Source organism: Achromobacter sp. JUb104, from assembly GCF_024806975.1.
Lineage (GTDB): Bacteria > Pseudomonadota > Gammaproteobacteria > Burkholderiales > Burkholderiaceae_B > Achromobacter > Achromobacter spanius.
Genome location: NZ_JANUEY010000002.1, coordinates 740,772 through 798,442 on the forward strand (window position 1 = coordinate 740,772; position 57,671 = coordinate 798,442).

43 protein-coding genes and 2 riboswitches (2 of these 45 cut by a window edge) are annotated in these 57,671 nt (G+C 65.4%); of the genes, 18 read left to right on the forward strand and 25 right to left on the reverse strand.

The window, feature by feature from the left end; translation table 11 throughout:
* From M2361_RS15310 to coq7, 9 genes are all read right to left on the reverse strand, one after another.
* On the reverse strand, positions 1 to 434 hold the start of the coding sequence (locus M2361_RS15310; protein ID WP_259250300.1) for a glycosyltransferase. 724 nt of this gene lie to the left of the window's left edge; the window shows 434 of its 1,158 coding nt (coding positions 1-434); the start codon lies at positions 432 to 434; the stop codon falls past the left edge of the window.
* Entirely contained in the window at positions 431 to 1,546 is a 1,116-nt protein-coding gene (locus M2361_RS15315; protein WP_259250301.1) for a glycosyltransferase family 4 protein, read from the reverse strand. Before M2361_RS15315 ends, M2361_RS15310 begins: the two co-directional genes overlap by 4 nt.
* Positions 1,547 to 1,549: 3 nt before the next feature.
* On the reverse strand, positions 1,550 to 3,481 hold the full coding sequence (gene asnB / locus M2361_RS15320) for an asparagine synthase (glutamine-hydrolyzing) (protein ID WP_259250303.1): 1,932 nt from the start codon (positions 3,479 to 3,481) through the stop codon (positions 1,550 to 1,552).
* Between the two features lie 48 nt (positions 3,482 to 3,529).
* A complete protein-coding gene (locus M2361_RS15325; protein ID WP_259250305.1) occupies positions 3,530 to 4,672 on the reverse strand; it encodes a glycosyltransferase family 4 protein in 1,143 nt (380 codons plus the stop codon).
* Positions 4,673 to 6,022, reverse strand: coding sequence for a murein biosynthesis integral membrane protein MurJ (gene murJ / locus M2361_RS15330; RefSeq protein ID WP_259250307.1), 1,350 nt, complete (start codon positions 6,020 to 6,022; stop codon positions 4,673 to 4,675).
* 1 nt (position 6,023) lies between these two features.
* Positions 6,024 to 7,049: an SDR family oxidoreductase gene (locus tag M2361_RS15335; RefSeq protein ID WP_259250309.1), complete on the reverse strand. Its 1,026-nt coding sequence runs from the start codon at positions 7,047 to 7,049 to the stop codon at positions 6,024 to 6,026.
* Positions 7,050 to 7,059: 10 nt separating this feature from the next.
* Positions 7,060 to 8,337, reverse strand: coding sequence for a Vi polysaccharide biosynthesis UDP-N-acetylglucosamine C-6 dehydrogenase TviB (tviB, locus tag M2361_RS15340; protein ID WP_259250310.1), 1,278 nt, complete (start codon positions 8,335 to 8,337; stop codon positions 7,060 to 7,062).
* A gap of 99 nt (positions 8,338 to 8,436) precedes the next feature.
* Positions 8,437 to 9,543, reverse strand: coding sequence for a glycosyltransferase (locus M2361_RS15345; RefSeq protein WP_050448076.1), 1,107 nt, complete (start codon positions 9,541 to 9,543; stop codon positions 8,437 to 8,439).
* Between the two features lie 745 nt (positions 9,544 to 10,288).
* On the reverse strand, positions 10,289 to 10,966 hold the full coding sequence (gene coq7, locus M2361_RS15350; RefSeq protein WP_404976379.1) for a 2-polyprenyl-3-methyl-6-methoxy-1,4-benzoquinone monooxygenase: 678 nt from the start codon (positions 10,964 to 10,966) through the stop codon (positions 10,289 to 10,291).
* 122 nt (positions 10,967 to 11,088) lie between these two features.
* On the opposite strand from coq7, the gene M2361_RS15355 reads away from it, so the two are divergent.
* The 4 genes from M2361_RS15355 (at position 11,089) to M2361_RS15370 (ending at position 15,585) form a co-directional block, all read left to right on the forward strand.
* Positions 11,089 to 11,532: an OsmC family protein gene (locus M2361_RS15355; RefSeq protein WP_100854429.1), complete on the forward strand. Its 444-nt coding sequence runs from the start codon at positions 11,089 to 11,091 to the stop codon at positions 11,530 to 11,532.
* Positions 11,533 to 11,540: 8 nt separating this feature from the next.
* Entirely contained in the window at positions 11,541 to 12,512 is a 972-nt protein-coding gene (locus tag M2361_RS15360; protein WP_259250316.1) for a thymidylate synthase, read from the forward strand.
* 387 nt (positions 12,513 to 12,899) lie between these two features.
* Positions 12,900 to 14,963, forward strand: coding sequence for a bifunctional diguanylate cyclase/phosphodiesterase (locus M2361_RS15365; RefSeq protein WP_259250317.1), 2,064 nt, complete (start codon positions 12,900 to 12,902; stop codon positions 14,961 to 14,963).
* A 139-nt stretch (positions 14,964 to 15,102) separates the two neighbouring features.
* Positions 15,103 to 15,585, forward strand: a complete 483-nt coding sequence (locus M2361_RS15370; protein ID WP_259250319.1) for a dihydrofolate reductase — start codon at positions 15,103 to 15,105, stop codon at positions 15,583 to 15,585.
* 89 nt (positions 15,586 to 15,674) lie between these two features.
* Here M2361_RS15370 and M2361_RS15375 read toward each other — a convergent pair whose 3' ends face one another.
* The gene (locus tag M2361_RS15375) at positions 15,675 to 17,093 is read right to left on the reverse strand and encodes a PLP-dependent aminotransferase family protein (RefSeq protein WP_259250321.1); all 1,419 of its coding nucleotides are present in this window, start codon (positions 17,091 to 17,093) and stop codon (positions 15,675 to 15,677) included.
* Between the two features lie 161 nt (positions 17,094 to 17,254).
* On the opposite strand from M2361_RS15375, the gene M2361_RS15380 reads away from it, so the two are divergent.
* The 10 genes from M2361_RS15380 to M2361_RS15425 all read left to right on the forward strand — a co-directional run bounded on the left by M2361_RS15380 (position 17,255) and on the right by M2361_RS15425 (position 32,255).
* A complete protein-coding gene (locus M2361_RS15380; RefSeq protein WP_259250322.1) occupies positions 17,255 to 18,580 on the forward strand; it encodes an aspartate aminotransferase family protein in 1,326 nt (441 codons plus the stop codon).
* A gap of 116 nt (positions 18,581 to 18,696) precedes the next feature.
* Positions 18,697 to 20,190, forward strand: a complete 1,494-nt coding sequence (locus tag M2361_RS15385) for a CoA-acylating methylmalonate-semialdehyde dehydrogenase (RefSeq protein WP_259250323.1) — start codon at positions 18,697 to 18,699, stop codon at positions 20,188 to 20,190.
* A 139-nt stretch (positions 20,191 to 20,329) separates the two neighbouring features.
* The gene (locus M2361_RS15390) at positions 20,330 to 21,838 is read left to right on the forward strand and encodes a M81 family metallopeptidase (protein WP_100854423.1); all 1,509 of its coding nucleotides are present in this window, start codon (positions 20,330 to 20,332) and stop codon (positions 21,836 to 21,838) included.
* An 81-nt stretch (positions 21,839 to 21,919) separates the two neighbouring features.
* Positions 21,920 to 23,485 (forward strand): ABC transporter substrate-binding protein, encoded by a 1,566-nt coding sequence (locus M2361_RS15395; protein ID WP_259250324.1) that lies wholly within the window; start codon positions 21,920 to 21,922, stop codon positions 23,483 to 23,485.
* 27 nt (positions 23,486 to 23,512) lie between these two features.
* On the forward strand, positions 23,513 to 24,454 hold the full coding sequence (locus M2361_RS15400; protein ID WP_259250325.1) for an ABC transporter permease: 942 nt from the start codon (positions 23,513 to 23,515) through the stop codon (positions 24,452 to 24,454).
* A gap of 9 nt (positions 24,455 to 24,463) precedes the next feature.
* Positions 24,464 to 25,369 carry an ABC transporter permease gene (locus M2361_RS15405; protein WP_259250326.1) on the forward strand — a complete coding sequence of 302 codons (906 nt, stop codon included), beginning with the start codon at positions 24,464 to 24,466 and terminating at the stop codon, positions 25,367 to 25,369.
* A 5-nt stretch (positions 25,370 to 25,374) separates the two neighbouring features.
* The gene (locus tag M2361_RS15410) at positions 25,375 to 27,066 is read left to right on the forward strand and encodes an ABC transporter ATP-binding protein (protein ID WP_259250327.1); all 1,692 of its coding nucleotides are present in this window, start codon (positions 25,375 to 25,377) and stop codon (positions 27,064 to 27,066) included.
* Positions 27,067 to 27,120: 54 nt separating this feature from the next.
* Positions 27,121 to 28,530, forward strand: a complete 1,410-nt coding sequence (locus M2361_RS15415; RefSeq protein WP_259250328.1) for an amidase — start codon at positions 27,121 to 27,123, stop codon at positions 28,528 to 28,530.
* A 30-nt stretch (positions 28,531 to 28,560) separates the two neighbouring features.
* Positions 28,561 to 30,036 (forward strand): M81 family metallopeptidase, encoded by a 1,476-nt coding sequence (locus M2361_RS15420; RefSeq protein WP_259250329.1) that lies wholly within the window; start codon positions 28,561 to 28,563, stop codon positions 30,034 to 30,036.
* A 263-nt stretch (positions 30,037 to 30,299) separates the two neighbouring features.
* Positions 30,300 to 32,255 (forward strand): DUF945 family protein, encoded by a 1,956-nt coding sequence (locus M2361_RS15425; RefSeq protein WP_259250331.1) that lies wholly within the window; start codon positions 30,300 to 30,302, stop codon positions 32,253 to 32,255.
* Between the two features lie 75 nt (positions 32,256 to 32,330).
* On the opposite strand, the gene gcvP is transcribed toward M2361_RS15425, so the two are convergent.
* The 8 genes from gcvP to M2361_RS15465 form a co-directional block, all read right to left on the reverse strand.
* Entirely contained in the window at positions 32,331 to 35,204 is a 2,874-nt protein-coding gene (gene gcvP / locus M2361_RS15430; RefSeq protein WP_259250333.1) for an aminomethyl-transferring glycine dehydrogenase, read from the reverse strand.
* Positions 35,205 to 35,279: 75 nt separating this feature from the next.
* Positions 35,280 to 35,657 (reverse strand): glycine cleavage system protein GcvH, encoded by a 378-nt coding sequence (gene gcvH, locus M2361_RS15435; protein WP_259250335.1) that lies wholly within the window; start codon positions 35,655 to 35,657, stop codon positions 35,280 to 35,282.
* A 102-nt stretch (positions 35,658 to 35,759) separates the two neighbouring features.
* Positions 35,760 to 36,860: a glycine cleavage system aminomethyltransferase GcvT gene (gcvT, locus tag M2361_RS15440; RefSeq protein ID WP_259250338.1), complete on the reverse strand. Its 1,101-nt coding sequence runs from the start codon at positions 36,858 to 36,860 to the stop codon at positions 35,760 to 35,762.
* Between the two features lie 92 nt (positions 36,861 to 36,952).
* Positions 36,953 to 37,077, reverse strand: a riboswitch (glycine riboswitch).
* Between the two features lie 35 nt (positions 37,078 to 37,112).
* A riboswitch (glycine riboswitch) is annotated at positions 37,113 to 37,208 on the reverse strand.
* 116 nt (positions 37,209 to 37,324) lie between these two features.
* Complete coding sequence (locus M2361_RS15445) at positions 37,325 to 38,218, reverse strand: ZIP family metal transporter (RefSeq protein ID WP_259250340.1); 894 nt, start codon at positions 38,216 to 38,218, stop codon at positions 37,325 to 37,327.
* A 29-nt stretch (positions 38,219 to 38,247) separates the two neighbouring features.
* A complete protein-coding gene (locus tag M2361_RS15450; protein ID WP_259250342.1) occupies positions 38,248 to 38,862 on the reverse strand; it encodes a superoxide dismutase in 615 nt (204 codons plus the stop codon).
* A 194-nt stretch (positions 38,863 to 39,056) separates the two neighbouring features.
* Positions 39,057 to 40,259, reverse strand: coding sequence for an NAD(P)/FAD-dependent oxidoreductase (locus M2361_RS15455; RefSeq protein ID WP_259250343.1), 1,203 nt, complete (start codon positions 40,257 to 40,259; stop codon positions 39,057 to 39,059).
* Positions 40,260 to 40,282: 23 nt separating this feature from the next.
* Complete coding sequence (locus tag M2361_RS15460) at positions 40,283 to 42,544, reverse strand: arginine/lysine/ornithine decarboxylase (RefSeq protein WP_046805107.1); 2,262 nt, start codon at positions 42,542 to 42,544, stop codon at positions 40,283 to 40,285.
* Positions 42,545 to 42,783: 239 nt separating this feature from the next.
* Positions 42,784 to 43,236 carry a hypothetical protein gene (locus M2361_RS15465; protein WP_259250346.1) on the reverse strand — a complete coding sequence of 151 codons (453 nt, stop codon included), beginning with the start codon at positions 43,234 to 43,236 and terminating at the stop codon, positions 42,784 to 42,786.
* A 114-nt stretch (positions 43,237 to 43,350) separates the two neighbouring features.
* Here M2361_RS15465 and M2361_RS15470 point away from each other — a divergent pair, with 114 nt between their 5' ends.
* Positions 43,351 to 43,869, forward strand: coding sequence for a GNAT family N-acetyltransferase (locus tag M2361_RS15470; protein WP_259250348.1), 519 nt, complete (start codon positions 43,351 to 43,353; stop codon positions 43,867 to 43,869).
* Between the two features lie 109 nt (positions 43,870 to 43,978).
* Here the strand turns inward: M2361_RS15470 and M2361_RS15475 are convergent, their stop codons facing one another.
* Positions 43,979 to 45,220: a diguanylate cyclase gene (locus M2361_RS15475; protein WP_259250351.1), complete on the reverse strand. Its 1,242-nt coding sequence runs from the start codon at positions 45,218 to 45,220 to the stop codon at positions 43,979 to 43,981.
* Positions 45,221 to 45,386: 166 nt separating this feature from the next.
* On the opposite strand from M2361_RS15475, the gene M2361_RS15480 reads away from it, so the two are divergent.
* Positions 45,387 to 46,247: a GNAT family N-acetyltransferase gene (locus tag M2361_RS15480; protein ID WP_259250353.1), complete on the forward strand. Its 861-nt coding sequence runs from the start codon at positions 45,387 to 45,389 to the stop codon at positions 46,245 to 46,247.
* 88 nt (positions 46,248 to 46,335) lie between these two features.
* On the opposite strand, the gene dcd is transcribed toward M2361_RS15480, so the two are convergent.
* The 4 genes from dcd to apbC are packed head-to-tail and all read right to left on the reverse strand — an operon-like array spanning position 46,336 to position 53,826.
* Positions 46,336 to 46,899, reverse strand: a complete 564-nt coding sequence (gene dcd, locus M2361_RS15485; RefSeq protein WP_006221748.1) for a dCTP deaminase — start codon at positions 46,897 to 46,899, stop codon at positions 46,336 to 46,338.
* A gap of 43 nt (positions 46,900 to 46,942) precedes the next feature.
* On the reverse strand, positions 46,943 to 50,836 hold the full coding sequence (locus M2361_RS15490; protein ID WP_259250357.1) for a translocation/assembly module TamB domain-containing protein: 3,894 nt from the start codon (positions 50,834 to 50,836) through the stop codon (positions 46,943 to 46,945).
* 2 nt (positions 50,837 to 50,838) lie between these two features.
* The gene (locus tag M2361_RS15495; protein ID WP_259250359.1) at positions 50,839 to 52,734 is read right to left on the reverse strand and encodes an autotransporter assembly complex family protein; all 1,896 of its coding nucleotides are present in this window, start codon (positions 52,732 to 52,734) and stop codon (positions 50,839 to 50,841) included.
* 3 nt (positions 52,735 to 52,737) lie between these two features.
* The gene (gene apbC, locus M2361_RS15500) at positions 52,738 to 53,826 is read right to left on the reverse strand and encodes an iron-sulfur cluster carrier protein ApbC (RefSeq protein WP_259250361.1); all 1,089 of its coding nucleotides are present in this window, start codon (positions 53,824 to 53,826) and stop codon (positions 52,738 to 52,740) included.
* 101 nt (positions 53,827 to 53,927) lie between these two features.
* On the opposite strand from apbC, the gene M2361_RS15505 reads away from it, so the two are divergent.
* Positions 53,928 to 54,203, forward strand: a complete 276-nt coding sequence (locus tag M2361_RS15505) for a hypothetical protein (RefSeq protein ID WP_050448114.1) — start codon at positions 53,928 to 53,930, stop codon at positions 54,201 to 54,203.
* A 252-nt stretch (positions 54,204 to 54,455) separates the two neighbouring features.
* On the forward strand, positions 54,456 to 56,522 hold the full coding sequence (gene metG, locus M2361_RS15510) for a methionine--tRNA ligase (protein WP_259250363.1): 2,067 nt from the start codon (positions 54,456 to 54,458) through the stop codon (positions 56,520 to 56,522).
* A 62-nt stretch (positions 56,523 to 56,584) separates the two neighbouring features.
* On the opposite strand, the gene M2361_RS15515 is transcribed toward metG, so the two are convergent.
* Positions 56,585 to 57,322, reverse strand: a complete 738-nt coding sequence (locus M2361_RS15515; protein ID WP_259250365.1) for a sulfurtransferase — start codon at positions 57,320 to 57,322, stop codon at positions 56,585 to 56,587.
* 105 nt (positions 57,323 to 57,427) lie between these two features.
* Positions 57,428 to 57,671, reverse strand: the final stretch of a protein-coding gene (locus M2361_RS15520) for an META domain-containing protein (RefSeq protein WP_259250366.1). Its footprint extends 263 nt past the window's final position; 244 of the gene's 507 nt are visible here — the last part of the coding sequence; its start codon lies beyond the right edge, outside the window; its stop codon occupies positions 57,428 to 57,430.

The window sequence follows — 57,671 nt, forward strand, 5'->3', positions numbered from 1 at the left end:
GGCACGCTGCCGGACAGCCATGCGCAAGCGCGCAAGACCAGGCGCGCCGACCGGCTGCTGCGTTCAAGATGCGCGCCCGAATTGCGGATGCCCCAGGCGACCGCGCGCACGCCGGCCATCCGCGCGGCCAGGCCGCCGATCAGGTCCGCGTGATACATCCAGGTCTGCACGACGTCTGGGCGCTGGGTGGCGATCAGCCGGCGTAACGTCAAAAAGCCGCTTGCGCTTACACGCCCGCGTTTCATGCCCAAGGCATGCACGGGCACGCCGGCGGCGCGCAGGCGCTCGCCATAGATACCTTCGTCGGTCAGCGACACAACCGTGTGCGACACGCCCGTTTCCGGGTACGTCGCCAAGCGCATCAACACGGATTCCGCGCCGCCCTGCCCCAGGCCGGTGATGACATGCAGCACGCGCAAGGCGGGGGTGCTCATCGCCCCTCCCGCACCGCGTCGAACAGTTCATCCCATTCGGACAGCACCGTATCCAGGGCGTAGCGCTGGCGCACGGCCGTAGCGGCGCGCGCGCCCAGTTGCCGACGCAGCATCGGGTCGCTCATGACGCGCTGCAAGGCGTCTTGCAAGGCACTGGCGTCGCCAGCGGGCACCAGCAAGGCGTCCTGGCCGTCGCGCGTCATTTCGCGAGGGCCACTGGGGCAGTCGAAAGCCACGCAAGGCAGGCCCAGCGACATGGCTTCCAGCAAGACATTCGGAAAGCCTTCCACCAGCGAGCTCAGCACAAAAGCCTGGCCGCGCGCGAGTTCTTCCCACGGCGCTTCGGTGCGGCCCGGCAGGCTCACGCGCGATTGCAGGCCCAGCTTTTCAATCTGCGCCTCCAGCGGCGCGCGCTCGGGGCCTTCGCCCCAGATACGCAGGTTCCAGTCGGGGTGCGACGGCGCCAATTGCGCGAACACATTGATCAACAGATCGAACTGCTTGTCGGGCACCAGACGGCCCATCGCCAACAATTCACGCGGGCCATCGTCTTCACGCTGAACCACGCGCGGCGCGTCGAGCAAGGGCGCGGGCAAGGGGTTGGGAATGACGGCCAGGCGCTTGATGCCCGGCACCTGACGCGAGAACGGGCCGGCGGTGTCTTCGGCTTGCACCGTCACCATGTCCGCGCGCGGGTACAGCAGGCGGCGCAGCTTGCGCCACACCGTGCCGGTGGTGGTTTCGGCCACGGGGTTGGTGCGTTCGCAAACGATAAGCGGCACGCCCAGGCCCCGCGTGGCAAGGATGGCGGCCACGTTGACGTTGGTCAGGAAAGACACGACCACATCGGGCTTGGTGTCGCGGATGTGCTTGCGCAAGGCCATCAGGCGCTTGAACGCGGCCATGCCGCCCGATGCTCTGGTGCCGGCGATATCGGCCAGCCAGGCGAGGGTGACCTTGTCCGACACGGGATAAAAGCAGGTGCCCTTGGACGAATAGGTAGGCGTCAGCGTGACGGTGTCGCCGCGTTCGGCCCAGGCATTCACCAGCGTTGCGGCGACGCGTTCGGCGCCGCCCGCGTGCATGGAACTGACCAACATCAATATTTTCATGCGTTAACGACTCCCAATCGTTCCCCCTTGATCCGGTGCGGCACGATAGCGGTCCAGCCAGGCCTGCATCATCAGCACGCCCCACAGGTGACTGTCCCAGTTGCGATGGCCCGAGGTGTGTTCGCGCCATTTGCGCAGGATGGGCTCGGGTTCGAACCAGCCTTCCTGGCGCAGCCGGGCGGGGTCGAGCAGCGCATCGGCCCATTCGCGCAACGGTCCGCGCAGCCAGGCGGCCAGCGGTACGGCGAAGCCGCGCTTGGGGCGGTCCACCAGCGCCTGCGGCACATGGCGATGCAGCACCTGGCGCAGCAGCCATTTACCGGTGTTGCCGCGCACCTTGTACTGATGCGGCAGGCTCCAGGCGAATTCATAAACGCGATGGTCGATCAGCGGCACGCGCGTCTCCAGGCTCACCGCCATGGCGGCGCGATCCACCTTGACCAGGATGTCATCGGGCAGATAGGTAATCGTGTCCAGCTTCATCATGGCTTCGAAGGTCGAGCCCTGCATGTCGCGCGCAAATTCCGACACGGGTTCCACGCCGCCCTTGACCACCTGCGTGGGGTCGGCCCAGTACGACACGAAGTGGCGATAGAAGTCGCCGCGTGTATCGGCGCGCAGCAGCTCGCCCAGCTTGCCGACCTTGCCGCGCCAGGCGCCGCGCCCGGGCAGGTGGGTGGTTGCGGAAAGCATCGCGCCAGCGGGCTTGCGCAGCATCGCGGGCACGCGCTCGCACTGCTGCCACCAGTTATTCACGCGGAAGTAGCGCGAATAGCCGCCGAAGAGTTCATCGCCGCCGTCGCCCGACAGGGCTACGGTGACGTGCTGACGCGCCATCTTGGTGACGAGCGACGTGGGAATCTGCGACGAATCGGCGAACGGTTCGTCGTACATGTCGGCCAGCGACGGCACCACCGCCAGCGCGTCGTCCGCGGTGACGTAGAGCTCGGTGTGGTCGGTGCCCAGATGCGTGGCGACGGCCTTGGCGTGCTGCGCCTCGTCGTAGCCTTTCTCGTGGAAACCGATGGCGAAGGTGCGTACCGGCTTGGCGCTTTGCGCCTGCATCAGCGCCACGATGGTGGACGAGTCAATGCCGCCCGACAGGAAGGCGCCCAGGCTGACGTCCGACAGCATCTGGCCGCCCACCGCCTTGGACAGCACGCTTTCCAGCGCCTGGGCAGCCTCGGCGTCGGACCCGAACGACAGCGGCGACCGGGCCGCGCTGTCGGCCGCTTCGCGCGCGGACCAATACACGCGCGGTTCCGGCATGCGGCGGCTGCGGGTATCGTCGGCGGTGAACTCCACCCAGGTGCCAGGGGGCAGCTTGGCAATGCCCTGGTAGATGGATTGCGGCGCCGGAATATAGTTGTGGCGCATGAACGAGGCCAGCGCGTTGCGGTTCAGGTCGCGGCCGAATCCGGGGATGGGCATGAGGCCCTTCAACTCGGATGCAAACACCAGCTCGGCGCCCGAATAGCCGTAGTACAGCGGCTTTTCGCCCATGCGGTCGCGCGCCAGCATCAGCTTGCGCGACGCGCGATCCCACAGGGCAATGGCGAACATGCCGACCGCGGCCTGCAAGGTGGCCTCGATGCCCAGCGCGGTGAAGCCGGCCAGCAGCGTTTCGGTATCGGAATGGCCGCGCCAGGACGGCGCCAGGCCTGATTTCTCAAGCTGCTGGCGGATGTCCAGGTGGTTGTAGATCTCGCCGTTGAACACCATCACATAACGGCCGCAAGCGGACGTCATGGGTTGATGGCCGGCTTCGGTCAGGTCCAGGATGGCCAGGCGCACGTGCCCCAGCGCCACTTCGGCTTCCGGGTCTTCCCAGAAGCCGTTGCTGTCCGGCCCGCGATGGCGGATGCGACGGCAGCTTTCGGCCAGCACGCGCTCCTTGTTCCCGATGGGGCCCCAAATTCCGACTATTCCACACATGATGAGGTTCTCGTGGTCACCGTAGCAACGGCGCGCGCCGCGCGGACCCTAGTGGCCCGGCTCGCGCACGCCGTCAAAAAGTTCTTGCCATTGCTGCAACACGCGCGCGGCGGAAAAGCGGTCGCGCACATCGGTTGCCGCTTGCGCCATCCGCTGGCGCCTTGCGTCGTTTTCCATCACATCGGACAGCGCCTTGCACAAGGCCGGTACATCGCCATTGGGCCGCACCAGCACGCCGTCGATGCCGTCGCGCACGATCTCGCGCGGTCCGGTATCGCAATCGAACGAGACGGCGGCCAAGCCGCTGGCCATGGATTCAAGCAAGGTATTGGACAGCCCCTCAAAGCGCGAGGTCAGCACATACAAGTCGGCGCTGTCGTACCAGTCGCCCACATTGCCGGCGCGGCCGGGCATCAAGATACGCGAGGCCAGGCCGGCCTGGTCGACTTGTGCTTGCAGCGCGCCGCGTTCATGGCCTTCGCCCAGAATAACCAGATCCCAATCCGGATGCGATGGGGCCAGCGCGGCAAACGCCTGGATCAGCAGGTCAAACCCCTTGTCCGCGTGCAACCGGCCAACCGCCAGCAGGCGCTTGCGGCCATCGGACGTGGGCGGCGCCAACAAGGGCTCGGCGCGCGGCAAGGGCCAATGCACCGGGTTGGGGATGACGGCCAGGCGCGAGCCCGGCACGTGCTGTTCGATCCAGTCGGCCGTACCACGGGTCAGCGCGACGACTCGCGCGGCGCGCGGGTAGGTGATGCGGCGCAAGCGCTGCCACAGACCGGACAGCGTCTGCGACGGCGGATGCGTGTGCTCCGTGGCGATGACCCGGCACGGGATGCCCGCGCACGCCAGCACCGACAGCACCGACGCCGTGGTCATCATGCCCAGCACGATGTCGGGGCGGAATTCCTTGACCACGCGGCGCAGCGCCCGCACGCGCTGCACGTTGCTCCAGATGCCGCGCAAGCCGCCACCCTCGCCCTCCGTATGCAGGACTTCGCGGCGCACCTTGGGATGCAGCGCGTAGACGTCGCCGTCCGCGCTGGCCTGGGTCACCACCATGACCTCGCGGCCCATGCCGGCCCAGTGCGCGCTCAGGTCTGCGGCAACGCGCTCAGCGCCGCCGCCATGCAGCGAATGAATAAACAGCAGCACGCGCAATGCGCGGCCGGAGTCGGCGTCGGACATTCAATCGGCCTCTTTGGGTTCGGCCTTGCGCAGGGCCACCACCAGGTAGCACGCGAAGGACAGCACATACATGAGGCTGGTTGCCAGCATGATGCCGGCCGCGCCCATCTTGGGCGCCAGCACGGTGTTCAACACCGCTTTCAGCGCAAAGTTGGCCACGGCGATGGCGGCCATGATGCGGTAGCGGTTTTGGCTGGCCAGCAACTGCACCAGGATCAGCACGCCAAAATAGAAAGGCAGTTGCAACAGGCCCCAGCGCAGCACATGCGCGACGACTTCGGTGTTTTCAGCCGTGAAGGCGCCGCGCTCGAACAGCACGGCCACGCCCCACGGGGCCAGCACCCAGCCGATGGCGACGACCGCGGCGCCCGCTCCCACCATCAGCACGGACCACTTCAGCGCCATGCTGCGCGCGCGGGCCGTATCGCCGCGCGCTTGCACATCGGCCAGCACGGGCAGCGCTGCGCGCCCGACCGACACCGCGCCGATGCCCAGCAGCAACGACAACAAGCGGCTGGCATAACCCAGCGTGGCGTTGGCGTTGGCGCCCAGGTTGGCGGCGGCGTACTGGTCCAGCGGGCCGACAAAGCTCATCGCCACCTGGCCGATCAGCATGACGCCGGCCGCGCCCATCAATTCGGGCCAGTGCGGCGACCGCAGCGTCAACCGTGGCGCGCCCCAGAATCCGCCATCGGCACGCGCGGCCAGCCACGCAAGCCACACGGTCTGGATGGCATAGCCCACCAGCGTGCCCCACAGCAGCGGGCCCACGCCGTCGGCGCTGACGGCCAGCATGACCCAGGCCAGTGTCGCCACGGCGGGCACGCTGTCCAGCAAGGTATTGACGTGGCGTTCATGCGCGCGCAGCCGCGCGGCGCTGATGCCGGCGATGAGCAGCAACGCCGACACCGGGGCGAAGGCGATGAGCAGGTCGCCCGTCATGCCGCGCACGCGCTCGGGCAAGCCCTTGCCCAAGGCGTCCACAACATACGGCCAGGCGAACCAGGTTGCGATGGCCAGCGCGATACCGGCCGCGGCCACCCAGCCTTGCAGCTCTTTGATGAATTGGTCGCGTTCGGCGTCGTCCGCGCGGCGCAGGCGCACCAGCACGGGAATCAAGACCACCGACAGCACGCCCACGATGGTGACCGGCAGCCAGGTGGCCATGGTCATCGTGAACTGGTAGGCATCCACGGCGTCGCTGACGCCGTAGCGGTACGCCACCGCCATCTCTTTGATGGCGCCGGCCGCCTTGCCCAGCAGCAGAAACACCGCCACCCGGAACGCGCCCTTGAAGATGCGCTGGTGGTCCGGGTGGATGTTGCCGAGTTTTCGGACGAGTGCTTTCAAATCAACGCAGGAATTGCGTGTACCAGGGCATGGCCACTTCCAGGCCTTGCAGCACGGTGTGCGAAGGCGCGTAGCCCAGCAGTCGACCCGCCTTGCTGACGTCAGCCTGGGAATGGCGCACGTCGCCGGCGCGGAAATCCGCGTAGACGGCTTGCTTGCCATAGTTCACGTTTTGGTTGCCCAGGGCCTTGACCAAAAAGCCGAACAGGTCGTTCAAGGTGCTGCGGCCGCTGACGGCCACGTTGTAGACCTGGTTGCGGGCTTCGGGCGGCGCCATGGCGGCCAGCAGGTTGGCCTGAACCGCGTTGTCCACAAAGCAGAAGTCGCGGCTGGTTTCGCCGTCGCCGTTGATGGTGACGTCTTCGCCCTTGATCATGGCGGCGGTCCACTTCGGGATCACGGCGGCATAGGCGCCGTCCGGGTCCTGGCGCTTGCCGAACACGTTGAAGTAGCGCAGGCCCACGGTTTCAAAGCCGTAGGAACGCGCGAACACGTCGGCGTACAGCTCGTTCACGTACTTGGTGACGGCGTAGGGCGACAGCGGCTTGCCGATGTTTTCTTCAACCTTGGGCAAGGCCGGGTGGTCGCCGTAGGTCGAGCTGGAGGCAGCGTAGACAAAGGACTTCACGCCGGCGTCGCGCGCGGCGACCAGCATGTTCAGGAAGCCGCCGATGTTCACCTCGTTGGTGGTGATCGGGTCTTTCAGCGAACGTGGCACGGAACCCAGGGCGGCCTGGTGCAGGACAAAGTCCACCCCCTCGGCCGCGCGTTGGCAAGCAGCCAGGTCGCGGATATCGCCTTCCACGAAGGTGAAGCGCGCCCATTGCTCGGCCGTGACCGAGTTGCGCACTTCATCCAGATTTCGTTGGTGGCCGGTGGCGAAGTTGTCCAGGCCGGTAACGGTCTGGTTCAACTTCAACAGCGTTTCCAGCAGGTTCGAGCCGATAAAGCCGGCGCAGCCCGTTACCAGCCATTTACGCGGCGCGGCGGCCAGTTCCTGCTTGATGGTTTCATAGCGAGTCGTCATGGCGAAATCCTTACAGGCGCAGGTCGGATTCGGCGGGCGACAGCACGTACTTCAGGTCATACAGCACGTGTTGCGACTTGCCCAGCTTGCGGATGCCTTCGGCGCCCATGGCCTTGAATTGGTTGTGCGCCACCGCCAGGATCACGGCGTCGTACTTGCCTTCTTCGAGCTTGGCCACCGGGGTCAGGCCGTATTCGTGCACGGCTTCGTCGGGATCGACCCACGGGTCGTAGACGTCCACATCAACGTTGTAGTCGCGCAGCTCGCTGACGATGTCAACGATGCGGGTGTTGCGCAGGTCGGGGCAGTTTTCCTTGAAGGCCAGGCCCATGACCAGCACGCGCGCGCCTTGCACATGGATACGCTGCTTGGTCATGCACTTGACCAATTGCGACACCACGTAGCCACCCATCGAATCGTTCAGGCGACGACCGGCAAGGATGATCTCGGGGTGGTAGCCGATGGACTGCGCCTTGTGCGTCAGGTAGTACGGGTCCACGCCGATGCAGTGGCCGCCGACCAGACCCGGGCGGAACGGCAGGAAGTTCCACTTGGTGCCCGCGGCTTGCAGCACGGCTTCGGTGTCGATGCCCATCTTGTTGAAGATCAGGGCCAGTTCGTTGATCAGCGCAATGTTCACATCGCGCTGCGTGTTCTCGATCACCTTGGCGGCTTCGGCCACGCGGATGCTGGACGCCTTGTGCGTGCCGGCAGTGATGATTTCCTTGTACAGCTGGTCGACCAGCTCGGCGACTTCGGGCGTGGAACCGGAAGTGACCTTCTTGATCGTGCTGACGCGGTGTTCCTTATCGCCCGGGTTGATACGCTCGGGGCTGTAGCCCGCGTAGAAATCCACGTTGAACTTCAGGCCCGACACGCGTTCCAGCACCGGCACGCAATCTTCTTCGGTGGCGCCGGGGTACACGGTGGATTCATAGATGACGATGTCGCCGCGCTTGAGCACCGCGCCGATCGTTTCGCTGGCCTTGACCAACGGGGTCAGGTCCGGCTGCTTGTATTCGTCGATGGGCGTGGGAACGGTCACGATGAACACATTCGCCTGGCCGAGTTCGGCGCGGTCGGCGGTGTAGCTCAACTGAGCGGCTTCGGCCAGCTCTTCATCGCTGACTTCCAGCGTGTGGTCGTGGCCCGCCTTCAAGGCGTCAATACGGCGCGTATTGATATCAAACCCGATGACCGAACGCTTCTTGCCGAACTCCACCGCCAAGGGCAGACCGACGTAGCCCAGGCCCACGACAGCGAGTTTCACATCCTGAATTCGCAACATAACTCTCCCTTCACCGTAAGACGTTTACGGCATTCTAAATATGGTCGGGTGATTGATGATTCACGAGCCCCCGGCGGCAGTCGCCGGGGCACTCAACACTTAATCCGAGGTCTTCAACACGGACGGCAACAGCAGCCACCCCGGGCGACGCCAGGACACCAGGCGGGCGTACAGCCAGACGTAGACGCTGGCGAACACCACCAGGCTGGCGCCCAAGGCCCACGCGTTGTCCCACCAGATGGTGGCCGGCACCAGGCCGATCAGCGCCAGCACCCACATGTAGGGCGACGCCATCGCGTTGCACAGCGCCGGCACCGCATGGCGGCGGCCACGGCTGAAGGTCACGCGGACCAGCCGACGGAACACCAGTTGGTGCAGGTGCAGCGCGTCCGGCTGGTCAACCGGCACGCCACGCTTGAAGCGGCGGCGCCAGATTGAAAAGCCGGTTTCAAAAACGGGGTAGAACAGCACGGCCAGCGCATAGAAAGGCGACACCGACGGATTGCGCACCACCAGCAACACGGCCAGCTCGGCCAGCATGAAGCCCAGGAAGTACGCCCCGCCGTCGCCCAGGAAGACGCGGCCGAACGGGAAGTTCCAGACCAAAAAGCCCAGGGTGGCGGACGCCAGGGCGGCCGCGATCATGAAGATGGGCACGTCGCCCACTTGCAGCGCCACCAGGCTGATCGACACCGCCATCAGCGTGGCGACCATGCCGGCCAGGCCGTTCATGCCGTCCACGATATTCAGCGCATGGGTACAGCCGCCAACGGCAAACATGGTGAACAGCAGCGATACGGGCCAGTACGACAGCACGTAATCCACCGGGGCCATGCCGACACGGCTGACGCCGCCCAACAGCCACCAGGCAATCGCCGCCGACAGGAAAGCCGCCAGCAAGCGCTTGCTGGCGCCGATGTCTTTGGTGATGTCTTCGAGCAGGCCGGCCACGAAGACCGGCAAGGCGGCAACGAACAACGCCGGCCAAAGCCAGGTCAGCGTCATGTTGGCGGGGCCCAGCACCAGCAGGCCCAGCAGGGTGCCGGCCAGCACGGCCAGGCCGCCAACGCGGGGCGTGGCTCGGGAATGGTTCGCTTGCGGTTTGTTGAGGTCGCTGTCGCCGGTGAAGCGGCCATGCCAGCGCTCCGACCACACGATGAGTCCCCCCACCATGAACGCGACCACGCAGATATACAGCCAGGTCACTCGATCACCTTTCTTGGTCTATGGAGACAGGCCCGCCATTATCGGGGGCAGGTGTAACGCCCATATATGGGAGGGATAAGGAAGTGCAATTCACGGGCACGAAACGTAACTCCCGGGTCAGGGGCGTTCTTTCGCGCGGAAGTCCAGGATTCATGCAGGCGATTGTAGATCTTTCCGCCTGGGCGCATACGAAATATCCCAGGGAAAACGCGGAGGCCTCCATAGGGTGGAGGCGTTGTCCTTCCCAGGCGCCCGACGGGTCCATCACTTAAAAAAGGGACGGATTAAACGCACGCAAAAAAAAGCCCGAGATCGTGAGATCTCGGGCTAAATCCACCAAAGGAGGAGGGTGGAGGAGACAACCGTGGCATGTTGGGAGCTGACCTTCTGCTCGCTTTGCTGTCGGGGTTTTGCACCGCGCCGACTGCGTTTCAACATCCGATGTGTGAATATTAACGAGGTTTTTTGTGCGATGCAAGAATTTTTTTGATCTCTGTAAAAGGTCAATTTCTGCGTTGCGTTTTCGCTGCAAATCTAGCGCCCACCCCTTGGAAACCCGCGCTAACAAATGACTTGGCCGAAAAAAGGGTTTTTGCCGAACGGGTAAACCCCTTGGGGATTTACCCTCGTCGGTGTCGGGTAATCCCGCCTGGATTCATGCACCATCTTGGTGCGTCTCGCACCACGATGCGGCCACATTGGTGCATCGCAACATTGCCGCAAAACGCGACCAAACCGTCCTGCTTCAGATCCAGTACGCCGTCGTCGTCATCACTTTGGACATCGCCCGCATGGCCGTCTTTACAGGGCCAGGCAGTGGTACGCCCCCTGCCCGCTCGGCGCTGGCCCGGTGTTCCGCTTCGTCGTCTTTCATCTTCCGGACGACCTCGCGCGAGCGTTCGTCCTGCACCGGCAAGGTGCGTAAATGCTCTTCCAGATGGGCCTCGACCTGCTTTTCGGTTTCGGCCATGAAACCCAGGTTGCGCGGCACGCCGGCGGCGCTGGCCAGCACGCCCAGGGCGAACGAGCCGGCGTACCAGACCGGGTTCAGCAGGCTGGGTCGGCTGTTCAATTCCGTCAGGCGCTCGTTGCACCAGACCAGATGATCCACTTCCTCGGCCGCGGCATTCAGCAGCAGCGCGCGCGGGGCGGGCTCACGGCACACCGAGGCTTGGCCGCGATACAGCGCCTGGGCGCAGATTTCGCCCACGTGGTTCACGCGCATCAACCCGGCGGCGTGGCGCTTTTCCTCTGCCGTCAGCGTGTCGGGCGCTTCAGGCGCCTTGGCGGGATACGGCCGTCCGGCCGTGGCGCTGTTGGACAAGACACGCAAGGCGCGGTCCGCTTCGGCCAGCAGGGCATCCAGGGGACCGACGCGACGGCGCAAGGAAACAGTTCCAGATTGGGACATGGCGATGGGCATGGGCGACTCCTCTGCAAGACTGAGCACACACCCCTGATGCGGGGCGGGGCTCTCATGCCTGGAATTGTACGCAACGGGTATCATCGGCCATTGACTGCGCGCAATGTGGAAGGACACTCAAAATGGAATGCACGATAGACTGGGGCGGCCCCAACGGCATGCTCTTTACCGCCAGCACTGGCAGCGGCCATGTGGCCGTGATGGATGGCGCCGTTGACGGCGGCGGCCACAACCTGGCGCCCCGCCCGATGGAAATGCTGCTGGCCGGCACCGGCGGCTGCACGGCCTACGACGTGGTACTGATCCTGAAGCGTGGACGCCACGCCGTCACCGGTTGCAGCGTCAAGCTGCAAGCGGATCGCGCCGAAACCGACCCCAAGGTCTTTACCCGCATCCATTTCGCCTTCACCGTCACGGGCCGCAACCTGCCCCAGGCGGCGGTGGAACGCGCCGTGCAGTTGTCGCACGAAAAGTACTGCTCGGCCTCGGCCATGCTTGAGAAAACCGCGGCGATGACCTTTTCGGTCGAGATCGTCGACACCCAGGACGCGCCGGCCGCAGCCTGAGGACCGCCATGAAACAATATCTAGACCTCGTCCAATCCATCCTGGACACCGGCTCGTGGCAGGAAAACCGGACGGGCATCCGCACGATCAGCATGCCGGGCGCCTCGTTGCGATTCGACCTGCAAAAAGGCTTTCCCGCCGTCACCACCAAGAAACTGGCCTTCAAATCCGCCATCGGCGAAATGGTCGGATTCCTGCGTGCCTCGCGCAGCGCGGCCGAATTCCGTGAACTGGGCTGCAAGGTCTGGGACCAGAACGCCAATGAAAACAGCCAGTGGCTGGCCAACCCGTACCGGGAAGGCCCGGACGACCTGGGCCCCGTGTACGGCGTGCAATGGCGCCAATGGCCTGCGTACAAGCTGCTGGACGCCAGCCGACCGGCCCAGGTTGAAGATGCCTTGGCGCGCGGTTACGCCAAGGTCGCGGACCTGGAAGAAGGCGGCGTGCCGAAGGTACTGCTATATAAAGCGGTGGACCAGTTGCGCCAGTGCCTGGACACCATCCACGAGCGCCCGGGCGACCGCCGCATCCTGTTCCATGGCTGGAACTGGGCCCAGATCGAAGAAATGGCGCTGCCGCCCTGCCACCTGCTGTACCAGTTCCTGCCCAACGCGACGACGCGCGAGATTTCGCTGTGCCTGTATATCCGCTCAAACGACGTGGGCCTGGGCACGCCGTTCAATCTGACGGAAGGCGCCGCGCTGCTGCATCTGGTGGGTCGCCTGACCGGCTACACGCCGCGCTGGTTCACCTACTTCATCGGCGACGCGCACATCTACGAAAATCACCTGCCGATGCTGCGCGAACAGCTTACCCGCGAGCCCTACGAATCGCCCAAGCTGGTGCTGTCCGACCGCATCCCTGATTTCGCCGTCACCGGGCGCTATGAACCGGAGTGGCTGGAAAAGGTGGAACCGACCGACTTCTCCCTGTCCGGCTACACCCATCACGCGCCGCTCACCGCCCCCATGGCCGTGTAAGATCGCGCTCGGCTTGCCGGTCCTTCGGCGGCCCGGCCATACCGGGCTCGCGAGCCATAAGTGAAGATTGGTGAGCTTCTGGAAGCGCGATTTCGGTATAACCCATCCCTTAGCCCAGGACGCGCGTCCAGACCCCCGCGCGCGCCCAGGCTTCCGACCGGCTCATGCCGCGCCGCGCCTGCCACTTGCCGCGCTACCGCGTGGCGCGCCCGGCGGCACCGACCGCAGGCATTGCTTGCCACATCCCCCTTCCCGACAAGAGAGTACGTAGATCGCCAGCGTCGACAGCAGCAATCGTCTTGCGACCCAATTGCAACTGTTGACTACTAATTGATTTGATTTGAGGCCGGCGCGTCGGCAGTAAGCGCTTAGGACAGGACCGCACAAATGCTCGTTGGAACTTATAACCCTTCGCTCGTCCTCGTATCTCTAGGGGTCGCCATCCTGGCGTCATATACGGCGTTGGGCATGGCCAACCGTGTGCGGGCCTCGAACGGGCTGCCGGCGGCGCGCTATTGGCTGGCGGGCGGCGCGTTCGCCATGGGCGTCGGGATCTGGTCGATGCACTTTGTGGGCATGCTGGCCTTCAATCTGCCCATCCCGATGGGCTACGACCTGCCGCTGACGATACTGTCGCTGGCCATCGCCATCGGCTGCTCGGCCTTTGCGCTGTGGATCGTGTGCAAGGACGAACTGCCTTGGCGCCGCTTGCTCAGCGGCGCGCTGCTGATGGGAGCCGGGATCGCCGCGATGCACTATCTGGGCATGGCGGCCATGAGGATGGCGCCCGGCATCGTCTACGACGCGAAGTGGTTCGCGCTGTCCATCGTGATTGCGGTGGTGGCCTCGGGCGCCGCGCTATGGATTACCTACCGGCTGCGCCACGACGGACCGCGCGTGGCCTTGTCGCGGCCGCTGGCGTCGGTGGTCATGGGCATCGCCATCGTCGGCATGCATTATTCGGGCATGGAAGCCGCCGGCTTCCCCGCCGGCAGCATCTGCATGGCGGCCGATGGCGGGATCTCGGCGGGCTGGCTGGCCATCGCCGTGACGGCCGTGACCCTGAGCGTGCTGGCGATTGCGCTGGTGGTGGCGGTGCTGGACAACCGGCTGGAGGCGCGCACGTCGGCGCTGGCTTCATCCCTGGCCGAAGCCAATGAAGAACTGGTGCAGTTGGCCCTGCACGACACGCTGACCAAGCTGCCCAACCGCATCTTGCTGGAAGACCGCATGGAGCAGGCCATCGAGAGCGCGAGCCGGCGCAAGGGCTATTTTGCCGTGCTGTTCTTTGACCTGGACGGTTTCAAGGCGGTGAACGACGCCTACGGCCACCACACGGGCGATGCCTTGCTGATCGACCTGGCCCAGCGCATCCGCCAAGCCCTGCGCACGCAGGACACGGTCGCGCGCCTGGGCGGTGACGAATTCATCGTGCTAAGCGAAGTCATCGAGCCCACCGACGCCGCCAACGTGGCCGACCGGCTGATCGAAGCCATCGCGCGCCCGGTCATGGTCTATGGCCACGAAGTGCTGGTGACCTCCAGCGTGGGCATCGCCATCTACCCGAACGACGGCGAAGACACCCACACGCTGCTGACCAACGCCGACGCCGCCATGTACCACGCCAAGCGCCTGGGCGGCACCGGCTACAGCTTCTTCGAGCCGTCCATGAACGCGGACGCGCACGAGCAGATCGAGCTGCTGCACGACCTGCGCCTGGCGCAGGAGCGCGACCAGTTCGTGCTGCACTATCAGCCCAAATATGAAGCCCCCGCCGGGCCGATCATCGGCGCCGAGGCGCTGCTGCGCTGGAACCATCCCACGCGCGGTCTGGTCGGGCCGGACCAGTTCATTCCCACTGCTGAAAAGACGGGCTTGATCCTGTCGATCGGCGAATGGGTGATCAACGAGGCGTGCCGGCAGATGCGGGAATGGATCAACGCCGGCCAGTCGCACTGGACCATCGCCGTCAATATTTCAGCCTTGCAGTTTGCCCACGCCAGCCTGGTGGAAACGGTGCGCGGCGCGCTGGCGCGGCACGATGTGCCCCCTTCCTGCCTGACGCTGGAAGTCACCGAGTCCACCGCCATGCGCGACGCCGAGGCCAGCCTGGCCGTGCTCAAGCGCCTGTCGGGCCTGGGCGTCACGATCTCGATCGACGATTTCGGCACCGGCTATTCCAGCCTGCTGTATCTGAAGCGCCTGCCGGCGACGGAATTGAAGATCGACCGCGGCTTTGTGAATCAACTGGAAAACGACAACGAGGATGCGGCGATCGTGGCGGCCATCGTCGCGTTGGCGCAGCAGTTGAACCTGCGCATCGTCGCCGAGGGCGTGGAAACCGCCGCGCAGCAGAAGTTCCTGACGGGGCTGGGCTGTGATTCGCTGCAAGGATTTTTGCTGGGCCGGCCGATGCCCGCGACCGAATTCCTGGAACACGCGGCAAACTGAGCTGGGTTCGGCGGGGCCGGTGCCTGGTGATCAGGGCGGCGAGACAGCCCTCCCGCGTCCCAGCAGGCGACCGAATTTGCTACGCTTACGCCGTCGCCCGGGCCGACTTCCGGCCCCGCCCCAACCGTAGCCAACCCGCATGCCCGCCAGCCTTACCCTGATCGTCGCCTACTCCACCAATCGCGTCATCGGACGCGATAACACCCTGCCCTGGAAACTACCGGGCGATCTGGCGCACTTCAAGCGCAGCACGCTGGGCCATCCCATCATCATGGGCCGCAAGACCTGGGATTCCCTGGGCCGCCCGCTGCCGGGCCGCAGCAATATCGTGATCAGCCGTAATCCGGATTTCAGTGCAGCCGGCGCCACCGTGGTGCCGACGCTGGAAGCCGCTATCGCCGCGTGCGGCGATGTGCAGGAAGCCTTCGTGATCGGCGGCGCGCAGATCTACGCGCAAGCGCTGCCGATGGCGCAACGGGTGCTGGCGACGGAAGTGCACGCCGACGTGGAAGGCGACGCGTTCTTTCCGTTATTGCCGTCGTTTCAGTGGAAGGAAACGGCGCGTGACGCGCAGCCGGCGGAGAACGGCTATGAATACGATTTTGTGGTTTATGAGCGGTGAGGGGTGCGGGGGGCCGGGCTGATGGGTTGCGCGCGGGCAGCGATGGGATTTTTCTGACCGCTGTGCCGCGCTTCACCCATCCTACCGATTTAGGCCGCGCCCGCATTCCGCATGAATCGCCACAACGCCGGCGCCTCGGAATACGCCACGTTGAAACGTACCCAGGGCGTGTCCGCCTCGTCCACGTCGAAATACGACCCCGGCGCCAGCCAGATGCCGTCCTTCAACGCCAGCTCCGCCAAGCCATTGGCGCCACGCTCGCGCCATGTTCCCGCCACCTTCGCCCATAGAAACAAACCACCTTGCGGCCGGCCATGGATCTCGAAACCGTGTTGCCGCATCTGCTCGGCCACCACCCCATGCGCCTCGGCCAGCCGTTCGCGGGTGCGGGCGATGTGCGCGCGGTAGCGGCCTTCGCGGATCACCTGGTGCACGATGCGCTCCATGATCTCCGGCGACGTCAGTCCCACCGCCATCTTGGTGCGCGCAATATCCCGAACCAGGTCGCGGTGCGCCACCACATACCCCACGCGCACCGACGGGCTGATCACCTTGGAATACCCGCCCAGGTAAACCACCCGCTGCGCACCATCCAGCGCTGCCAGCATCGGCGTCACGCCCGGCGCCAGTTCGCGCGAGATATCGTCTTCAATCACCCACAAGCCATGCCGCTCGGCCGCTTGCAAGATACGGAACGCATTGGCCATGCCGATGCTGGCGCCCGACGGGTTCTGCAACACGGTATTGATGAACAGCGCGCGCGGCCGATGCAGCGCCGCCACGCGCTCCAGCGCTTCGCAGTCCAGCCCGTCCACCGTGCGCGGTACCGACACCACCCGCAGCCCCGCCAGCCGCAGCAGCTGCAACAGGTTGGCGTAGGCGGGCTGCTCGACCACCACCGTGTCGCCCGGCCGCAGCAAGGTGCGGATGACCATGTCCAGGCCATGCGTGACCCCTTGGGTCAGCAGCACCTGTGACGCCTCCACCTCCATCCCTTGTGCACTCAAACTGGCCGCGATGGTTTCACGCAGCGGCGCATAACCGTAGGGGTGCCCGTAATTGGCGATGCGCATCGCCGGCACCCGGCCCATGTGGCGCAGAGCCACATGCAGCCCCTCTTCATTCAGCCATTCCCCTGGCAGCCAGCCGCAGCCCGATTTGATGGGGATGGAGTGGTCGGCAAAGATGTCGGACAGCAGCCAGCCCGCATTCAGGCGCGGCGGTTCCCATGACAGCGGTTCGCCCCGGCGCGCAGGTGCGTCCGGCGAGGCCACCCGATAGCCCGCACCCGGCCTCGCGGCCAGCCAACCCAGCGACACCAGCCGGCTATAGGCGCTGGCCACGGTGAAGGTGCTGACGCCGTACTGGCGCGCGAACTCGCGCACCGAGGGTAGGGACATACCCGGACGCAGGGTTTGTTCTTCAATGGCGCGCAGGATGGCCGCCACCAGTTGTTCCACCAGAGTGGGCGCCAGTCCGCGAGCGCGGTTGGGCTGGAAATCAATCACGACGATAACTGTACAGTTGAGCCACTCGTGACTATACAGTTAGCGGCCTTTGCGCAGATCGTATATTTTCATTCCCCCTGGGACGGACCAGAATCAACTGAATCCCGGCGGCAGCGCCTTTTCCCTTGCTGCGCAGCCGTTTCGTTCTCCCTGGAGCCGCCATGAACGCCCCCGCCAATTTGCCCGACTTGTCCCATCTCTGGATGCCCTTCACTGCCAACAAGCAGTTCAAGGCCCACCCGCGCATGCTGGCAACGGCCAAAGGCATGTACTACACCTCGGCCGATGGCCGTCAAATCCTGGACGGCACCGCCGGCCTGTGGTGCGTCAACGCCGGCCACGGCCGCGAGGAAATCGTCGAGGCCATCTCCCGCCAGGCCGGCATCATGGACTACGCGCCGGGCTTCCAACTGGGCCACCCGCTGGCCTTCGAAGCCGCCACCGCAGTCGCCAGCCTGATGCCCCAAGGGCTGGACCGCGTCTTCTTCACGAACTCGGGTTCCGAATCCGTCGACACGTCCCTGAAAATTGCACTGGCTTATCACCGCGCGCGCGGCGACGGCCAGCGCACCCGCCTGATCGGCCGTGAACGCGGCTATCACGGCGTGGGCTTTGGCGGCATTTCGGTCGGTGGCATCTCGACCAACCGCAAGACCTTCTCGGGCGCGCTGCTGCCCTCGGTTGACCATCTGCCGCACACCCACAACCTGGAGCAGAACGCCTACTCCAAGGGCCAACCCGCGTGGGGCGCCAACCTGGCCGAAGAACTGGAACGCATCGTGGCGCTGCACGACGCCTCCACCATCGCCGCCGTGATCGTCGAGCCCATGGCGGGCTCCACCGGCGTGCTGATTCCGCCCAAGGGCTACCTGGAAAAGCTGCGCGAAATTACCTCCAAGCACGGCATCCTGCTGATTTTTGACGAAGTCATCACCGCCTACGGCCGCCTGGGCGCCGCCACCGCGTCCGAATTCTTCGGCGTCACGCCGGACATCATCGCCATGGCCAAGGGCGTCAGCAACGCCGCCGTGCCGGCCGGCGCGGTTGCCGTCAAGCGCGAAGTCCACGACGCCATCGTCAACGGCCCGGCGGGCGGCATTGAATTCTTCCACGGCTACACCTATTCGGCGCACCCGCTGGCCGCCGCCGCCATCCTGGCAACGCTGGACATCTACCGCCGCGAAGACCTGTTCGGCCGCGCCCGCAAGTTGTCGGGCGCGTTCCAGGAAGCCGCGCACAGCCTGAAGGGCGCGCCGCACGTCATCGACGTGCGCAACCTGGGCCTGGTTGCCGGCATTGAACTGTCGCCGCGCGCGGGCGCACCGGGCGCACGCGCCGGCGAGGTCTTCCAGAAGTGCTTCGACAGCGGCCTGATGGTGCGCTATACCGGCGATATCATCGCCGTGTCGCCCCCGCTGATCATCGACGAAGCCCAGATCGGCCAGATCTTCGAACAGATCGGGAAGATCCTGAAGGAAGTCGCGTAAATCCGATGATGACGCTGCCCTTGCGGCCGCGCCGCAACCCATGACACCTCTTGCGGGCGGCCCTGTGCCGCCCGCAAGAGGTTTTTGAAGAATCACCGCCCAGAGCCTTTCGCACCATGAAGAAGATCTCCCATTTCATCAACGGCCAGCATTTCGATGGCCGCAGCAGCCGCTACGCCGACGGCTTCAATCCGGCCACGGGCGAAATCTGCTCGTCCATTCCGCTCGCCTCGACCGAAGATGTGGCGCTGGCCGTGGCGGCCGCCAAGGCAGCGTTCCCGGTCTGGTCGGAAACCCCCGCGCTCAAGCGCGCCCGCATCCTGTTCAACTTCAAGGCGCTGCTGGACCAGCACCAGGACGAACTGGCCGAGCTCATCACCCGCGAACACGGCAAGGTGTTCTCGGATGCCAAGGGCGAAGTCATGCGCGGCATCGAGATCGTCGAATTCGCCTGCGGCATTCCGCAACTGCTCAAGGGCCAGTATTCCGACCAGATCGGCGGCGGCATCGACAACTGGAGCATGCGCCAGGCCCTGGGCGTGGTGGCCGGCGTGACGCCGTTCAACTTTCCGATGATGGTGCCGTGCTGGATGTTCCCGGTGGCCATTGCCTGCGGCAACACCTTCGTGCTCAAGCCGTCTGAACGCGACCCGTCGGCGTCCCTGCGCCTGGCCGAACTGCTGACCGAAGCCGGCCTGCCCCCCGGCGTCTTCAACGTGGTGCATGGCGACAAGCTGGCCGTGGACGCGCTCATCGGGCACCCGGACGTCGAAGCGCTGTCGTTCGTGGGTTCGACCCCCATCGCCGAATACATTTATTCCGAAGGCACCAAGCGCGGCAAGCGCGTGCAGGCGCTGGGCGGGGCCAAGAATCACTTGGTCGTCATGCCCGATGCCGACCTGGACCAGGTCACCGACGCCTTGATGGGCGCGGCCTACGGCTCGGCCGGCGAGCGCTGCATGGCGATCTCGGTGGCGGTGGCGGTGGGTGACGTGGCCGACAAGGTTGTCGAACGCCTGGCCCCGCGCGTGAAGGCACTGATCGTCAAGGACGGCATGAACGCCGACGCCGAGATGGGTCCGCTGGTTACCGCGCAGCATCGCAACAAGGTCATGGGCTACATCGAAGACGGCATCGCGGCGGGCGCGGACCTGGTCGTCGATGGCCGTGGCCTGAAGGTGCCCGGCAACGAAAAGGGCTACTTCCTGGGCGGCACGCTGTTCGACAACGTCAAGCCCGCCATGAACATCTATCGCGAAGAAATCTTCGGACCGGTGCTGTGCATCGTGCGCGTGCCCGACTTCGCCAGCGCGGTTGAACTGATCAACGCGCACGAGTTCGGCAACGGCGTGGCGTGCTTCACGTCGGATGGCGGCGTAGCGCGTGCGTTCGCGCGCCAGATCAAGGTCGGCATGGTGGGCATCAACGTGCCGATTCCCGTTCCGATGGCATGGCATTCGTTCGGCGGCTGGAAGCGTTCGCTGTTTGGCGACCACCACGCCTACGGCGAAGAAGGCATCCGCTTCTACTCGCGCTACAAGAGCGTGATGCAGCGCTGGCCCGACAGCATCGCCAAGGGCGCGGAATTCACCATGCCCGTGGCGAAGTAAGCCACGCGCGCGCCTTTACGTTTTCATCGCACTGTATTCAAGAAGGATGCATTACCCGGCTTTTGCATAGGGCGCGGCTTCGGCCGCGCCCGGCCAGTACCACGACACAGCAACATCAAACAACACAAGGGGATGCCTGATGCGCATCGGTATAGGCGGCTTTCAGCACGAAACCAATACGTTCGCGCCTTCGCGCGCAACGTGGGAAGATTTTGCCGAGAAAGGCGGCGGTTGGCCAAAACTGGTCAGCGGCCCCGCGATGTTCCAAGCCGTGGCAGGCGCCAACATTCCCGTGGCGGGCTTCATCGAAGCCATGAGCCAGCACACGCTTGTGCCCACCACCTGGGCCGCGGCCAGCCCGTCGGGCCCGGTCACCAAAGACGCTTTTGAACGCATCAGCGCGTTGATCTTGCAAGGCTTGTCCGACGCCCTGCCGCTGGACGGCGTCTACCTGGACCTGCATGGCGCCATGGTCACCGAACACCTGGACGACGGCGAAGGCGAACTGCTCAAGCGCGTGCGTGATCTGGTCGGCCCCGATGTGCCCGTGGTCGCCAGCCTGGACCTGCACGCCAACGTCACGCGCGCCATGGTGCGCCACGCCGACGCGCTGGTCTGCTATCGCACGTATCCCCACATCGACATGGCCGAAACCGGGCAACGCGCCGCGTCGCTGCTGTCCCTGCGGCTGGCCGGCATGCCGCGCCCGTACGCATCGCTGCGCGCCCTGCCCTACCTGATTTCACTGTGCTGGCAGTCCACCGACATCGAACCCTCGCGCAGCCTGTACGCGCAAGTGGGCGAGATTGAATCGCGCGGCGCTACCAGCTTGTCATTCGCCACCGGCTTTCCCGCAGCTGACTTCCCCGAATGCGCGCCCACCGTGTGGGCCTACGGCGCGACGCAAGCCGAAGCCGACGCGGCCGCCGCTGAAATGGCGCGCGCCGTGCTGAACGCTGAACGCGACTTCGGCGGCAAGCTCTACACGCCCGATGAAGCCGTGGAAGAAGCCATGCGGATCGCGCGCGACGCCAACAAGCCCGTCGTCATCGCCGACGCACAAGACAACCCCGGCGCGGGCGGCAGTTCGGACACCACGGGCATGCTGCGCGCCTTGATCCGCCACGATGCGCGCGACGCCGCCATCGGCCTGATCGTCGACCCCGCCGCCGCTCTCGCCGCGCACCGCGCGGGCGTCGGAAACAAGGTACGGATTGCACTAGGTGGACACTCGGGTATTCCCGACGACGAGCCGCTGGACAGCGAATTCATCGTCGAGAAAACGTCAGATGGACGCTTCGATACGCACGGCGCTTTCTACCGCGGATTCCACATGGACCTGGGCCCCAGCGCCTGCCTGCGCATCGGCGGCGTACGCATCATCGTCGCGTCGAACAAGGTGCAGATGGCGGACCAGGAGATGTTCCGGTTCGCCGGCGTGGAACCCACGCGCGCCGCGATTCTGGTGGTGAAGAGCTCTGCGCATTTCCGCGCGGATTTCACGGCCATCGCGCAAACGATCCTGGTCTGCGCCGCCCCCGGCTCCATGCTGATGGATGCGGCAAAACAACCATGGACACGGTTGCGTCCCGGCATCAGAATGGCGCCTTGCGGGCCGGTGTTTTCCGGCCGGGCCGCAACCGCCTGACCCTCGTACGCCGCCATCGAGCGGCGCGTTAACGACGTAGCGGCCGACCGTGCCGCTCACACCGCTTCAAGGGGAATCTCCATGCTCAAGTTTGTCCGAGCGGCCGCGCTGGCCGGTGCAACGTTGATGATGGCTCACGGCGCGTACGCCGAAACCGTCATCAAGTCCGTCATGCACTCGCCGTTGCGCCTGACCGACCCGCACGCCACCACCGCGTACATCACGACGTGGCACGGCTACATGATCTACGACACCTTGCTGGCCACCGACGCCAACAACAAGATCCAGCCGCAAATGCTTGAGAAGTGGGAAGTCTCGCCCGACGGCAAGACCTACACGATGACCTTGCGCGACGGCCAGAAGTGGCATGACGGCAAGCCCGTCACGTCCGAAGATTGCGTGGCCTCGATCAAGCGCTGGGCCGCCGGTGACGGCATGGGCCGCACGCTGCTCAAGTTCACCGACAAGATTGAAGTCATCGACGACAAGAGCTTTCGCATCGTCATGAAAGAACCCACGGACCTGGCGCTGCGCGCCCTGTCCAAGCCCACCGGCACCGCGCCGTTCATGATGCCCAAGCGCATCGCCGAACAGGCCATCGGCAAGCCCATCACCGACATGACCGGTTCGGGTCCGTTCAAGGTCATCGAATTCAAGCCGGGCGTGAAGACGGTGTACGCCAAGAACGCCGACTACGTGCCGCGCAAGGAACCCGCCAGCGGCCTGGCCGGCGGCAAGGTCGTGAACGTGGACAAGGTCGAATGGGACGTCATGCCCGACGCGCTGACGACCGCCAACGCGCTGCTGGGCGGCGAGATCGACTTCGTCGAACAGTTCCCGTATGACCTGCTGCCCATGATCGAAGGCAACCCCGACCTGAAGGAAGAATCGCTCAGCCCGGTCGGCTACTTCACGATGTACCGCTTCAACTTCAAGTACCCGCCCTTCGACAACAAGAAGATCCGCCAGGCCGCCATGTACGCCATCGGCCAGGAAGATGTGATGAAGGCGCTGGTGGGCAATCCCAAGTACTGGCAGACCTGCGCATCGCTGTGGGGTTGCGGCACGCCGATGGAATCCGATATCGGCAAGGACATCGTGGTGCCGTCGAACATCGAAAAAGCCAAGGCGCTGCTGAAGGAAGCGGGCTACGACAACACGCCCATCCTGGTCATGCACGCGACCGACGTGGGCACGCTGTCGGCCCAACCGGTGGTGATGGCCCAGGCGCTGCGCAAGGCCGGCTTCAACGTCAACCTGGCCGCGATGGACTGGCAGAGCGTGGCCACGCGCCGCGCCTCGAAGGCCGCGCCGGCTGAAGGCGGCTGGAACATTCACAACACCAACTGGTACGCCACCGACGTGATGGACCCGGTACGTTCCGCGCCCGCCGCCGCCAACGGCGACAACGCCTGGTTCGGCTGGCCCGACATGCCGAAGGTGGAAGAACTGCGCACCAAGTTCGCCCTGACGTCCGACCCTGCCGAGCAGAAGAAGATCGCCGACGAACTGCAGCGCATCGGCATCGACGAAGGCCTGTACGTGCCGCTGGGCCAGATGTCCGTGCCCACCGTCTACTCGACCAAGCTCTCCGGCCTGGTGCATGCACCGGTCTTTGCGTTCTGGAACGTCAAGAAAGCTCCTTAAAGGGGCAAGCAGTTCAGGGGGAAATACATGCTGGCATTTGTCTCACGCCGGCTCCTCGCGACCATCCCCGTTTTGGTGATGGTCGCGGTGGTGGTCTTCGCGATATTGCGTTTCAGCCCGGGCGATCCGGCCATCATCATGGCGGGCGACGGCGCCACGCCTGAACGTATCGTCCAGATACGGCAGACGATGGGCCTGGACCAACCGGTCATCAAACAGTTCTTCATCTGGGGCGGCAAGCTCCTGCAAGGCGATCTGGGCACCTCGCTCATGTCCGGCGTGCCGGTCACCAAACTGATCGCGCAGCGCCTGGAACCGTCCATGAGCCTGGCGGTACTGACGTTGATCTTCACCTTGCTGGTCGCCATTCCGCTGGGCATCCTGGCGGCGTGGCGGCAAGGCAAGTTGCTGGACCGCGCCGTGATGGGCTTTTCGGTGCTGGGCTTTTCAGTACCGGTGTTCGTCACGGGTTACCTGCTGATCTGGCTGTTCGCCATCAAGCTGGGCTGGTTCAACGTGCAGGGCTATGCGCCGCTGGCCAAGGGCTTCTGGCCCTATCTGCACCGGCTCATCCTGCCGTCGCTGGCCTTGTCCACGGTGTATGTCGCGTTGATCGCGCGCATCACGCGTACCAGCGTGATCGAGGTCATGGGTGAAGACTTCATCCGCACCGCGCGTTCCAAGGGCCTGGGTGAAACCGGCGTGCTGCTCGGCCATGCGCTGCGCAACGCGGCCGTGCCCATCGCCACGGTGGTGGGCCTGGGCATCGCGCTCTTGATCAGCGGCGTGGTCGTGACCGAATCGGTGTTCAACATTCCCGGCCTGGGCCGCTTGGTGGTCGAAGCCGTGCTGGCGCGCGACTACCCCGTCATCCAGGGCCTGACGTTGTTCTTCGCGTTCGTCTACGTGTTCATCAATCTGGTTGTCGATTGCGCCTACACGGTGTTCGACCCGCGAATCAGGTACTAGGGCAGAGCCATGCAAACGCCAACCGATGCCGCCGCGCAAGCGGCCGCCGACCTTCCCGGAGGCGGCACTCCTCACGTCACCGCCTGGCGGCAAGTCCGCCAGGGCCTCAAAAGCTGGCCGGTCATGCTGGCGCTGGTGGTGCTGGTCGCCATCGTCGCCATCGCCGTGTTCGCCCCGCTGCTGGGCACGGTGGACCCCACATTCATTGACCCGGGCTCGCGCCTGAAGCAACCCTTTACCAACTTCCTGCTCGGCACCGACGCCTTTGGTCGCGACGTCTGGTCGCGCGTGGCCTACGGCGCGCGCATCTCGCTGATCGCGGGCCTGGGCGCCGCGGTGGTCAGCGTCGTCCTCGGCCTGATCATCGGCGTCATCGCCGGCTGGTTCCGGTCGCTGGACGGGTTCATCATGCGCACCATGGACGCCATCATGGCCATCCCCGGCATCCTGCTGGCGATTGCCCTGGTGTCCGTCACCGGCGCCAGCATCATGACTGTGCTGATCGCCATCACGATCCCGGAAATTCCTCGGGTGGTGCGGTTGGTGCGCGGCCAGATCCTGACCGTGCGCGGCGAACCCTATGTGGAAGCCGCGCTGGCGCTGGGCACGCCCTTGCCCCTGCTCTTGTGGCGCCACATGGTGCCCAGCACCATCGCGCCGCTGACGGTGCAAGGCACCTACGTGTTCGCCTCCGCCATGCTGACCGAGGCCATCCTCAGCTTCCTGGGAGCGGGCATCCCGCCCGAGATCGCCTCGTGGGGCAACATCATGTCCGAAGGCCGCATGTACTTCCGCATGCTGCCCGGCCTGATTCTCTTTCCCGGCCTGTTCCTGTCGCTGACCGTGCTTAGCGTGAACATCCTGGGTGACGCCCTGCGCGACGCGCTGGACCCGAAAATGGTGCGCAGGATCTGATGCCGATGACCTACTCTCCTATCCCCCCCGCGGGCGACACCTCGTCCGCCATCCTGGCCATTCGCAACCTGTCGGTGGAAGTGGCCGGCGCGGGCAACCGCGTCGTGCGCAACCTTAGCCTGGACGTGCATGCTGGTGAAACGGTGTGCGTGGTTGGCGAATCCGGCTCCGGCAAATCGGTCACGTCGCTGGCCGTGATGGGCCTCTTGCCGCCCGGCGTCCTGTCGATCAGCGCGGGTTCCATCCGCGTGGAAGGCGAAGATGTTGCCACCGCGTCGCAACGGCGGCTGCGCGAAATGCGCGCGACCCGCATGGCCATGGTGTTCCAGGAACCCATGACGGCGCTGAACCCCGTGCACACCGTGGGCAAGCAGGTGGACGAAGTGCTGCGCCTGCACCGCAAGGGCATGAGCGCCGCCGAACGCCGCGCCAAGGTGCTGGACATGTTCCAGTCGGTGCATCTGCCGGATGTCGAACGCATCTTCGAGGCTTACCCGCATCAGCTTTCGGGCGGCCAGCGCCAGCGCATCGTGATCGCGATGGCGCTGATCCTGGAACCCAAGCTGCTGATCGCCGATGAGCCCACCACCGCGCTGGACGTGACCACGCAAAAGCAGATTCTGGCGCTGATCAAGGAACTGCAGGTCAAGCACAAGACCGCGGTGCTGTTCATCACGCACGACTTCGGCGTAGTGGCCGAGATTTCGGATCGCATCGTGGTGATGAACCGCGGCGACCTGATCGAAAGCGGCACGCGCAATGAAATCCTGGCCGAACCCAAGCAGTCGTATACGCGCCGCCTGGTGTCGTCCGTGCCCAGCCTGGTGCCCAACCGCCGCGAGGCGCCCGACGGCCAGCCCGTACTGCACGTCAAGGGCCTGGGCCGCACCTATGCCGGGAAAAGCTCGCTGTTTTCCCGCACGGCCGCGCAGAACGTGATTGCCGCGTCCGACGTGAACCTGACGCTGCGCAAGGGAGAAATCCTGGGCATCGTGGGGGAATCCGGTTCGGGCAAATCCACGGTAGCGCGGTGCATCGTGCGCCTGATCGAGCCCACCGCCGGCCACATGATGATGGGCGGCGAAGACCTCAGCACGCTGTCCGGCTCGGCCTTGCGCCCGGTGCGCCGCCGCATCCAGATTGTGTTCCAGGACCCCTACCGTTCGCTGAACCCGCGCCGCACGGTGGGTGAATCCATCATCGAAGGCCTGCTCAACTTCGGCATGCCGCGCGACCAGGCCGTGAAGCGCGCGGGCGAAACGCTGACCGTGGTGGGCATGAGCCCCGACGCCATGCGCCGCTATCCGCATCAGTTTTCTGGTGGCCAACGCCAGCGCATCTGCATTGCCCGCGCGCTGGTGATGGACCCGGAAATTCTGGTGGCCGATGAAGCCGTGTCGGCGCTGGACGTGTCCGTGCAGGCGCAGGTGCTGGAACTGCTGGAACAGGTGCGCCAACGCACGGGCGTGGGCGTGTTGTTCATCACGCACGACTTGCGCGTGGCCGCGCAGATTTGCGACACGATCATGGTCATGCAGCGCGGCAAGGTCGTTGAGACCGGCTCGGCCGAAACCGTGCTGACCGACCCTCGGCATGAATACACGCGCACCTTGATCGACGCGGCCCCGGGGCGCGACTGGGACTTCCGCAACTTCCAGCCCGTTGCCACCACGCTGGCGCAAGCCGCGGCGTCTTGATGTGCTGATGCGCTGATCACCCGAACTGCCTTCCTTCGCAACACTGGAACCGAGATGTCACAACCGCATGAATTGTCCGCTCAGGAACTGCTGCAGGCGTATCGCGACAAGACCCTGTCGCCCGTCGAAGCCACGCGCTCCGTGCTGGAACACATCGAGCGCTGGGAACCCCACCTGAAGGCCACCTATGCGCTGGACCCCGAAGGCGCGCTGGCGATGGCTCGCGCCTCGGAAGCCCGCTGGATGAAGGGCGAGCCGCAGTCGGCCGGCGGCTACTCGCTGGACGGCGTACCCGCCACCATCAAGGAAAACATCGCCACGCGCGGCACGCCCGTGCCCTTGGGCACCGCCGCCACCGAGCTGACCCCGGCGGCAGCCGACGCGCCGCCCGCCGCCCGCATGCGCGAGGCGGGCGCGGTGCTGCTGGGCAAGACCACCATGCCCGACTTCGGCATGCTGTCCTCGGGCCTGTCCAGCTTTCATGAGCTGACCCGCAACCCCTGGGACCTGAGCAAGAACCCGGGCGGCTCCAGCGCCGGCGCGGGCGCGGCCGCAGCGGCCGGCTATGGCCCCTTGCACATCGGCACCGACATCGGCGGTTCGGTGCGCCTGCCGGCTGCCTGGTGCGGCATTGCCACGCTGAAACCCAGCCTGGGCCGCATCCCCATCGACCCGCCCTTCATGGGCCGCTGCGCCGGCCCCATGACGCGCACCATCACCGACACCGCGTTGATGATGGGCGTGCTGTCGCAGCCCGACGCGCGCGACCACATGAGCTTGCCCTTCCAGGACTTTGACTGGCTTAACCTGGCGCAAGACGTTAAAGGCCTGCGCATCGGCCTGCTGATGGACGCCGGCTGCGGCCTGCCGCTGGACCCGGAAGTACGCGACGCCGTGCAAGCCGCCGCGCAAGCCTTCGAAGCGGCGGGCGCCATCGTCACGCCGATGCTGCCGTGGATGACGCCTGAAATGCTGGAAGGTGTGGACCGCTTCTGGCGCACGCGCTCGTCCATAGACCTGGCCGCGCTGCCGGAAGCCCGCCGCGCCAAGATCCTGCCGTTCATCCGCGCCTGGGCGGAAAGCGGTGGCGGCCAAAGCGGCGAGGCCGTGTTCAAGAGCTACTACGAAACGCTGAACGTGCGCGCCAAGACCGTGGCCGCCTGCGCCCCCTTCGATTACGTGCTGTCGCCCGTGGCGCCGGTGGTGGCGTACAACGCCGAATGGCCGTCGCCCACCAATGAGGTGGCCACCACCATGCACCACATCGGCTTCACGCTGCCCTTCAACATGAGCGAACAACCCGCCGCGTCCGTCAACTGCGGCTACACGCGGGCGGGCCTGCCGATCGGTTTGCAGATTGCCGGCGCGCGCTTTGACGACCTGGGCGTGTTGCGCGTGGCACGCGCCTGGGAACAGATGCGCCCCGCGCAGCATCCTTGGCCGCAGCCCCCCAAGACGAACTGAGCTTCCCCTACCCTTTCCACAGGAATTCCCATGCGTTGGCTCTTGGCAATGATCAAGCACGAGACGAATACCTATTCGCCCGTGCCGACCCCGCTGGAACGATTTTTCCGCGGCAGTCCTGAAATCCTGGCTGGCGACCGCGCCATCAAGGCCTACGAGAACACCGACAGCGGGCTGGGCGGGTATATCGAAGTGGCCCGTCGCGTGGGCGCGGAAATCGTTGTGCCCGTGGCGGCCGAGTCCTGGCCCAGCGGCCCCACCAGCGCCGACACCCACGAACGCCTGTGCAAGCTGGTGCTGGACCAGGTCAAGCTGGGCGGCTTTGACGCCATCTTGCTGGACCTGCACGGCGCCATGGTGGCCGAAGGCGTGGAAGACGCGGAAGGCGACCTGCTGCGCCGCCTGCGTGAAATCGACCCGACCACGCCCGTGGCCGTCACGCTGGACATGCACGCCAACATCTACGACGACATCGTCAAGAACGCCACCGTCATCAGCGGCTTTCACACCTATCCGCACGTGGACATCCGTGAAGCCGGCGTACGCGCGGCCAACGTCATCGTCCGCACGCTCAAGGGTGAAATCAAACCCGTCATGAGCTGGGCCAACAAGCCCATGCTGCCGCACATCATGTGCCAGGGCACGCACGCCGCGCCCAACAAGCCCTTGCAGGAACGCTGCAAGGAACTGGAAGCGGGCGGCGTGCTGGCGGCGTCGGTCTTCGTGGGCTTTCCGCATGCGGACATCCGCGAAGCCGGCTTGAGCGCCGTCGTCTGTACGGACGGCAACCTGCAAGACGCTGAGAAGCACCGCGACGAACTGCTGGAACGCGCCTGGGCAGGCCGCGCCGACTGGGTCTTCCACCCTGAGCCCCTGGAACCCACCATCGCGCGCGCCAAACAGATCGAGCAAGGCCCCGTCGTGTTGCTGGACCACTTCGACAACACCGGCTCGGGCGGCACCATGGACACCACCACGGTGCTGGCCGAAGTGCTGCGCCAGGAACTCGACAACGTGGTGTTCTACGCCATTTGCGACCCCGACGCGGCACAGCAGGCCGCCGCCGCGGGCGTGGGCAATACCATCACGATCAAGCTAGGCGGCAAGCTGACCATGCCCGCCATCAAGCAACCCAGCGAACCGCTGGAGGTGACGGGCCGCGTCAAACTGGTATTTGACGGCGTCTACCTGAGCCGGGGCCCCATGTACCGGGGCGTGCGCAACGACACGGGCCTGACCGTGGTCATCGACACCGGCCGGGTCGAGATCGTGGTGGTGTCGCGCCACCAGGAACCCTTCGATATCAACTGCCTGCTGTCGGCCGGCATCGACCCGCTGCAAAAGCGCTATGTGGTGCTGAAAAGCCGGGTGCACTGGCGCGCGGGCTTTTCAGATATGGCGACGGAAGTCATCGAATGTACCGGCGTGGGCGTCACCACGTCCGATTACAGCCAGCTTGAATTCAAGAACGTGCGCCGCCCGATCTACCCGTTGGACCCGCTGTAAGGCACGTTATAAATCGCTGAATCCGCGCTAAAACCGCAGGATTGTCGACAAAAAGGCCAGCGCTGATCGCTGGCCTTTCATTTTGAAACCTCCCGTAACTGCGCGCACGGTCATGTGTCCCTTCGCGTCGGTATACTCCGCCGCGGGCCCTTACAGGCCCATGAATGCGTATATGCCGGCAGCCGCGCGTGGGCGACCACGCAGCGATGGCTTGGTGCCTAGCCTGCCGGGTATGACTCGACAATCAACGAAGAAGCAAAACGATGAAAAAGAGCGTAGCGATCACCCTCGGCGTGGTCATAGTGGGAGCGGGAAGCTGGATAGGCGCCACTTGGTACACCGGCAAACGCATAGAGGAAAGCTCGCAACGCCATCTGGCCGAAGCCAACGAAAAGCTGGCCAAGCTGACGCCGTTGTTCGGTCTGCGCATTGACCAGATCAAGTACGAACGCAGCCTGTTCTCGACCCAGGCGCGCTACGGCCTGTCGCTCGTGAAGAACGACAAGACCCTGGACGACATGCCCGCCGGCATGATTGAGTTCGACGCGGTCATTGAACACGGCCCCTTCCCCAAGACCGCGCTGTCGCGCGGCGCCTTCGCGCCCAAGCTGGCTTTCGTGCACGCCGAAATCGCCAAGACGGACAACCTGAAGGAAGTGTTCGCCCTGACCAAGGACGTCTCGCCCCTGATCAGCGACGCCATGATCAGCTACAGCGGCACCACCAGCTCCACGTCCAAGATTGCGCCGGTGTCGACGACCCTGGAAGGCAATTCGATCGACTTCAGCGGCATGCTGATCACCGGCACGTTCGACCGTTCGCTGGAAGCCGTCACCGCGCACGGCGTGATGGACAAGCTGGCCATCGACGGCTCGAAGAGCAATGACCCCGTCGTCATGGCCATCACCGGCATGACCATGGACGTCAACAGCCGCATGGGCAAGTTCGGCGTGTCCATGGGCGACTCCGATCTGAAGATCAAGCGCATCGACGTCACCCGCAAGGGCGACGACATCAAGCTGTCGCTGGACAACTTCGGCTACGGCGTGAAGCTGGCCGAAGACGACAAGAACATCAACGTGCAAGCCGCCTATCAAACGGGCGACATCACCGTGAACGACGTGGCGCTGGGTAACGGCCAGGCCGTGATCAAGCTGGCCAAGCTGGACGGCCAGGCCGTCAAGCAACTGTCCGACACCTACAACCAGCTGCTGCGCCAAATCATGGCGCAAACCGAAGACGAAGGCCTGAAGGACGAGCAGATCCAGACGATGTTGGACGCCGGCGGCAAGCTGCTGGCGGGCAACCCGTCGTTCAGCATCGACCCCATCAGCTGGAAGACGCCCAAGGGCGAAAGCAAGCTGAACTTCACGCTGGACCTGGCCAACCCGGCCGACATCAAGAACCTGACGCCGCAAGAGATCGCCGTCCAGGCCATCAAGCGCATCGACGCCACGCTGATCATCTCCAAGCCGATGGTGCAGGATCTGGCCGCGCAATACGCGATCAAGAAAGAAGGCCTGACGCCTGAAAAAGCGGCCGAAGAAGCCGACGAAAGCGTGCGCCAGATGGCCGGCATGGCCGAAATGCTGAACGTGGGCAAGAACGACGGCGACAACATCGTCGGCAAGTTCACGTTCGCTGAAGGCATGGGTAACTTGAACGGCAAGGAAATTCCCGCCGACGAGCTGTTCAGCGGCCTGCTGGGCGCCACCGGCATGGGCGGCATGGACGACGATGACGAAGCCATGCCGGATATGGGCCAGGAAGAACCGGCCGCGGACGCAACGCCCGCCGTCGGCGTGATGCAGGATTTCGACCTGGACACCATCAGCAGCCTGCTGGACGACATGGGCATCACCGCCAACAAGCATGATGGCAACGAAGGCCCCGTGCTGCTGCTGGATGCCGGCAACACCGGCGCCAGCGAGCTGCGCCTGGAGTTCCTGTGCAACGACTTCACCGAAAAGTGCCTGGACCTGGTCATGACGGCCACGTACAAGACCAAGAAGCCGATGCCGCTGAAGGCCATCAATAGCTGGAACCAGGAATACCGCTGGACGCGCGCCTATCTGGACGACAAGAACCAGGCCGTGCTGCAGATGGACATGAACGCGGAAGGCGGCATCGGCAAGGACAACTTGCAGATCCTGCTGAACACCTTCATCAGCATCGCCGAAGACTTCAACACGGCAGTGCAGGCAGCGCCGGCCAAGTAAGGCTGATACCCGATCGGGCAAACGCCCAGCAAAAAGCCTCCATCTTGCGATGGAGGCTTTTTTATCGCCATTGCGTTACGCGTAAGCTTCGATCGGCAGGCAGGCGCAGACCAGGTTGCGGTCGCCGTAGGCGTTGTCCACACGGGCCACCGGCGGCCAGTACTTGGCCTCGCGCAGTGACGCCACCGGGTAGGCGGCCTGCTGGCGCGGGTAATCGTGCAGCCATTCTTCGGCCAGCAGCATCTGCGCGGTGTGCGGCGCGTTCTTCAGCACGTTGTCGTCGCGGTCACGTTCACCACGTTCGACCTGGGCGATCTCCTCGCGAATCGAAATCATGGCGTCGATGAAGCGGTCAAGCTCGGCCACGCCCTCGGATTCCGTGGGCTCGACCATCAGCGTGCCCGCTACCGGGAAGCTCATGGTGGGCGCGTGGAAGCCGTAGTCCATCAAGCGCTTGGCGATGTCTTCGGCGCTGATGCCGCTGGTTTCCTTCAGCGGGCGCACGTCCAGGATGCACTCGTGCGCCACGCGGCCATTGCGGCCCGCGTACAGCACCGGGTAGTGGTCGCGCAGGCGGGTGGCGATGTAGTTGGCGTTCAGGATGGCCACTTCGGTGGCGCGGCGCAGGCCGTCGGCGCCCATCAGCGCGATGTACACGAACGGAATCGGCAGAATGCCGGCCGAGCCGAACGGCGCGGCCGAGACCGGGCCGACCTTGGCGTCGCCAGGCAGCTTGCCCTGCTCGTTCACCACGCCCGGCAGGTACGGCGCCAGATGCGCGCGCACCGCCACGGGACCCACGCCGGGGCCGCCGCCGCCATGCGGAATGCAGAAGGTCTTGTGCAGGTTCAGGTGCGACACGTCGGACCCGAACTTGCCCGGCTGGGCCACGCCCACCATCGCGTTCATGTTGGCGCCGTCCAGGTAGACCTGGCCGCCGGCCTGGTGGACCAGGTCGCAGATTTCGGTGACGGCTTCCTCGAACACGCCGTGCGTGGACGGGTAGGTGATCATCAGCGCGGCGAGCTTGTCGCCCACCTGTTCGATCTTGGCGCGCAGGTCGGAAAGATCGACGTTGCCGTTGGAATCAGACGCCACCACCACCACGTCCATGCCGGCCAGTTGGGCCGACGCGGGGTTGGTGCCGTGGGCCGAAGCCGGGATCAGGCAGACGTTGCGCTGATGCTGGCCGTTGGCCTGGTGGTAGCCGCGAATTGCCAGCAGGCCGGCGTATTCGCCCTGCGCGCCCGAGTTGGGTTGCAGGCTGATGTTGTCGTAGCCGGTGATTTCGCACAGCGCGGCGGACAGGCGGTCGATCAGTTCGTTGTAGCCCTGGCTTTGCGAGGCGGGCGCAAACGGGTGGATCAGCGCGAACTCGGGCCAGGTGATGGGGATCATCTCGGCCGTGGCGTTCAGCTTCATGGTGCACGAACCCAGCGGGATCATCGTGCGGTCCAGTGCCAGGTCCTTGTCGGCCAGCTTGCGCAGGTAGCGCAGCATGTCGGTTTCGGACTGCACGCTGGAGAAGACCGGGTGCTTCAGGATGGCGCTTTCGCGCGCGACCGATGCGGGAATGCCGCTGGCGGCGGCCGCGTCCAGCGCGTCGATGTCGAGTTCGACGTCGTCGCGTTCCAGGCCGGCGGCGAACACGTTGACCAGCGCTTGCAGGTCAGCGACGGTGACGGTTTCGTCCAGCGACACCGCCAGGCGCGCGCCATCGACGCGGCGCAGGTTGATGTGCTCGCACTCGGCGGCGGTCAGGATGGCCGGGGTGGCGGCGCCGGTTTCCAGCAACAGCGTGTCGAAGAAGGTGTCGTTCACGACCTTCACGCCCAGCTTGATCAGTTCACCACGCAGGATGGCGGTGCTGCGCTGCACGCGCTGGGCGATGCGGCGGATGCCTTCCGGACCATGCCACACGGCGTACATGCCGGCCATCACGGCCAGCAGCACTTGCGCCGTGCAGATGTTGGACGTGGCCTTCTCGCGGCGGATGTGCTGTTCGCGCGTTTGCAGCGCCAGGCGCATCGCCGGGTTGCCTTGCGCGTCTTTCGACACGCCGACCAAACGGCCGGCCATGTTGCGCTTGAAGGAATCCTTGCAGGCCATGAAGCCGGCGTGCGGGCCGCCAAAGCCGAACGGCACGCCGAAGCGTTGCGCCGAACCAATGGCGATGTCCGCGCCCCACTCGCCCGGGGCGGCCAACAGAGCCAGCGCCAGCAGGTCGGTGGCGCAAGCGACCACGGCGCCTTGCGCGTGGGCGGCTTCAGCCAGCTTGCGGTAGTCGGACACGGAACCGGTGCTGTGCGGGTATTGCAGCAGCACGCCAAAGCACTCGGGCAGACCTTCGGCCTCGTCACCGACGGCGATTTCCAGCCCCAGGCCTTCGGCGCGCGTACGCACGACTTCAATGGTCTGCGGATGCACGTGGCGCGAAATGAAGAACACCGGGCTTTGCGACTTGGCGCCACGGCGAGCCAGCGTCATGGCTTCGGCGGCGGCGGTGCTTTCGTCCAGCAGCGAGGCGTTGGAGATGTCCAGCCCGGTCAGGTCGGCGACCATGGTCTGGTAGTTCAGCAGGGCTTCAAGACGGCCCTGCGAGATCTCCGGCTGATACGGCGTGTAGGCCGTGTACCAGGCGGGGTTCTCAAGAATGTTGCGCAGCACGACGTTGGGCGTCTGCGTGCCGTAGTACCCCTGGCCGATGTAGTTGCGAAAGACCTTGTTGCGGCCGGCAATCTGCTTCAGCTCGGCCAGCACGTCGGGTTCGCTGCGCGAGGGCGGCAGCGCCAGCGGGGCCTGGCTGCGGATCTTGGCGGGCACGACTTCGTCGATCAGGGCGTCCAGGCTGGCGCTGCCAATCACTTGGAGCATGGCGGCCTGGTCGGCGTCGGACGGGCCGATGTGGCGGGGGATGAAGTCGGTATGGGTGTCTAGGGCGCGCGACATGGAGAGATCTCGGGGTGGTGGTGCATTTCGCGAGCCGGGCGCGCCACGAGGACGGCGCGCCCGGCTCGAACCGGCTTAACCGTTGGCGACGGCTTCGTAGCCGGCGGCATCCAGCAGCTTGTCGGCGTCGGCGGAGTTCACCGGCTTGATCTTGAAGATCCAGGTGGTGAAGGCCGATTCGTTGATCAGGCTGGGGTTGTTTTCCAGTTCGTCGTTGAAAGCGACGATTTCACCGTCGACCGGGGCGTAGATGTCGGAAGCGGCCTTGACCGACTCGACCACGCCGGCGGTTTCGCCCGCCTTCAGCTTGGCGCCGACATTCACGTCGCCAACGAAAACCAGGTCGCCCAATTGGTCCTGGGCGGTGTCGGTGATGCCGACGACGAACACGTCGCCTTCAGCTTTGACCCATTCGTGGGACGAGGTGTACTTGCGATCGGTGGGCAGGCTCATGGGAAATCCTCTAGGGAATACGGGGTAGATGAATGGTGTTGCGCGCCTCGCGCGAACGCCGCGTGCGTGTAGGCAGGCGGCCGGTCGCGCGAAGCTTCGAGTTTACGAGTGTTCGACGGCTTTGCCGTTACGGACAAAAGGCAGCTTGCAGACCAGGGCGGGCACCCATTTGCCGCGGATATCGACTTCGACCGTGTCGCCCGGACGCACGCCTTGCGGCAGGCGGGCAAAGCCGATCGACACGCCCAGCGTGGGCGACATGGTGCCGCTGGTGAGTTCGCCCGTGCCGGCCGGCGTGCGCACGGCCATGTGGGCGCGCATCACGCCGCGCTCTTGCAGCTTCAGGCCGACAAAGGCGGCGGGGGTGGCGAATTGTTCCAGCGCGTCGCGGCCGATGAAGCGGCGCTCGGCGTTCTTCAAGGACACGGTCCAGGTCAGGCCGGCCTGGTCGGGCTGGGTCAGCTCGTCCATGTCCTGGCCGTACAGGTTCATGCCGGCTTCCAGGCGCAGCGTGTCACGCGCGCCCAGGCCCGCCGGGCGCACGCCCTGGGCGGCAAGGTCGCGCCACAATTGCACGACGTCGTCGGCGGGCAGGACGATTTCAAAGCCGTCTTCGCCGGTGTAGCCGGTGCGCGCGACGAGCGTGTCGTCGCCCACGCGGGCGGCGACGAAAGGCGTCAGGGGTTCGGAGACGGCCTGCCAGGCCGGACGCGCGGCCCAGACCTTGGCGCGGGCGTTGGGGCCCTGCACGGCCACCATGGCCAGGTCGCGGCGCGGGGTGATGGCGACGTCGAAATTGCCGGCCTGCTTCACACGCTGCATCCAGGCCACGTCTTTGTCGGCGGTGCCGGCGTTGACCACCACGCGCCATTCGTCGGCGGCGAAGAAATAGATGATCAGGTCGTCGATGACGCCGCCCTGCGGGTTCAGCATGCAGGAATACAGCGCCTTGCCGGGCACGGTCAGCTTGGCGACGTCGTTGGCGACCAGGCGTTGCAGGAAGGCGTAGGCGTCGGGGCCGACAACATCGACGTTCAGCATGTGCGACACGTCGAACATGCCGGCGTCCTGGCGCACCGCGTGGTGTTCCTCAAGCTGCGAGCCGTAGGCCAAGGGCATGTCCCAGCCGCCGAAATCGACCATTCGGGCGCCGGAGGCGATGTGTTCGTCGGCCAGCGGGGTGCGTTTGAGGGTTGCGGACATGCGCGAGAACTCCGGGACGGCAATGCTTTGCCAGGGTTACGGAATGCCGGTCGTGACAAGGCTGATTGCGCTTGCACGGCATCGGCTGAATCTTCCGCCCCTCTGTCCTTTTGCCTGAGAGTTGCCCCGCGCGTGGCGGGTTTGCACCTTCGGCGCCTGGGCTGCTCGCTGTGTCCCGAATTTCGGGGCGGCGCCAGGTCTCTCCAGAGTACTGTTTTGCCGCATCCACACGGTGAAAAAACCGGGACGGGGCAAGCATGTGCGGTATCGGTTACCTGAGCGATTCTGGGCGAATTGCGCCTTCGGCGGCGGCCCACTGAAACGGCCGCTCTCTCCCGCAAACATGCGTGACAGCGGCGCCAAGCATACAACGAAAACAAGCCCCGGAAAAGCGCGATTTCGGGGCTCGGCCCCTGGGCAAACCGCTGCCGGGACCCGCGCCCAGCTTGACGCCAGCGCCGAAACTAACCCAGCGCCGTGTCCAGCAGCATCATCAGCACAAAGCCCAGCATCAGCCCGCACGTGGCGTAGACCTCGTGCCCCTTGCGGTGCGACTCGGGAATGATTTCATGGCTGATGACAAACAGCATGGCGCCCGCCGCGAAGCCCAGGCCCCAGGGCAGCAGCAACGCTGACCAGCCGACGATGGCGGCGCCCAGCACGGCGCCCAGCGGCTCGACCAGCCCCGACAACATCCCCAGCGCCACGGCGAAGGTTCGCGTGTAGCCGGCTGCCAGCAACGCCACCGCCACGACCAACCCTTCGGGAACGTCCTGGATGGCGATGCCGGTAGCCAGCGCGGTGCCCGCCACCGGATCGCCGCCCGCAAAGCCGACCCCGATGGCCAGGCCTTCGGGCAGGTTATGCAAGGTGATGGCGATGACGAACAGCCAGGCCCGGCGAATGCGGCGCGACTCGATGCCTTCGCGGCCCTTGATGAAGTGCTCGTGTGGCAGCGTGCGATCCATGATGAGCAGCACGGCGGCGCCCAGCAGAATGGCCGCCCCCACCGTCAGCCCCGCGCCCCAGGGGCCCATGCCCTGGCTTTCGGCCGCCGCGATGCCCGGGGCCACCAGCGAAAACGCGCAGGCCGCCAGCATGACGCCGGCGCCGAAGCCGAACATGCTGTCCTGGACCTTTTGCGGAATGGTGCGGGCGAACAGAATGGGCAAGGTGCCCAGCGCGGTGGCGGCGGCGGCCACCAGGCCGCCCAGCAATGCGTCAGCCACGTGCGGCGCGCGCACATCCAGATAGGCCCACAACTGGTGCAAAGCCAGGCATGACACCAAAACCGCCAGCGTCCAGACACTGATGCTGGTGGCCGCGGGACGCACGCGATGACGACTGAAGGTGTTCATGGGGCGGCTGCCTCCGTCACAGAGCGGGCTTAGCCCTTCGCAGCCGCATAGCGGCGAGCCACTTCGGACCAATTCACGACATTGTAAAAGGCGCCAATGTATTCAGGGCGACGGTTTTGGTACTTGAGGTAATAGGCGTGTTCCCAGACGTCCAGGCCCAGGATCGGGGTGTTGCCCTGCATCAGCGGGCTGTCCTGGTTGGCGCTGCTTTCCACGACCAGCTTGCCGGCGGGCGTGACCGAGAGCCAGGCCCAGCCGCTGCCGAAGCGGGTCAAGGCGGCTTTGGTGAAGACCTCGCGGAAGGCGGCCAGGCCACCCAGTTCGGCGTCGATGGCGGCGGCCAGCGCGCCATCGGGTTCACCGCCGCCTTCGGGCGACATCACGGACCAGAACAAGCTGTGGTTGGCGTGGCCACCGCCATGGTTGCGGACCGCGCCCCGTATGGCTTCCGGCAATTGGTCCAGGCGCGCGACCAAGGCTTCAACGGGTTCTTCCGTGCTGATACCGGCGCCATCCAGCGCCGCGTTCAGGCTGGTGACGTAGGTTTGATGATGCTTGCTGTAGTGGATCTCCATCGTCATCGCGTCGATGTGAGGCTCCAGGGCGTCATAGGCGTAGGGCAGCGTCGGAAGGGTATAGGGCATGCATGTCTCCGTGGGATTGGTGCCTTTGCATCGAAAGGTGCCAGTCGAAATCGAAAACATAAATGATATGTATTTTTATTTGATAAAACAATGACGGCGTGGATGTTGGGCCATTACCGCAACATTAGCGCGCCATCACCGCGCCATCACTGCTTCATCACAGCGATGACGGCAACACCCAACTACAACACCAACTACAGCGCCTTGCCGCAGGCCACGCCCGAAGCCCAGGCCCATTGGAAGTTGTAGCCGCCCAGCCAGCCCGTCACGTCCACGGCTTCGCCAATGAAATACAGGCCGGACGTGGTTTTGGCTTGCATGGATTTCTGGTCCAGGCCGCGTGTATCGACGCCGCCGCGCATCACCTCGGCCTTTTTGTAGCCGGCCGTGCCGCTGGGCACCAGTGTCCATTGATGGATGTCTTGCGCCAACGCACGCAGTGTTTTGTCCGGCGCGTCGGCCAGGCGCATCGCGGCAAGGCCGGGCTTGCCGCCCTGCTCCGCCAGATGCAGCCAGCGGTCGGCCAGCCGCTTGGGCCATAACCCGGCAAGTACGGTATGCAATTGCTGCCGGTTGCCCGACTTGGAAGCCAGCAGTTCTTCGGCCAGGTCGCGGCCCGGCGCCAGGTCGATGACGATGGGCTCGCCCGGTTTCCAATAGCTGGAAATCTGCAAGATGCCCGGCCCGGACAAGCCACGATGGGTGAACAGCAGGTCTTCCAGAAATTCGCCCCGGGTCTTGCCCTGCCCCGTGTGCAGGCCCACTTCAAGCGCCACGCCCGACAGTTCGGACAGCGCCTGCCATTGCGCTGGGTCGAAGGTCAGCGGCACCAGCGCGGGGCGCGGCTCGACCACCTTCAAGCCGAATTGGCGCGCAATCTTCAAGCCAAAGTCGGTAGCGCCCAATTGCGGGATCGCCATGCCGCCCGTGGCCACCACCAGCTTGGCCGCGCGGATCACGCCTTGGCTGGTGCGCAGTTCGAAGCCCTGTTCGCCATGGCTGATCTCGGCCACCGAACAGCCCATGCGCCACTGCACATTGCCCGCGTCGCACTCGGCGCGCAGCATGTCGATGATGGATTCGCTGGAATCGTTGCAGAACAACTGGCCACGATGCTTCTCGTGCCAGGCGATGTGATGGCGCTTCATCAGCGCCAGAAAATCCTGCGGCGTATAGGCCGACAGTGCCGAGCGGCAGAAATGCGGGTTATCGGACAGAAAATTGGCGGGTCCGGTCCCGATGTTGGTGAAGTTGCAGCGGCCGCCGCCCGAAATGCGGATTTTCTCGGCCAGGCGCTCGGTGTGGTCGACCAGCACCACGCGCAAGCCGCGCTGGCCGGCTACCGCTGCACACATCATGCCAGCGGCGCCGGCGCCGAGTACGGCTACATCAAACATCAGGACTCCAGACCCGCCGGGTCTTATTCTTCGATCAGGCAATCAACGTAGTAGCGCTTTTCGCCATCCGGACCCAATTCATCGGCCAGGCCGTGAATATAGGTTTCGAAGCCGGGGAAGCGCTCGTTGAATTCACGCGCGAATTGCAGGTACTGCACGATGGTGCGGTTGAAGCGTTCGCCCGGAATCAACAGCGGAATGCCCGGGGGATACGGGGTTAACAGCACGCCCGTGACGCGGCCTTCCAGCTTGTCGATGTCGACGCGCTCGACCTCGCGGTGCGCCATGCGCGCGAAGGCGTCCGACGGCTTCAGCGCCGGCACCATGTCGCTCAGGTACATCTCGGTGGTCAGGCGGGCGACGTCGCGCGCGCGGTAGGCTTCGTGGATTTCCTGGCACAGATCGCGCAGGCCCATGCGCTCGTAGCGGCGATGCACGCGGCAGAAGTCCGGCAGGATGCGCCACAGCGGCTGGTTGCGGTCGTAGTCGTCCTTGAACTGCTGCAACGCGGTCAACAGCGTGTTCCAACGGCCCTTGGTGATGCCGATGGTGAACAGGATGAAGAACGAATACAGGCCGGTCTTTTCAACCACCACGCCGTGCTCGGTCAGGTACTTGGAGACCAGCGCGGCCGGGATGCCGGTTTCGCCGAAGCTGCCCGACATGTCCAGCCCCGGCGTGATGACCGTGGCCTTGATCGGGTCCAGCATGTTGAAGCCTTCGGCCATTTCGCCGAAGCCGTGCCAGTGGTCGTTGGCTTCCAGGATCCATTCGTCGCGGTTGCCGATGCCTTCGGACACCAGGCGGTTCGGGCCCCAGACCTTGAACCACCAGTCGTTCTTGCCGAATTCCGATTCCACCTTGCGCATGGCGCGGCGGAAGTCCAGCGCTTCGCGGATGCTTTCCTCGACCAGCGCGGTGCCTCCGGGCGGTTCCATCATGGCGGCGGCCACGTCGCACGACGCGATGATCGCGTACTGCGGCGACGTCGACGTGTGCATCAGGTACGCCTCGTTGAAGACGTTGCGGTCCAGTTTGCGGGTCTCGGATTCCTGCACGATGATCTGCGAGGCCTGCGAAATGCCGGCCAAGAGCTTGTGCGTGGAGTGCGTGGCGAACACCATCGCGTCCTGGCTGCGCGGGCGGTCCTGGCCGATGGCGTGCATGTCCTGGTAGAACTCGTGGAACGAGGCGTGCGGCAGCCAGGCTTCGTCAAAGTGCAGCGTATCGACATAGCTGCCGAGCTGTTCCTTGATCATTTCCACGTTGTAGATGACACCGTCGTACGTGCTTTGCGTCAGCGTCAGGATGCGCGGATTCTTGTTCACCGCTTCGCGCGCGAAGGGGTTGGCTTCGATCTTCTTGCGGATGTTGTCCGGGTGGAATTCTTCCAGCGGGATCGGCCCAATGATGCCCAGGTGGTTGCGCGTGGGGCGCAGGAACACCGGGATCGCGCCCGTCATCGTGATGGCGTGCAGGATCGACTTGTGGCAGTTGCGGTCCACCACGACAACGTCACCGGCCGCGACGTTGGCGTGCCACACGACCTTGTTGGACGTGGACGTGCCGTTGGTCACGAAGAAGCAGTGGTCGGCGTGGAAGATGCGGGCGGCGTTCAGTTCGGACTCGGCCACGGGGCCGGTGTGGTCCAGCAGTTGGCCCAGTTCGTCCACGGCGTTGCAGACGTCGGCGCGCAGCATGTTTTCACCGAAGAACTGGTGGAACATGCGGCCCACGGGGCTCTTCAGGAAGGCGACGCCGCCCGAGTGGCCCGGGCAGTGCCAGGAATACGAACCGTCTTGCGCGTACTTGACCAGCTCGCGGAAGAACGGCGGCGGCAGCGAATCCACGTAGCTGCGCGCTTCGCGGATGATGTGGCGCGCCACAAATTCGGGGGTGTCCTCGAACATGTGGATGAAGCCGTGCAGCTCGCGCAGGATGTCGTTCGGAATGTGTTCCGACGTGCGCGTCTCGCCATACAGATAGATGGGGATGTCGGCGTTGCGGAAGCGCAGTTCGCCGATGAACATACGCAAGTTCTTGATCGCGCTGGCCACGTCCTCGGGGGAGTCCACGTCGAACTCTTCATCGTCGATCGACAGGATGAAGGCGCTGGCGCGGCTTTGCTGTTGCGCAAACGAACTCAGGTCGCCATAACTGGTTACCCCGATCACCTCGACGCCCTCGGCCTCGATCGCTTCAGATAAGGCACGAATACCCAAACCGGACGCGTTCTCGGAACGGTAGTCCTCGTCGATGATGAAAATGGGGAAGCGAAATTTCATGCAGGCGCTCCTGGGGGCATGGCGGGTTCGGACGCGTAACGCGGCGCGAGTGTACTGCTAGTAAAAATCCGGCTGATGACAGACGGCGCGAGCCCCCGCCGACAGGCGGGAATGGCCGAATTGTAGGGCTGTTTTTCTTTCAGTCCTACGGGAAATCCCCAGATAGGCCGAACGGCCGTTGTCATCGCGCCAAAAGCGGCGGCTTTCGGCGCGGCGGCAGCGGCTGCCAAGGGGAAAACCTACCGGATGGTGCAAGCCTCACCGGCCCGCAAGGCCGAGGTGAACTGCTCGAAGTAGGCGGGAATGGACTCGGTGGCCCCGTCCCGGATGCGGCGCTCGACCTTGGCGATGGCGCCAAAGCAGACTTCGGCCCCGGGGTCGCCGCATACGAGCACGACGGGGTCGTCGTCGTCGCAGACTTCATACAAGCCGCCATGCGCGCGGCGACCCACCTCGTAAAGGTAGGCGGCGGCGCCGACGGTCTGCATGGGGGTCAGGGGCAGGCTGCCCAGGTGGGCGGCCTCTAGCGCGTCATCAAGCGCATGGATGCTGGACAGGGAGTAGTCCAGCACGGCGCCGGTGGATTCGGCGACTTCGACAAAGTGTTGCGCGGCGTCCGCCACCCGCTCGACAAATGCACCCTGCACTTCGTCAAGATTGGCGTCCTGGTTTATCTTGAGGAAACCGAACATCGTTGGCTCCTTTGTGAAAACCGCAAGCGGCAATAGCCCGATTATAGGCGGCGGCTTTGCCTATACTGCCCCGCAAGGCCCACCAACGTTACCTATTCCCAACACTTGACGCCCATGACCTCACCGCTAGTCAGACGCCTGACCACCCCGGATGCCCCGTCTTTACGACGCCTGCGCCTGGATGCGCTGATTGAAACGCCCGAATCGTTCGGATCAAGTTACGAAGAGGAACACACGCTGACACTGGAAGATATCCAGGCGTGGATCGCGCCGCAGAACGATGGCGCGATGTTCGGCGTCTTTGACGACGAGTCGCTGGTGGGCATCGTGGGCGTGGGCCGCCAGCGCAAGTTGAAGATGCGCCACAAGGCGCACATCTGGAGCATGTACGTGGCGCCCGCGCAGCGCGGCCGTGGCTTGGGCCGCTTGCTGATGCAAGCCGCCATCGCGCACGCGCGCACCATGCGCGGCATTCGCCAGGTGCAGTTGAGCGTCACCGCCAACAACGCGGCGGCGGCATCGCTGTACGCCAGCCTGGGGTTCGCGGAATACGGTACCGAGCGCGAATCGCTGTGCGTGAACGGCCAGCTTTATGACGAGACCTTGATGGCGCTGCCGCTCGACGGCAAGTAGTGCGCACGGGCGAGGATCGTTCAAGGTCTTGTCCGACCTCGCAGCCCTGTCAGACCCGATCAGACCCGATCAGGCCCGATCAGGCCCGATCAGACCCAATCAGGCCCGGTCATGCCGCCGAACCGCGCCGCCGCGCGCCATAGGCGCACACCTGATTGCGCCCGCCATCCTTGGCTTTGTACAGCGCCTGGTCGGCCGCCTTGATCACCGCTTCGGGCGCGCGCAAGGCGTCGCCCCGCTCGGCCACGCCGATGCTGACGGTGACACGCATCGGTCGCGCATTGCGTCCACCACGCGCGCCGCGCCGACGCTGGCCGAGCTGGTCCGCCTTGGGCCGCGCCGGCTTATCGCGCAAGCGCATCTGGTACGCCTCGATGGCTCGTCTGACCGACTCCAGATGCGGCATGCTTTCGGCCGCCGTCTTGCCGGGGAACACCAACGTGAATTCTTCACCGCCGTAGCGATACGCCTGGCCGCCTCCCGGCACGCGCCGCAATTGCGAGGCCACCATGCGCAGCACCTGGTCGCCCACGTCATGCCCGTGGGTATCGTTGAACGCCTTGAAATGATCCACGTCGGCCATCGCCAGCGTGTACACGCGGCCCATGCGCTGCAAGCGCTCGTTCAGCGCGCGGCGCCCCGGCAAGCCGGTCAGCTCGTCGCGAAACGCCATGTGAAAGCCTTCGTGCGCCAGCGAGATGCACAGCGCGGTAAGCGCGGCGGCCGACATCAAGGCCAGTTCAATCGGGTGATGCTCGCCGCGCGGCAAGGCCCACGCCATGCACACAAAGCCCAACCATTGCCCCGCCTGCTGCGGACGCCCGTAGCGCAGCAGCAGCAAGGTCAGCGTCAAGCCGGTGCCCAGCAGCGCCACCAGGGCTTCAATGGGCACGCCCAGGCGCGCCAGCTTGCCTTGCACGGCCAGGGTGCCGAACACTTCCACCATGCCGTCCTTGCCGATCAGTGCAATGCCCGCCACACCGACGGCGATCAGCCCTGCGCGCAAGGCAAGGTCCAGCAGCATGTTGGAACGTTCCGCCCACAGCGCGTTGATGGTGTAAGCCACCGCCCACCAGGCCAGCGCGGGCCCCAGCGCCCAGGGCGCCTCGCGCGCCAGCGTTGGCCACAACACGGTGGCGGCCAGCACGCACAGCATCAGCGCCAAGGTTTGCGAACGCTGGTACATCAGGCAGATCGCCGCGCCAATCAACGCCATCACCCAAGGCACGAACGGCACAATCAATGTGAGCGCCGGCGGCCATTCCCGCCACAGCATGAGCGCGACCGCGGCGGCGACTGGCAGCGCGGGATAAAACAACAGGGGCAGCCAGGGAATATGGGGGTAACGCACGGGGGTCGGGCCTTGCTCAGCTTGCAGAGATGACGTCGCCAAATCGGCAAACACATATATCCTTTTTACGGTCGCGGGCGGGGGTTCTTTAGCGCTTGCGCCGCAACACCGCGGACGCACCGTGTGCGTGATATGGTTTTCTTCCGTCTCACACAGGAACGCCTTCATGCAGCTTCTCGTCAATATCGATGTGCCCGATCTGGATCACGCCGTTGACTTCTATCAGCGCGCATTCGGGCTGACGCTGCATCGACGGCTGGGGCCGAAGGCGGCGGAAATGCACGGCGCCAACGCCCCCATCTACCTGCTTGAAAAAGCCGCGGGCACGCGTGCGACCAGCGCCTCGCCGCAATGGCGCGACTATGCACGCCACTGGACGCCGGTGCATCTGGACGTGGTGGTGCCCGACGTGGACCGCGCGGTCGATCAGGCCGTGGCGGCCGGCGCGCACCTGGAAGACGCCGCCACGACCCACGCCTGGGGCCGCATCGCGCACCTGAGCGACCCCTACGGCCATGGCATCTGCATTCTGCAATTTCTGGGCCGGGGCTATGACGAGCTGGTGGACGACACCGACGTGCGAATCGCACCCGTTGCGGCCGCTGATTTCGACGCGCTGGCGGACATTCGCGTCGAGGCCATGCGCGACAGCCTGGAACGGGTGGGCCGCTTTGACGCCGACCGGGCACGCGCGCGGCTACGCGACAACTTCCGCCCGGATTGCACCTGGTGGATAGAACAGGGCGGACAGCGGGTGGGGTTTTATGCACTGCGGCCAGATGGCCAGGGCCTGCGGCTGGACCACTTGTATCTGGTACCCGCCGCGCAGGGCCAGGGCTTGGGCGGCCGTGTCCTGCAAGGCATTCTGGAAGACGCCGACCGGCGTGGGTTGCCGGTCAGCGTGGGCGCGCTACGCGGTAGCGACGCCAACCGGTTTTATCGCCGGCACGGCTTCGTGCAGACCGGCGAGACCGAATGGGATATTGCCTACCTGCGCGAGTGTCCGCGTCAGGAACTGCGTCAGTAACTACGCCAGTAACTACGCCAGTAAGGGCATCAACAACTGCATCAGCAACCGCTCAACGGCCAGCGCGCGGCGCCCGCGCGCCGAGCCATCAGGTGCGCGGCAAGGTCACGCCGCGCTGGCCCTGGTACTTGCCGCCCCGGTCCGCGTACGAGGTCTCGCAGACTTCGTCGCTTTCCAAAAACAGCATCTGCGCGCAGCCTTCGCCGGCGTAGATCTTGGCGGGCAGCGGCGTGGTGTTCGAGAATTCCAGCGTGACGTGGCCTTCCCATTCGGGCTCCAGCGGCGTCACGTTGACGATGATGCCGCAGCGCGCGTAGGTGCTCTTGCCCAGGCAGATGGTCAGCACGCTGCGCGGAATGCGGAAGTATTCCACCGTGCGGGCCAGGGCGAAAGAGTTCGGCGGGATGATGCAAACATCACCCTTGAAGTCCACGAACGAGCCTTCGTCGAAGTTCTTGGGGTCGACGATGGTGGAATTGATGTTCGTGAAGATCTTGAATTCGTCGGCGCAACGCACGTCGTAGCCGTAGCTGCTGGTGCCGTAGCTGACGATGCGCCCGCCATTGGCCGTGCGGACCTGGCCCGGTTCAAAGGGTTCGATCATGCCGGCGTCGGCCTGGCGGCGGATCCAGCGGTCGCTTTTGATGCTCATGGTGGCAATGGTGCTAAAGGGGATGAAGTGGGGGCCATTTTACTCAGTTCCCCCAGAACGTCCGGTAGACCAGGGCAATACCGTTCACTGATCCGCCCTTCAGGTCCACCGACAGCCCGCGCGCCAGCCGGTAACTGGCTCGGCCCACGGTCTCGCTGCCCGCCAGCCCCTGCTCGACGCTCAGCGTAATGCCGTTGGCGAACGATTTGCTGGCCACCAGGAACTGGGTGGCCAACTGGCTGTTGCTGTCCCGGTTTACGTTACCCGCCACGGTGCGGTCGGGCAGGATGCTGCCCGAACTGCCAATGTTGCCGGTACGCACGCTGACGTCGTCCAGTCCGAACTGCTTGTAGAACGGCTGCCCGCCCCCCAGCAGCGCGGTGCCCACCGATACCAGCAGCGCTGCGTCGCTGCCGCTTTCGTCGGGCCCCCGGCCCAGCAGCAGCCACGACAGCTTTTCCACGTCGCTGACGTCGGGGTAGGACACCAGGTCGATACGCGGACGCTGGGCGGTGCCCACCACCTTGACACCGGCTTCCACCTGTTCGCCCGTCCGCAACGCCTCGATATCCAGTATCGGGTTGTCCAGCCGACCTTGGAACGTCAGCGTGCCACGGGTCAGCCGCAGCTTCTGGCCATAGGCCTCGATGCCGCCGCCCCGCGTGCGCAAGGCGCCCACACCCGTCAGGCGACCGTCATTCAGCAGGATCCGGATGGAACCGAGCAGGCCGGCGTCCAGCCCCATGCCCGTGATGTAGAAGCGCGGCCCCATGTCGAACTTCAGGTTCATGCTGGTTTGCAGCGGCGTGGATACCGTGGCGCCGTCCTCGCCGGCGCGGATGACTCTCACGTCGTCGTCCAGCGACGGCACGCCCTGCAGGATTTCCAGGCTGAACCAGCCGGCGTCGGCTTTCAGGTCGCCCACGATATCAATGCGCGGCATGGCCGCCGTCAGGTTGATGGTGCCGGAGACCATGGCGTAGCGGTCCGAGCGTTGCAGCGCCGGGAAGCGGTACAGCGTCAGCTTGATGTTGCCGCCGCCATCCATGATGTTCCACTGCCCGCTCGCCTCGGCGTAGCCGCCCTTGGCCTCCGGGTTGGTCGTGATCCATTCCTTGGTGCGCCATTCGGCGGGCATCACGCGCAGCGCCGCCGGAAAGCGCAGGCTGTCCAGCACCAGGCGCTGACCATCCAGCCGCGCCGACAGCGTGCCGTCGACTAGGCGCACGCCGTCGTCGATGCGCACCACGCGCAGCTTGTCGCCCCGGATGGTGCCGGTGGCCGCCCATTTTCCGGCCAGCGTGCCTTGGACATCGATATTGGCCTTGACCGCGCCGCCCACTTCCATCGTGTCGCCCACGAACAGGCTGACCCAGGCCAGGTCGGCAATGTCGGCGTCAAGTTTGGCGCGCAGGGGCTGGCGCTCGTCCAGGGCCATGCCGCCGTTGGCGTCCATGCGCAGCACGGCCGTGCCGGTGCCGCTGACGGTACCCATCTTATTGGTGGCCAGATTGATCTTGGCGTCCAGGCGGCTGGCGTTGGGGGACGTGGGCGTAGCGGTCAGATCCAGCACCAATGCCTTTAACCCGAGCGGAATGGGCGGGTCGCCGGGAATCAGCAGATCGCCTTCACGGCGGGCGATGCGGGCCTTGCCGGCCAACCGGCCGTCGAATTTAAGGTCCCACAGCACGTCCAGCGCAATGCGGCGCTGGCCCTCGGGCACCATGGCGTTCACGCGCGACGGGCCCTTGCCCAGTTTGCTGGCGGCGTCGGGGTCGATGGCGCCGATCACCTGGCGGGCCATGGCGGCGGTAATGACCAGGTTGTCGGCCTGGCCGGCGGTTTCCCAGCGCTTGCCGCCCCCGCGCGAGCCTTGGTGCGACAGGGTCAGCCGTTCCTTGCCCGGCAAGGTCACGCTGAGCACGGTCTGCCCCACCTGCCATTGCCATTGCGGATGCACGGCCGAGGGCAGATAGGCCAAGGACACCGGCCGGTCCGCCGCCACGGTGAAGCCGGCGGTATCCGCCGTCAGCCGCGAAAAGGCGCCGCGCCAGCCGGCCAGGGCCGAGTCAGGCTGGCCTGCCGGGCCCTTGCCCCAGCCGCCAGTGAAGACAATATTCGCCTTGGCTGGGGCTTGGCCCAGGACGCCCGCGCGCGTTTTGGCGGGCGTATAGCCAGCGCTCAGCTCGCCGCGATGCGCGGCCACGGTGCCGGCGACATTGCCCTTGAGTTCCGCGCCACCGGGGATGCCGGGCCAGAAAGCGTCCAACTGGGGCGCTTGCGCGTCCAGGGTCAGGGTGCCGTCATTGGCGTCCATCTCGCCCGATGCCTGGATGCGGTTGCGGCCCAGTTTCAGGTCCACGTCCAGACCGTGGATACGCAGCCCGGCCAGCGGGTCGGCGGTGGGGGACGGGGATGTGGTGGCTGCCGCGGCATCGGCTGCCGTCGCATCGGCTGCCGCAGCATCGGCTGCCGCGGCATCGGCCGCCGTGGCATCGGCCGCCGTGGCATCGGCCACCGCAGCATCGGCTGCCGCAGCATCGGCTGCCGCAGCAATATCCACTTGGGCCTTGAGGCTGCCGGTCAAGGGCTGCTTGTTCCAGCGGGTGCCGTCTTCAAAGCGCAGGTCGACGGCAGCGTGGCGCAACTGGCTCAGGTTTTCGATGTCTGCCTGCACGTCGCCGCGCACGGTCAGCACCGCCGGCGGAATCGCCTCGCCCAGCCAGGGCGCCAAATCAAGTCGCTGCGCGCTGATGGTGCCCACGATGCGTTCGCGGCCCGCCCCCTGCTGCGCCGGGTCGGATTGCAGGTCCAACTGCGCGGCCAGGGCCGATTTGTCGGGCAGCTGGACGTTGACCCGGGCGCTGCGCAACACCAACGCCGTGCGCGGCGCCAAGTCAGCTACTACGTTCAGCAGCAAGCCGGAACCGTCGCCGTCCAGCTTGGCCTGGACACCCTCCATCGACCCGGCGGCATCGGCGCGCAACACCACTTGGCAGGCGGGCGGCGGCGGGCCTGCCAACTGGGACGAGCCGGCGGACGGGGCGCCGACCTTGGCGGGTGCCGACGAGCCGGTCTTGGCATCGGCCTGGAGCTTGGGATCTGCCGGGCGCTTGGGATCGGACTTGGCGTTGGGATCGGACTTGGCTTTGGAGTCGGGCTTGGCGTTCGCTTCGGATGGCGACTTGGGCGACTTGGCATCGGCCTGCTTGCCGGCCGCCGTCTGGCTTGCCGCCATCACGCCGCTTAATTTGTCTGCTTGGCACAAGGGAGAGTCGGGGCCGGATCCGCGCGCGGTCACGTCCAGGCGCGCGGCGAAGGGCCAGGGGTCCGCCATGCCTTGGAGTTCGGCCTCGCCGGACACCTGCGCCTCGCCCACCTCGTGGCCGACGCGCAGCGAGGCAATGCGCAACTGCGCGCCCTGCTTGCCGGCCGCGAACGTGGCGCTCAGGTCGCCCAGCGTGACCGGCAGAGGCTGACCATCCTGTTCCAGGTGGAAGTCACCCAACGCAACGCGGTCCACCGCGATATCCACGGGCAGCGACGGCAGCGTAAACGGTTCGCCGTCATCCTCGGGGGCAGGCACGTCGGCCTGGGTCGTCAAGGCCACGCGCACCGACCCCGCCGATACGTCGCGCACATGCAGCCGCCGGTCGCCCAGCGCGCGCCAATTAACCTGCAGATGCAGCTCGCTGACGTCGATGCGCGTACCGCCGCCAACATCCAGGTCCAGCTTGCCCACGGTTACGCCGCGCAGCAGCGAACCCTGTACGTCCAGCGCCTGGCCGTCCAGTTGTTGCGCGGCCGTCGTCAACAGCAGCCGCGTTCCGTTCTGCGACCCCACCAGCCAGAACAGAAAGCCGGCTGCCAACAACAGCAGCATCGCCAAGCCGGGCAACCACCACACCAGCACCTGGCGCAGGAACTTGCGCAACATCCTCAAAACGCGATCCCCAACGAAAAGTGCAGACGCAGGTCGCGCTCACGCTGGCCGTAAGCCACGTCCAGGGACAGCGGGCCGGCGGGCGTGCGCACCCGCGCGCCCACGCCGTAGCCCAGGGCCAGCGACATGTCGCCGAACGATTCCGCGGCATCACCCGCGTCCAGAAACACACCCATGCCCCAGCGCTCGTCGAAGTAATGGTCGTATTCGATGCTGCCGACAACCAGCGTGGGCGCGCCCACCACCGCGTTGTCGCGCTGCACGCCGATGCTCTGGTACTTGTAGCCGCGAATGGACCGCGCGCCACCCGTGCGAAAGCCGAAGTCGTCAGGCACCTGCACCTTGCTGCTGGACCACACCCGCCCGACCTCGCCGCGCACGGTCAGCACGTCCAGCTTGCCGATGGGCCACCATTTCTGCGCGCGCAGCCGGGCGCGGGTATAGGGTTCGCCGGTGTCCAGCGTGACGCCCACGCCGCCGCCCACGGCGATCAGGTTGCCCTCGCGCGGGTTGTACTTGTTGTCCACGTCGCGGCGCAGCCATTCGGCCGTGGCGGTGAGCGTGGGCAAGGTGTATTCGTCGCCGCCATCGATCTTCACGTGATCTTGCGCCAGCAACAGGCCCCAACGGGTTTCGTATTCCACGCGGCTGTCGCCCGCGCCCTTGCGCTCTTGCAGGCGCGTGGCGCCCAGGGCATAGCGCGTCACTTCCAGGCCCTGGATGTCGGAATGGTCGGCCAGGACGCCGATTGAATCCTTGTAGCCGCGCTCGGTCGGCGGCAGCAGGAAGTCGGCGTAGGCGCGCTGGCGCAGCCGGTCCACGCCGAAACCGGTTTCCATGGTGACGGGCTGGCCAAACACCACGTTCTGCCGGTACAGCGATTCCACCCGCACGCCCGCTTCGTCGTCCAAGCCGATCGAGGCCGTGAAGCGCTTGGGCGGCGCTTCGACCACGCGCACCTGCACCGGCAGGGTCACTTCGCCGTCGGAATCATAGGTGGGCGGCGGAGGCGGGACGGCGCCGGATACGGACGGGTCGCCCGCCGGCGTTTCCGCGGCCAGGTCGGTGGAGCCCGGCGCGCGGGCACGATCGACATTCACGTCGGTCGCCTGCGACTGGGCGCTGCCGGGGGTCTCCAGCGACACGAATGCGCCGCGAAAGAAGGCGGTGGATTGCAGGTCCTGCTGCCAGGAGTCCAGCCGGTTCTGGTCATAGGCCGCGCCCACGGAATAGCGCACGTAGCGCTCGACCAGCTTGTTGGGCACGCGCTTCAAGCCTTCGGTATTGAGCTCGCCCATGCGAACCTGGGGCCCACTGTCGATCGTGACGTGCAAGGCGGCCGAGGCCGTGTCGGCGGTGATGTCGGCCTGCGAGGCCGTCATGCGCGCCAGCATGAAATCGCGCGTGGAAACGTCGTCCAGCAACGTCGACTTGGCGCGGTTCCAATCGCTATTGATGAACGGCTGGCCGGCCTTGAGCTGCCAGTCGTCGCGCAGCTTCTGCACGCGCTGGGCATATTCAGGCCGCGTAATGCGGCCCGTGAATTTCAGGTCCACGGACGAGACGGTCGTGCGCTTGCCCGCCACGATGCCGATATCCCAGGTTTCTCCGCCGATGTCGGTACCCGCCTCCAGCGTCACCTTGGGTGAAAAATACCCCTGCGTGGCCAGCGCGGCCAGCGTCGCGTCGCGCGCGCGCCGACGCAGCCGGTTGATTTCCCCGCCGTCCTGGTCTTCGGCCAGACGCGCAATGGCGTCAACCGCCTCGGTAATCGCCGTCAGCGCGGCCGGGGGCACGCCCCCTGGGTCCACGATGATTTCCGGGCGCTTGGCCAAGGCCTCGCCCGACACCACGCAGAGTCCTGCCAGAAAGGCGCGTGCTGCCCACCGCATGCGTCACGTCGGCTGCTGGACGACGATGGACGGGAATTTTCCGGCCATGTCGCGCGGAAGCGCCGCGACGCCCGCTGCAAGCTTGCGCGCAATGCCGCGATACAGCGCGGCGGCTTCGCTACCCGCGTCCGACACCACGGTGGGTTTGCCGGCATCCGTCTGTTCGCGGATGGCCAGCGTCAAGGGCAGGCTGCCCAGCCAGGGCGTCTGGTACTGCTCGGCCATGCGCTGGCCGCCGCCCTCGCCAAAGATATGTTCGGCGTGCCCGCATTGCGAGCAGATGTGGATGGCCATGTTTTCGACCACGCCCAGAATCGGCACGTCCACCTTCTGGAACATGCGCAAGCCCTTGCGGGCGTCCAGCAGCGCCACGTCCTGCGGCGTGGTGACGATCACCGCGCCCACCACCGGCACCTTCTGCGCCAGCGTCAGCGCCACGTCGCCCGTGCCGGGAGGCATGTCGACGATCAGGTAATCCAGGTCGCGCCAGTTGGTCTGGCGCAGCAACTGTTCCAGCGCCTGCGTCACCATGGGGCCGCGCCAGATGGCCGGCGAATCGGCGTCGATCAGGAAACCAATGGAATTGGCCTGCAAGCCATGGCCCGTCAGCGGTTCCATGCTTTTGTTGTCCAGGCTTTCGGGGCGGCCCGAAATGCCCAGCATCGTCGGCACGCTGGGGCCGTAGATATCGGCGTCCAGCACGCCTACCTTGGCGCCATCGGCCGCCAGGGCCAGCGCCAGGTTGACGGCGGTGGTGCTCTTGCCCACGCCGCCCTTGCCGGAGGCCACGGCAATGATGTTGCGCACGTTGGGCAGCGGCTTCAAGCCCTTCTGCACCGCGTGGGCGGCAACCTTCCAGGTGATGGTGATTTGCGCATCGGGCACGCCGGCGGTGGCCAGGGCGGCGGCGGCAATGGCGGCGATTTCATCGCGCACGCCATCGGCGGGGTAGCCCAATTCCAGCGTGACGGCGGGGCGGGCGCCCGCCAGCTGGATGTCACGATCTTTTACAGAAACGCCCAGGTCCAAACCCGTGTTGGGGTCGCGCGCGGCGCGCAAGGCGGCGCGGATGTTATCTATCGTTATACTCATGTCACTATGGTTCCGTAGGCAGCGCGGCTTCTGCGGGCCGCCATCCCCTAAAGGATAGCGGATACGCGGGAACCTTTCGCTGCGTTTTGCATCCGACCTTCATGACCAACACACTTATCCGCTTCTTCCGTGCCGTCCTATTCGCCGCCCTGGCCTTGATCGGTATGGCGATGGCGCTGGTCTTCATGCTCTCCACGGCGCTTGCCGTGGCGATCCTGTACGTGGTCGCCAAGGTGCGTGGCAAACCTTTCGGCGTCCGCGCCTACTGGAGCCAACGCCAAGGCGCCCGACCGGGTCCATTCCAGTCCGCCACCGCCCCGTTCGCCACGCAGCCGCGTGGCGATGTGATCGACGTCGAAGCACGCGAAATCCGCTAACGGCGGCGCTGCATGACGGCTTGCGCCGCACGCGGCGCAAGCTTGTCGTTGCACGGTACGCCCTCGGGGCCTGTTAGCCGCGCGCTGCAAGCCCCAGCGCCACGCCTTGGCCGCTTCCCCTTCAACCCGCCCGAATCGCAGGCTTGCGATCGGCGGGTTGTGTCGTTAGCGGCCGGCGTCGCGGGCAAGACTTCGCCATTGCCCTAAAATGGCCCGCCAATCCCCTTTTTCCTTCAACCTCTGTCGACAACCATGTCTCGCACCCTTTTTGTCACCACAGCGCTGCCCTACGCCAACGGCTCCTTCCACATCGGCCACATCATGGAATACATCCAGGCTGATATCTGGGTCCGTTCGATGCGAATGGCGGGCCACACGGTGCATTTCGTGGGTGCGGACGACGCGCACGGCGCGCCGATCATGCTGAAGGCCGAAAAAGAAGGCATCTCGCCGCAGGCGCTGGTGGCCCGCTATGCCGCCGAGCGCCCGCAGTACCTGAACGGTTTCCATATCCGTTTCGACCACTGGCATTCCACCGATTCCGCCGAGAACGTCGCGCTGTCGCACGACATCTACCGCGCGCTGCGTGCCCAGGACCTGATCGAAACGCGCTCCATCGAGCAGTTCTACGATCCGGTCAAGGGCATGTTCCTGGCCGACCGCTATATCAAGGGCGAATGCCCCAAGTGCCACGCCAAGGACCAATACGGCGATTCCTGCGAGGTTTGCGGCGCCGTCTACGCGCCCACCGAACTCATCAACCCGTATTCGGCCCTGACCGGCGCCACGCCCGTGCTGAAGTCGTCCGACCACTTTTTCTTCAAGTTGTCGGACCCGCGCTGCGTGGAATTCCTGCAGCAATGGACCACCGGTTCCAACGCCAACGGCGGCAAGCACCTGCAACCTGAAATGCTGGCCAAGACCCGCGAATGGCTGGGCGCCGAAGATGGCGAGGCCAAGCTGGGCGACTGGGACATTTCGCGCGATGCGCCCTACTTCGGCATCGACATCCCGGATGCGCCGGGCAAGTATTTCTACGTGTGGCTGGACGCGCCCGTGGGCTACCTGGCGTCGTTGAAGTCGTATTGCGCGGTCAAGGGGCTGGATTTCGACGCCCTGCTCGACCCCAATGGCAGCACCGAACAAGTCCACTTCATCGGCAAGGACATCGTCTACTTCCACGCGCTGTTCTGGCCCGCGATGCTGAAGTTCGCCGGCCGCAAGACGCCGGACCAGGTGAATGTGCACGGCTTCATCACCGTCAGCGGTGAAAAAATGTCCAAGAGCCGCGGCACCGGTATTTCGCCGCTGCGCTACCTGGAACTGGGCATGAACGCCGAGTGGATGCGCTATTACATCGCCGCCAAGTTGAATGCCCGCGTCGAAGACGTGGACTTCAACCCGGAAGATTTCATCGCCCGCGTCAACAGCGACCTGGTCGGCAAATACGTCAACATCGCCAGCCGCGCCGCCAGCTTCATCACCAAGCACTTTGACGGCGTGCTGGGCTATTCCGGCGACACCACGGCGCTGTCGGCGGAATACGCCGAACAGGCTGAATCGATCCGCGCTGCGTTTGAAGCCCGCGAATACAACCGCGCCATCCGCGAAATCATGGCCTACGCCGACCGCATCAACCAGGCGTTTGACACGGCTCAGCCGTGGGTGCTGGCCAAGGGCCTGGCCACCGCTGACGACGCGCAAAAGGCCGCGCTGCAAGACATCTGCTCGCGGTCGCTGGCGGGCTTCAAGGCCTTGTCCGTGATGCTGGCCCCGGTGCTGCCGTCGCTGGCCGAGCGCGTGGCGCTTGAGCTCTTTGGCGCACAAGCCCCGTTCACCTGGGCCGACGCCGCCGTGCTGCCGCAGCGCGTGGCGCCGTTCAAGCACCTGATGCAGCGCGTTGAGCCCCAGATGCTGGAAGACCTGTTCGAGCCGCCCGCCGCTCCCGTGGTGGTGCCCGGCGGCGAACCGGTTGCCGAGACCATTTCCATCGACGATTTCGCCCGCGTCGACCTGCGCATTGCGCAGATCGTCAACTGCGAACACGTCGAAGGCTCGACCAAGCTGCTGCGCCTGACGCTGGACGTGGGCGAAGGCCGTCATCGCAACGTGTTTTCGGGCATCAAGTCGGCATATAAGCCCGAAGATTTGATCGGCAAGCTGACCGTCATGGTGGCCAACCTGGCCCCGCGCAAGATGAAGTTCGGCGTATCCGAAGGCATGGTGCTGGCCGCCAGCCACGCCGACGAAGCGGTGGATGCCGGCATCTACGTGCTGGAACCCTTCCCCGGCGCCAAGCCCGGCATGCGCGTGCGCTGATCGGGATGCGCTAGCCCAGCAAAAACCCGCCAGTCGGCGGGTTTTTTGTCGTCTGACGGTAATCAGCGTTGACTAGGCGCCAAGCCCGGATCCAGCGAATGGCGTTCGTCGAAGACGAAGCATTTGCCGTCATAGCCCGGGCCGCCCGTTTCCTCGAAGTACTTGAGGATGCCACCGTCCAATTGGTACACGTTCTGGATGCCCGCCTCGTTCATGTAGATGGCGGCTTTTTCGCAGCGGATGCCGCCCGTGCAGAAGCTGACGACGGTCTTGCCTTCGAGTTCGGCGCGGTGCGCCTGGACGGCGGCGGGAAACTGCGTGAAGCGTTCGATGCGCCAGTCGATGGCGTTGTGGAACGTGCCTTCGTCCACTTCGAAGGCATTGCGCGTGTCGAGCATCACCACAGGCCGGCCGGCGTCGTCGGCGCCCTGGGCAAGCCAGCGCGCCAGCGTCTTGGCGTCCACGCCCGGCGCGCGTCCCGCTTCGGGGCGGATCGTGGGGTGGTCCATGCGGATGATTTCGCGCTTGATCTTCACCAGCAGCTTGCGGAACGGCACGACTTCGCTGTGGCTGAACTTGACTTCCAGGTCGGCGAAACGGGGGTCGGCGCGCAGCGCTTGCAGGAAGGCGTCAATGCCCTCGACCGAGCCGGCCAGGAACAGGTTGATGCCCTCTTCGGCCAGCAGGATGGTGCCCTTGAGCGCGCAGTCTCCGGCCACCGTGAGCAGGTGGGCGCGCAGGTCGGGCAGGGAATCCAGCGAAACGAATTTATAAGCGGCGATATTGACGACGGAAGTCATGGCAAAGCGATGGAAAGCGGACGGCGAAGCCCGTAATCATAATCGCTGGGCGGGTTACGCCGCCCACGGCCCGGCGGGTTTCCGACGGCTGCGGCTTGATCCCGCTCAACGGCGGCCGAAGTCCAGCGTGTCGCCGGAGCTTAATACCCAGGTCATGCGCTGCGGGTTGTTGGTGTTGTCCAGCGACATGGCGGTGATGCGCGTCAGCCCCGCCAGGAAGTCCTGTTCCAGCTTCATCGTCTGCGGGGCGCAGGCCATCATGGTGGCCACGGGGTTCGCCCGCACGATGAGTTGGCCGTTGGCCACCGTATAGGGCGCGTTGTATTGGTTGCAGCCCGCAAAGCCCGAC

Bases quoted from the DNA above. Each gene is read 5' to 3' on its own strand.
- M2361_RS15325 (WP_259250305.1), bottom strand. From the start codon at position 4,672: ATGTCCGACGCCGACTCCGGCCGCGCATTGCGCGTGCTGCTGTTTATT.
- apbC (WP_259250361.1), bottom strand. From the start codon at position 53,826: ATGAGTATAACGATAGATAACATCCGCGCCGCCTTGCGCGCCGCGCGC.
- asnB (WP_259250303.1), bottom strand. From the start codon at position 3,481: ATGTGTGGAATAGTCGGAATTTGGGGCCCCATCGGGAACAAGGAGCGC.
- metG (WP_259250363.1), top strand. From the start codon at position 54,456: ATGTCTCGCACCCTTTTTGTCACCACAGCGCTGCCCTACGCCAACGGC.
- M2361_RS15450 (WP_259250342.1), bottom strand. From the start codon at position 38,862: ATGCCCTATACCCTTCCGACGCTGCCCTACGCCTATGACGCCCTGGAG.
- M2361_RS15480 (WP_259250353.1), top strand. From the start codon at position 45,387: ATGCAGCTTCTCGTCAATATCGATGTGCCCGATCTGGATCACGCCGTT.
- M2361_RS15505 (WP_050448114.1), top strand. From the start codon at position 53,928: ATGACCAACACACTTATCCGCTTCTTCCGTGCCGTCCTATTCGCCGCC.
- M2361_RS15425 (WP_259250331.1), top strand. From the start codon at position 30,300: ATGAAAAAGAGCGTAGCGATCACCCTCGGCGTGGTCATAGTGGGAGCG.
- dcd (WP_006221748.1), bottom strand. From the start codon at position 46,899: ATGAGCATCAAAAGCGACCGCTGGATCCGCCGCCAGGCCGACGCCGGC.
- tviB (WP_259250310.1), bottom strand. From the start codon at position 8,337: ATGTTGCGAATTCAGGATGTGAAACTCGCTGTCGTGGGCCTGGGCTAC.
- M2361_RS15385 (WP_259250323.1), top strand. From the start codon at position 18,697: ATGAAGAAGATCTCCCATTTCATCAACGGCCAGCATTTCGATGGCCGC.
- M2361_RS15490 (WP_259250357.1), bottom strand. From the start codon at position 50,836: ATGTTGCGCAAGTTCCTGCGCCAGGTGCTGGTGTGGTGGTTGCCCGGC.
- M2361_RS15395 (WP_259250324.1), top strand. From the start codon at position 21,920: ATGCTCAAGTTTGTCCGAGCGGCCGCGCTGGCCGGTGCAACGTTGATG.
- M2361_RS15460 (WP_046805107.1), bottom strand. From the start codon at position 42,544: ATGAAATTTCGCTTCCCCATTTTCATCATCGACGAGGACTACCGTTCC.
- M2361_RS15355 (WP_100854429.1), top strand. From the start codon at position 11,089: ATGGAATGCACGATAGACTGGGGCGGCCCCAACGGCATGCTCTTTACC.
- M2361_RS15470 (WP_259250348.1), top strand. From the start codon at position 43,351: ATGACCTCACCGCTAGTCAGACGCCTGACCACCCCGGATGCCCCGTCT.
- M2361_RS15445 (WP_259250340.1), bottom strand. From the start codon at position 38,218: ATGAACACCTTCAGTCGTCATCGCGTGCGTCCCGCGGCCACCAGCATC.
- M2361_RS15465 (WP_259250346.1), bottom strand. From the start codon at position 43,236: ATGTTCGGTTTCCTCAAGATAAACCAGGACGCCAATCTTGACGAAGTG.
- M2361_RS15365 (WP_259250317.1), top strand. From the start codon at position 12,900: ATGCTCGTTGGAACTTATAACCCTTCGCTCGTCCTCGTATCTCTAGGG.
- M2361_RS15495 (WP_259250359.1), bottom strand. From the start codon at position 52,734: ATGCGGTGGGCAGCACGCGCCTTTCTGGCAGGACTCTGCGTGGTGTCG.
- gcvT (WP_259250338.1), bottom strand. From the start codon at position 36,860: ATGTCCGCAACCCTCAAACGCACCCCGCTGGCCGACGAACACATCGCC.
- M2361_RS15410 (WP_259250327.1), top strand. From the start codon at position 25,375: ATGACCTACTCTCCTATCCCCCCCGCGGGCGACACCTCGTCCGCCATC.
- M2361_RS15380 (WP_259250322.1), top strand. From the start codon at position 17,255: ATGAACGCCCCCGCCAATTTGCCCGACTTGTCCCATCTCTGGATGCCC.
- M2361_RS15390 (WP_100854423.1), top strand. From the start codon at position 20,330: ATGCGCATCGGTATAGGCGGCTTTCAGCACGAAACCAATACGTTCGCG.
- M2361_RS15360 (WP_259250316.1), top strand. From the start codon at position 11,541: ATGAAACAATATCTAGACCTCGTCCAATCCATCCTGGACACCGGCTCG.
- M2361_RS15405 (WP_259250326.1), top strand. From the start codon at position 24,464: ATGCAAACGCCAACCGATGCCGCCGCGCAAGCGGCCGCCGACCTTCCC.
- gcvH (WP_259250335.1), bottom strand. From the start codon at position 35,657: ATGAGCCTGCCCACCGATCGCAAGTACACCTCGTCCCACGAATGGGTC.
- M2361_RS15335 (WP_259250309.1), bottom strand. From the start codon at position 7,049: ATGACGACTCGCTATGAAACCATCAAGCAGGAACTGGCCGCCGCGCCG.
- M2361_RS15315 (WP_259250301.1), bottom strand. From the start codon at position 1,546: ATGAAAATATTGATGTTGGTCAGTTCCATGCACGCGGGCGGCGCCGAA.
- M2361_RS15415 (WP_259250328.1), top strand. From the start codon at position 27,121: ATGTCACAACCGCATGAATTGTCCGCTCAGGAACTGCTGCAGGCGTAT.
- gcvP (WP_259250333.1), bottom strand. From the start codon at position 35,204: ATGTCGCGCGCCCTAGACACCCATACCGACTTCATCCCCCGCCACATC.
- M2361_RS15400 (WP_259250325.1), top strand. From the start codon at position 23,513: ATGCTGGCATTTGTCTCACGCCGGCTCCTCGCGACCATCCCCGTTTTG.
- M2361_RS15515 (WP_259250365.1), bottom strand. From the start codon at position 57,322: ATGACTTCCGTCGTCAATATCGCCGCTTATAAATTCGTTTCGCTGGAT.
- M2361_RS15455 (WP_259250343.1), bottom strand. From the start codon at position 40,259: ATGTTTGATGTAGCCGTACTCGGCGCCGGCGCCGCTGGCATGATGTGT.
- M2361_RS15370 (WP_259250319.1), top strand. From the start codon at position 15,103: ATGCCCGCCAGCCTTACCCTGATCGTCGCCTACTCCACCAATCGCGTC.
- coq7 (WP_404976379.1), bottom strand. From the start codon at position 10,966: ATGCCCATCGCCATGTCCCAATCTGGAACTGTTTCCTTGCGCCGTCGC.
- M2361_RS15420 (WP_259250329.1), top strand. From the start codon at position 28,561: ATGCGTTGGCTCTTGGCAATGATCAAGCACGAGACGAATACCTATTCG.